Origin of the sequence: Flaviaestuariibacter flavus (assembly GCF_004337505.1) — a bacterium.
GTDB lineage: Bacteria > Bacteroidota > Bacteroidia > Chitinophagales > Chitinophagaceae > Flavisolibacter > Flavisolibacter flavus.
In genome coordinates this window covers 69,745-120,439 of record NZ_SJZI01000004.1, presented here as the reverse complement: position 1 = coordinate 120,439, position 50,695 = coordinate 69,745, and the positions used below count along the sequence as shown (strand labels likewise).

The 50,695-nt window shown below is 59.4% G+C and carries 37 protein-coding genes; 12 read left to right on the top strand and 25 right to left on the bottom strand.

Going from position 1 to position 50,695, the window contains the following annotated elements; translation table 11 throughout:
* Both EPD60_RS04030 and EPD60_RS04025 read right to left on the bottom strand, forming a co-directional pair.
* The coding region (locus tag EPD60_RS04030; protein WP_165871399.1) for an immunoglobulin domain-containing protein at nucleotides 1-1,256 on the bottom strand (1,256 nt) is incomplete at its 3' end.
* Nucleotides 1,257-1,337: 81 nt separating this feature from the next.
* Complete coding sequence (locus EPD60_RS04025) at nucleotides 1,338-4,583, bottom strand: beta strand repeat-containing protein (protein WP_131447099.1); 3,246 nt, start codon at nucleotides 4,581-4,583, stop codon at nucleotides 1,338-1,340.
* Between the two features lie 529 nt (nucleotides 4,584-5,112).
* On the opposite strand from EPD60_RS04025, the gene EPD60_RS04020 reads away from it, so the two are divergent.
* The 4 genes from EPD60_RS04020 to EPD60_RS04005 all read left to right on the top strand — a co-directional run bounded on the left by EPD60_RS04020 (nucleotide 5,113) and on the right by EPD60_RS04005 (nucleotide 11,473).
* Complete coding sequence (locus EPD60_RS04020; protein WP_131447097.1) at nucleotides 5,113-7,044, top strand: T9SS type B sorting domain-containing protein; 1,932 nt, start codon at nucleotides 5,113-5,115, stop codon at nucleotides 7,042-7,044.
* Nucleotides 7,045-7,258: 214 nt separating this feature from the next.
* Nucleotides 7,259-10,141: a DEAD/DEAH box helicase gene (locus tag EPD60_RS04015; RefSeq protein WP_131447095.1), complete on the top strand. Its 2,883-nt coding sequence runs from the start codon at nucleotides 7,259-7,261 to the stop codon at nucleotides 10,139-10,141.
* A gap of 61 nt (nucleotides 10,142-10,202) precedes the next feature.
* Nucleotides 10,203-11,129, top strand: a complete 927-nt coding sequence (locus tag EPD60_RS04010; protein WP_131447093.1) for a pirin family protein — start codon at nucleotides 10,203-10,205, stop codon at nucleotides 11,127-11,129.
* Between the two features lie 122 nt (nucleotides 11,130-11,251).
* On the top strand, nucleotides 11,252-11,473 hold the full coding sequence (locus EPD60_RS04005; protein WP_131447091.1) for a hypothetical protein: 222 nt from the start codon (nucleotides 11,252-11,254) through the stop codon (nucleotides 11,471-11,473).
* Nucleotides 11,474-11,500: 27 nt separating this feature from the next.
* On the opposite strand, the gene EPD60_RS04000 is transcribed toward EPD60_RS04005, so the two are convergent.
* Both EPD60_RS04000 and EPD60_RS03995 read right to left on the bottom strand, forming a co-directional pair.
* Nucleotides 11,501-12,160 (bottom strand): hypothetical protein, encoded by a 660-nt coding sequence (locus tag EPD60_RS04000; RefSeq protein ID WP_131447089.1) that lies wholly within the window; start codon nucleotides 12,158-12,160, stop codon nucleotides 11,501-11,503.
* 11 nt (nucleotides 12,161-12,171) lie between these two features.
* Nucleotides 12,172-12,513 carry a PadR family transcriptional regulator gene (locus EPD60_RS03995; RefSeq protein WP_131447087.1) on the bottom strand — a complete coding sequence of 114 codons (342 nt, stop codon included), beginning with the start codon at nucleotides 12,511-12,513 and terminating at the stop codon, nucleotides 12,172-12,174.
* A 382-nt stretch (nucleotides 12,514-12,895) separates the two neighbouring features.
* On the opposite strand from EPD60_RS03995, the gene EPD60_RS03990 reads away from it, so the two are divergent.
* From EPD60_RS03990 to EPD60_RS03980, 3 genes are all read left to right on the top strand, one after another.
* Complete coding sequence (locus tag EPD60_RS03990) at nucleotides 12,896-15,061, top strand: family 1 glycosylhydrolase (protein WP_243647753.1); 2,166 nt, start codon at nucleotides 12,896-12,898, stop codon at nucleotides 15,059-15,061.
* 91 nt (nucleotides 15,062-15,152) lie between these two features.
* Complete coding sequence (locus EPD60_RS03985; protein WP_131447083.1) at nucleotides 15,153-16,097, top strand: alpha/beta fold hydrolase; 945 nt, start codon at nucleotides 15,153-15,155, stop codon at nucleotides 16,095-16,097.
* Between the two features lie 45 nt (nucleotides 16,098-16,142).
* Entirely contained in the window at nucleotides 16,143-18,686 is a 2,544-nt protein-coding gene (locus tag EPD60_RS03980) for an excinuclease ABC subunit UvrA (protein ID WP_131447081.1), read from the top strand.
* 1 nt (nucleotide 18,687) lies between these two features.
* Here the strand turns inward: EPD60_RS03980 and EPD60_RS03975 are convergent, their stop codons facing one another.
* The 3 genes from EPD60_RS03975 to EPD60_RS03965 all read right to left on the bottom strand — a co-directional run bounded on the left by EPD60_RS03975 (nucleotide 18,688) and on the right by EPD60_RS03965 (nucleotide 21,831).
* A complete protein-coding gene (locus EPD60_RS03975; RefSeq protein WP_131447079.1) occupies nucleotides 18,688-20,199 on the bottom strand; it encodes a sensor histidine kinase in 1,512 nt (503 codons plus the stop codon).
* A gap of 22 nt (nucleotides 20,200-20,221) precedes the next feature.
* Nucleotides 20,222-20,893 carry a phosphatase PAP2 family protein gene (locus EPD60_RS03970; RefSeq protein ID WP_131447077.1) on the bottom strand — a complete coding sequence of 224 codons (672 nt, stop codon included), beginning with the start codon at nucleotides 20,891-20,893 and terminating at the stop codon, nucleotides 20,222-20,224.
* Between the two features lie 215 nt (nucleotides 20,894-21,108).
* Nucleotides 21,109-21,831, bottom strand: a complete 723-nt coding sequence (locus tag EPD60_RS03965; protein ID WP_131447075.1) for a hypothetical protein — start codon at nucleotides 21,829-21,831, stop codon at nucleotides 21,109-21,111.
* A gap of 214 nt (nucleotides 21,832-22,045) precedes the next feature.
* Here EPD60_RS03965 and uvrA point away from each other — a divergent pair, with 214 nt between their 5' ends.
* From uvrA to EPD60_RS03950, 3 genes are all read left to right on the top strand, one after another.
* A complete protein-coding gene (uvrA, locus tag EPD60_RS03960) occupies nucleotides 22,046-24,949 on the top strand; it encodes an excinuclease ABC subunit UvrA (RefSeq protein WP_243647752.1) in 2,904 nt (967 codons plus the stop codon).
* A 181-nt stretch (nucleotides 24,950-25,130) separates the two neighbouring features.
* Nucleotides 25,131-25,580 (top strand): GNAT family N-acetyltransferase, encoded by a 450-nt coding sequence (locus EPD60_RS03955; RefSeq protein ID WP_131447071.1) that lies wholly within the window; start codon nucleotides 25,131-25,133, stop codon nucleotides 25,578-25,580.
* A 144-nt stretch (nucleotides 25,581-25,724) separates the two neighbouring features.
* Nucleotides 25,725-26,711, top strand: a complete 987-nt coding sequence (locus EPD60_RS03950; RefSeq protein ID WP_131447069.1) for an outer membrane beta-barrel protein — start codon at nucleotides 25,725-25,727, stop codon at nucleotides 26,709-26,711.
* Nucleotides 26,712-27,150: 439 nt separating this feature from the next.
* On the opposite strand, the gene EPD60_RS03945 is transcribed toward EPD60_RS03950, so the two are convergent.
* On the bottom strand, nucleotides 27,151-28,503 hold the full coding sequence (locus EPD60_RS03945) for a M28 family metallopeptidase (RefSeq protein WP_207896538.1): 1,353 nt from the start codon (nucleotides 28,501-28,503) through the stop codon (nucleotides 27,151-27,153).
* A 114-nt stretch (nucleotides 28,504-28,617) separates the two neighbouring features.
* Here EPD60_RS03945 and EPD60_RS03940 point away from each other — a divergent pair, with 114 nt between their 5' ends.
* Together EPD60_RS03940 and EPD60_RS03935 are read left to right on the top strand one after the other, a co-directional pair.
* On the top strand, nucleotides 28,618-29,121 hold the full coding sequence (locus EPD60_RS03940; RefSeq protein ID WP_131447067.1) for a DUF2628 domain-containing protein: 504 nt from the start codon (nucleotides 28,618-28,620) through the stop codon (nucleotides 29,119-29,121).
* A 53-nt stretch (nucleotides 29,122-29,174) separates the two neighbouring features.
* Nucleotides 29,175-29,759: a hypothetical protein gene (locus tag EPD60_RS03935; protein WP_131447065.1), complete on the top strand. Its 585-nt coding sequence runs from the start codon at nucleotides 29,175-29,177 to the stop codon at nucleotides 29,757-29,759.
* Between the two features lie 14 nt (nucleotides 29,760-29,773).
* Here the strand turns inward: EPD60_RS03935 and EPD60_RS03930 are convergent, their stop codons facing one another.
* The 17 genes from EPD60_RS03930 to EPD60_RS03855 all read right to left on the bottom strand — a co-directional run.
* Nucleotides 29,774-31,039: a replication-associated recombination protein A gene (locus tag EPD60_RS03930; RefSeq protein ID WP_131447063.1), complete on the bottom strand. Its 1,266-nt coding sequence runs from the start codon at nucleotides 31,037-31,039 to the stop codon at nucleotides 29,774-29,776.
* Nucleotides 31,040-31,158: 119 nt separating this feature from the next.
* The gene (locus EPD60_RS03925; RefSeq protein ID WP_131447061.1) at nucleotides 31,159-32,019 is read right to left on the bottom strand and encodes a DUF4846 domain-containing protein; all 861 of its coding nucleotides are present in this window, start codon (nucleotides 32,017-32,019) and stop codon (nucleotides 31,159-31,161) included.
* A 48-nt stretch (nucleotides 32,020-32,067) separates the two neighbouring features.
* On the bottom strand, nucleotides 32,068-32,934 hold the full coding sequence (locus EPD60_RS03920; protein ID WP_131447059.1) for an alpha/beta hydrolase: 867 nt from the start codon (nucleotides 32,932-32,934) through the stop codon (nucleotides 32,068-32,070).
* Between the two features lie 144 nt (nucleotides 32,935-33,078).
* Nucleotides 33,079-33,897 (bottom strand): alpha/beta hydrolase, encoded by an 819-nt coding sequence (locus tag EPD60_RS03915; RefSeq protein ID WP_165871398.1) that lies wholly within the window; start codon nucleotides 33,895-33,897, stop codon nucleotides 33,079-33,081.
* Between the two features lie 143 nt (nucleotides 33,898-34,040).
* Nucleotides 34,041-34,520 carry a hypothetical protein gene (locus EPD60_RS03910; protein WP_131447055.1) on the bottom strand — a complete coding sequence of 160 codons (480 nt, stop codon included), beginning with the start codon at nucleotides 34,518-34,520 and terminating at the stop codon, nucleotides 34,041-34,043.
* 52 nt (nucleotides 34,521-34,572) lie between these two features.
* Nucleotides 34,573-36,402 (bottom strand): aspartate--tRNA ligase, encoded by a 1,830-nt coding sequence (gene aspS / locus EPD60_RS03905; RefSeq protein ID WP_131447053.1) that lies wholly within the window; start codon nucleotides 36,400-36,402, stop codon nucleotides 34,573-34,575.
* A gap of 98 nt (nucleotides 36,403-36,500) precedes the next feature.
* Complete coding sequence (locus EPD60_RS03900; protein ID WP_131447051.1) at nucleotides 36,501-37,634, bottom strand: glutathionylspermidine synthase family protein; 1,134 nt, start codon at nucleotides 37,632-37,634, stop codon at nucleotides 36,501-36,503.
* A gap of 162 nt (nucleotides 37,635-37,796) precedes the next feature.
* Nucleotides 37,797-38,132 (bottom strand): hypothetical protein, encoded by a 336-nt coding sequence (locus EPD60_RS03895; protein WP_131447049.1) that lies wholly within the window; start codon nucleotides 38,130-38,132, stop codon nucleotides 37,797-37,799.
* A 4-nt stretch (nucleotides 38,133-38,136) separates the two neighbouring features.
* Nucleotides 38,137-38,457 carry a hypothetical protein gene (locus tag EPD60_RS03890; RefSeq protein ID WP_131447047.1) on the bottom strand — a complete coding sequence of 107 codons (321 nt, stop codon included), beginning with the start codon at nucleotides 38,455-38,457 and terminating at the stop codon, nucleotides 38,137-38,139.
* Between the two features lie 30 nt (nucleotides 38,458-38,487).
* Nucleotides 38,488-39,285, bottom strand: a complete 798-nt coding sequence (locus EPD60_RS03885; RefSeq protein WP_131447045.1) for an ABC transporter ATP-binding protein — start codon at nucleotides 39,283-39,285, stop codon at nucleotides 38,488-38,490.
* Complete coding sequence (locus EPD60_RS03880; RefSeq protein WP_131447043.1) at nucleotides 39,282-40,061, bottom strand: ABC transporter permease; 780 nt, start codon at nucleotides 40,059-40,061, stop codon at nucleotides 39,282-39,284. Before EPD60_RS03880 ends, EPD60_RS03885 begins: the two co-directional genes overlap by 4 nt.
* A gap of 49 nt (nucleotides 40,062-40,110) precedes the next feature.
* Nucleotides 40,111-41,877, bottom strand: coding sequence for an OmpA family protein (locus tag EPD60_RS03875; protein ID WP_131447041.1), 1,767 nt, complete (start codon nucleotides 41,875-41,877; stop codon nucleotides 40,111-40,113).
* Between the two features lie 101 nt (nucleotides 41,878-41,978).
* Nucleotides 41,979-42,971 (bottom strand): hypothetical protein, encoded by a 993-nt coding sequence (locus EPD60_RS03870; protein ID WP_131447039.1) that lies wholly within the window; start codon nucleotides 42,969-42,971, stop codon nucleotides 41,979-41,981.
* Nucleotides 42,972-42,987: 16 nt separating this feature from the next.
* Complete coding sequence (locus tag EPD60_RS03865; RefSeq protein ID WP_131447037.1) at nucleotides 42,988-43,596, bottom strand: hypothetical protein; 609 nt, start codon at nucleotides 43,594-43,596, stop codon at nucleotides 42,988-42,990.
* Nucleotides 43,597-43,606: 10 nt separating this feature from the next.
* Complete coding sequence (locus EPD60_RS16825; RefSeq protein WP_165871397.1) at nucleotides 43,607-43,762, bottom strand: hypothetical protein; 156 nt, start codon at nucleotides 43,760-43,762, stop codon at nucleotides 43,607-43,609.
* A 467-nt stretch (nucleotides 43,763-44,229) separates the two neighbouring features.
* A complete protein-coding gene (locus EPD60_RS03860) occupies nucleotides 44,230-45,288 on the bottom strand; it encodes an NAD(P)/FAD-dependent oxidoreductase (protein ID WP_165871396.1) in 1,059 nt (352 codons plus the stop codon).
* Nucleotides 45,289-45,436: 148 nt separating this feature from the next.
* A partial coding sequence (locus tag EPD60_RS03855; protein ID WP_131447033.1) for an alpha-2-macroglobulin family protein occupies nucleotides 45,437-50,695 on the bottom strand: 5,259 nt, incomplete at its 5' end.

The following is a 50,695-nucleotide window of genomic DNA, read 5'->3' as shown; positions in this document are numbered from 1 at the left end:
ACCGTATAAGTCGTTGTCGCCGTCAGACTTGCCGTTACCGGCGAGCCCGTAGTTGCCGACAGCCCCGGGGCCGGGCTCCAGGCATAGGTGCTTGCTCCACCCGCGGTAAGCGTCGCGCTGCCACCGCTGCAGATCGGCGCCGGCGTATTCACCGTAACGGTCGGGTTGGGGTTGATCACCAGGTTGGCCGAGCCCGTGTTTGTGCAATTGTTGCTGTTGGTAACGGTCACCGAATACGTACCAGCCGTCGAGGTTTGGAAGCTGCTCACATTGCCCGCCGCCGCCGCGCCCGAAGGCACGGTCCATGCATAAGTATAAGTACCGGCAGGTGCCACCACCGCCGAAATTGTTGCCGGCAATGCATTGGCGCAGACTGCTGGCGCATTCACCGTTATCACCGCGAAGTCATAGGTCACCGCACCGCAGGGGCCGGTAACAACCACCCGGTAGCGGTTGCCATTCATCGAGGTGCTTACATTCGATAGGGTGAGCGTGTTGGTGCCACTGCCGGCAGGCGTGTTGGCGGTGCCGGTAGGGCCGAAAGCGAACCACTCGTACGTAAGCGGCCCGGTGCCCGATGCCGTCACGGTAAACGTCGCATTGCCGCCCTCGCAAACCGATACGTTCTGCGGCGGCGTCACGATCGCGGTCTTCGGGTTCACCGTGATGGTAAAGGTCTTCGGAGCCCCCGGGCAGCTGACGCCGTTGGTGGTGAGCGTCGGTGTCACGGTGATCGTAGCGGTGATCGGTGACGTGCCGGTATTGGTTGCTAAGAAAGACGCGATATTTCCCGTGCCGCTCGCGGCGAGCCCGATGGCCGTGTTGTCGTTGGTCCAGTTATATACCACACCCGTTGCCGGTGTGCCGCTGAACGTTACCGCCGTTGTGCTGCTGCCGGCACATACCGTCTGGTTGGCAGGTGCCGTTGCCACGGGGATCGCGTTGGTGGTCACCACGATCGAGGCACGCGGGCTTTCGCAGCCATTACCGCTCACCTGGCTCACGTAATAGGTGGTTGAGCCCACCGTTGCAGACGAGGGCGTTGGTGCGGTGGCGGATCCGGTGCCGCCGGTAGCCGTTGTATACCAGAGCAACGTGTTGCCGGCCAATGCGGTTGCCGTCAGCGGCACCGTCGCCGCTCCCTGGCAATAGGTTACCGGCGTCGTCACGGTCGGCGCGGCCGGCTTTGCAGTCACCGTTACTGTAAGCGATGCCCGCGGGCTGGTGCAGTTGCCCGGGTTGGCCACCTGGCTCACATAATACGTTGTGCTGCCAACCGTGGTGGTCGACGGCGTCGGGGCCGTTGTGCTTCCGGTGCCGCCCGTTGGCGCCGTATATCAAAGCAGGGTATTGCCATTGCTGGCCGTTGCTGTAAGTGGCACTGCGGTGGCTCCCTGGCAATACGTTACCGGTGCCGTGGCGGGAGCCGCGGGGACGTTCTGAACCGTTAGTTGCGCCATGTTGGAAAAACTCTCCGCGCATCGGTTGTTGGTGAACTTTGCCCGGTAATAGCCGCCACTTCCGACGCCCGGAGTCAAACTGTAAGTCGTCGAATAATTCCCGATTGCCGATGATGTTGTCGTATTGGGTATGTCTACCCAGTTGATCCCGTCGGCGCTGTATTGCCATGACATAAATACGGTGCCGTTGCCTCCGTTGCCGGAAGCGGTAAAGCTCACCGTTCCGGATCCGTTGCACCCTACCTGCGATGCAGGATGCGTGCCCAGGTTGATGGGTGCGCCGATGTGCAGGGTGACGCCCGCGGATGCGGCTTGTCCGCAGCTGTTGGTATACACTACGCGGTACATCTTTCCGTCCTGGCTTGGCGATGCGTTGAAACTGTAGTTGGGGCTCGTGGCTCCACTTACATTCGACCAGGTAGCACCACCGTCGCTGCTCACCTGCCATTGCACCGTCGGTGCCGGCGTGCCGGAAGCAATACTTACCAGTGTAAGCGGGCTTCCCTGGCAACCTACTGTATCTGCGGGTGGCTGCCGGCTCAATACTGGCTTTGATCCGACAGAAACGCTTACCGTTGCCGTATTGCTGCAGCCTGCAGTGGTGCCGGTTACCGTATATGTTGTTGCGCTGGACGGATTGGCCGATACACTCGCGCCGGTAGTCCCTGAAAGCCCCGTTGCCGGGCTCCAGGAATAGGTGGCCGCGCCGGCTGCCGTGAGCGTGACTGCTTGCCCGTCGCAGGCTGTGGGGCTTGACGGTGATACTGTTATCGTCGGCTTCTGGTTGACCGTCACCGTAACACTTGCCGTGTTTGTGCACCCGTTGCCGTCCGTCCCGGTGACGGTATACGTAGTGGTAGCCGTAGGACTTGCCGTAACAGAAGCGCCGCTGGCCGATGATAGCCCCGTTGAAGGACTCCAGCTGTAGGTGGATGCACCGCCGGCTGTCAGCGTGGTACCGCTGCCGCTGCAGATTGCTACAGCGGGTGACACGGTCACCGTGGGCTTGGGGGTGACAGTAAGCGTGACCAGCCCCTTTTTGGAACAGCCGTTGGCATCGGTGCCTGTTGCTGTGTACGTAGTGGTGCTGGCCGGGTTGGCCGTTACCGTGGCGCCGGTGGTGGCCGAAAGACCCGTGGCTGGTGACCACGTATAGGTAATCGCCCCGCTGGCGGTCAGCGTCGAGCTGCCCCCGCCGCAGATCGCACTGGGCGATGCGCTGGCGGTTACAACCGGATTTTGGTTAACGGTGACGGTCACTGTAGCCGTGTTGGTACAGCCGTTGGCATCGGTGCCCGTAACGGTGTACGTCGTGGTAGCAGAAGGGCTTGCGGTCACCGAAGCTCCGCTTGTTGCTGAAAGACCCGTAGACGGACTCCAGCTGTAGGTGGAAGCGCCACCCGCCGTCAGTGTCTTGCTGGCGCCGGCGCAGATTGCGGCATCGGCCGAAACGGTCACGGACGGTTTCTGGTGGACGGTGACTGTCACGGTTTCCGTGCCCGTACAACCCGAAGCATCCGTCCCGGTAACAGTGTACGTGGTAGTCGCCGACGGGCTCGCCGTAACCGTCGCTCCCGATGTGGCGGAAAGCCCGGTGGCGGGCGACCAGGTATAGGAGCTCGCGCCACCGGCGGTCAAGGCCACGTTTTCCCCGGCACAGATATCCGGCGACGACGGCGACACCGAAATATTCGCTCCCTGACTTACCGTTACAGTCACCGTTTTCGTACTGCTGCATCCATCGCTGCTGGTGCCGGTGACGGTATACGTGGTCGTTGCTGAGGGGCTCGCCGTTACCGATGCGCCCGTGGTGCCCGAAAGGCCCGTAGAGGGCGACCAGGTATAGGTTGCCGCGCCGCCTGCTGTCAGGGTGGTGCCCGAGCCGCTGCAGATCGTTGATGAAGCAGCGCTTGCCGTCACTGTCGGCTTCGGGTTGACGGTTACCGTCACCGTTGCATTATCCGTGCAGCCATTGGCGCCGGTGCCGGTCACGGTATAGGTGGTGGTCGTTGTCGGGTCGGCGGTGACGCTGCTGCCCGTGGTCGAAGAAAGATCCGTGGACGGGCTCCAGCTGTAGGTGCTGGCACCGCTCGCGGTGAGTGTGACACTGCCGCCGGCGCAGATCTCCGGCGGTGTGGCAACCGTTACGTTCGGATTTGCCTTGATGGTGACGGGATACGTGTCGGTGGCGGGACAGTTATCCGGCGGGGCCAGGTAGCTGACCGAAACGCTGCCGCTGCCGGCCGCGCCCCAGTTGACCGTGATCGAATTGCTGCCGCTGCCGGCGCTGATCGTGCCGCCGTTCACAGTCCAGTTGTAGCTGTTGTTGCCGGATTCGGTGGTAAACACCGAGCCGCTGCTGTTGGCGCAGACGCTGGTGGGGCCGGAGATCGTGGCGGTGCCGGAAACTACGCTCAGGTTGCGCACCGGGCTCGTAAGGGTACAGCTGCCGCCGGTTGCTGAAAACGTGACCCGTACGCTGTAGGCACCGGCATCGTTGGCCGCCGCATTGGTGACGTTGATGGTGGCGCCCGTTTCTCCATTGATCGGGTTGCCGTTGAGCAGCCACTGGTAGCCCGTTACGTTGCCGTCGGTGCTCACGCCGAAGCTCTGGCTGGTGCCGGCGCAAATGGTGACGGAGGTATTTTGCGGCGACATCCCGGTGATCTCATTTACGCGGAGTGTAGCCGCCGCCGAGGTGTCGGCACAGCCGTTGTCGTCGCTGATGATCAGGCGGTACTCACTTTGATCCACGTTGCTGCCGCCTCCCACCGAGGAAAGGTTGAGCGGAATGGGGGAGGAGCTGGTGGTGCCCGAGGCGCCCGCGATATCGCTGAAGCTTCCGTTGGGCGCCCGGCGCTGCCACTGGTAATGCACGGTGCTGCCACTGGGGGTGATCCCGGCCTCGAAAGTGGCCGCGCCGCCGTAGCAGGCCCGCACCGCCGCCGGCTGCGTGCCGATGCCGGGACATTGTGCCAGCAGGGTCGCAGCCGGGAAAAGGCAGTACGCAAGCGAAAGGGTCTTGAGCCCCGGCTTGTAGAAATACGGACGTACCATTGCCATGGCGGGACGCCGTGATTTATGATGCAGGATAATGGATGCCGGGAGCAGCGCTTGCAGCATGCGTCTGAAAAGCGCACAGCGGTTTTTGCATAAGAAAATTCTTTTGTCGGAGAACATGCCGGCCGCAGGTATTATAGGTTAGCGCAATGCGGTTTTACAAAGCTGACGGTGTTGAATAGCTCACCTGCTGGCGGCAGGCACAGGATGGTTTGGACTTCGATTCGTTTAGCTATTCACCGATAAGAAGGAGGGGGAGAAAATAAGCAGGGGAGAGTTGTTAAGATACCATTAACAAAAAAAGAGCCATGATGCCGATCCCCGGGCACTTTCTGTTTTTAGATTTTCAGGCGGTTTTCATTTGCTTTAGGTACAACCATTTGCGGCTTTTTCTTTTAAAGTGGGGCCTTTATTTTCTGCTCTTCTGTTCCTGGATCTGATTGCAGTTGAGTTCACCAATCCGGGTACTTTTTTTCACCACGGGATTCCGGTGAAAGCCGGTTTGTAAAATGCTGGGTGCCGGTTAGCTGTGCTTTCGCGGAAAACCTATCTTTACTGCCGTCTGCTGCGCCCCAAAAACACGTTTCGATCTATGAAGCACCTGCTTCTTTTTGTTCTTACCTGGGCTGTGGCATTTATCGGCCGCGCGCAGCTCTGCACCGGCTCCCTCGGCGACCCCATCGTGCGCAGCACTTTCGGCGCCGGCGCCAATCCCGGTCCGCAGCTTTCCTCCGCCGCGCTCGGCTACTCCTACCAGGCCAACGACTGTCCCGGCGACGGCAGCTACACCGTACGCAACAGCTCCACCGGCTGCTGGGGCAACACCTGGCACACCGTGGCTTCCGATCATACCGGCGATCCGGGCGGATACTTTATGGTAGTGAACGCCAGCAATAATCCCGGCGATTTTTATGTAGACACCGTACGCGGTCTCTGCAGCGGCACCACGTACGAGTTTGCCGCCTGGGTTCTTAATATCAGCCGCACCAACGGCTGCAACGGCACGCCCATCCAGCCTAATATCACCTTCCGCATCGAACGCACGGACGGTACTGTGCTGGGTACCTACAACACCGGCAACATTCCACCCACCGGCGCGCCCGAGTGGAAGCAATACGGCTTCTTTTTTACGACCACGGCCACCGTGGCCAACGTGGTGGTGCGGATGACCAACAATGCGCCCGGAGGCTGCGGCAACGACCTGCTGCTCGACGATATCACCTTCCGTCCCTGTGGCCCCCTGCTCACGCCGGGCTTTACCGGCTCGCCGGGCACGCAGAAAACGGTATGCGCGGGAACAGCCGCCGCCTTTGACCTTTTTGTAGGCCTGTCGGCGGGCTATGTGTCGCCGCGCTTCCAGTGGCAGCTGAGCCGCGACAGCGGCGCCTGGACCGACCTACCCGGCGCTACGGCGCAAACGCTGAGCGTGGCAGTGGCGGCAACAGCGCCGCCGGGAACGTACCGCTATCGTCTTACCGTAGCCGAAGGCGCCAATTGGGGTACGGCTTCCTGCACCGTGGCTTCGGCGCCCCTCGTGATCGTAGTGGCCGGACGGCCAGCCCTTGACATCACAAACAACGGTCCCGTATGCGCCGGCACTTCGGCCACCCTCAGCGCCACCGGCGCGGTTACCTATTCCTGGTCGGGGCCGGGTGGCTTTACCGCGGGCAACGGTATTGCCAGCACGGGCGTATTAGGCGATGCCGGCAGCACCAGCTACAGCCTCCGCGCCACCGACGCCGCGGGCTGCTCCTGGACGGGCGCCACCACGGTGGTGGTGCTTCCGCGGCCCGATGCCGCCGTGGCAAGAGATACGGTAAACACCTGTGCCGGTACGCCGGTAGCGCTGCAGGCAGCCGGCGGAAGCTCCTACCAATGGTCGCCGGCAACAGGGCTGGATAACGCCCTCGCTGCCAGCCCGCTTGCCAGCCCGGCTGATTCGCTGCGCTACCAGGTGCTGGTGCGGAACACCGAAGGCTGCACCGATACGGCCTGGGTGCAAGTGAACGTGCGCCGGCCCGCCCGCGCCGAGGCGGGCCCCGACCGTGTTATTTTCCTCGGCGACCCGCTGCCGCTGGAGGGAAGCGTAACCGGAAACACTGCATACACCGTGCAGTGGTCGCCGGCATATTTTCTGAACAACAGTACAGCGCTGCAAACAATCGCCCGCCCGGAAATTGATACCCTGTACGTGCTGAGTGTGACCTCTCTCAACGGCTGCGGTACCGACCGCGACTCCATGCGGGTGCGGGTTTTCCGCCGCGTGGAGGTGCCCAACGTCTTTACGCCGAACGGCGACGGCGTCAACGACCGCTGGGAGATACCCGCGCTGGCCGCCTACCGTAATTATACGGTCGATCTCTTTACGCGCTGGGGCCAGCCGCTGCAGCAATACCGCGACAGCTATTCTCCTTGGGCCGGAACCCTCAACGGTAAGCCTTTGCCCACCGGCACGTATTATTATTTGATCCGTATCGCCGACACCGCTCAGCAAATCAGCGGCGCTGTAGACCTGATCCGGTAGTAATTGCAATTATCTCATTCAGAAACCGGCACGCCGAAGGCGTGCAAACTCCGTGAGCTCACGCCTCGATTGTATCGAGCATATTATTACCTAAAGGACAGTCTAATAAAAACTGTAAACGAAGAGTTAGCCTTGTGTCCTCTGCGAATCGCCCCGCGCCCTCTGCGGGAGAAACGCTTCCTCAGTTCGAAATTCAGTAGCTTGCCTCCCGCTCATGCTGCCGATCAAAGACCTGCAGGAACTCCTGCTCCACGCTGAAACACCACGCCTTCCCGCCACAACTGCTGCGGGAGAACGGATCATCGTGCTGCGGCATTACCGTTTTCACAAGAAGCTCAGTATCGAGCTGTATGAAGCGCCGCTTACGAAAGAAGGCAAGCTGAAAAACCCGCTGACGCCCATCGACCCGCTGGAGGCGGTGCTGCAGGCCACGGATCCGGACGAACTGCGCTTTTATGCAGCGGTAAGCCGTTTCCAGAACAACTCCACGGCGCTTGCCGGCCCGGCCGACCTGGAGGCGCTGCACGTGGTGTGGCACAACCCGCTCCGCTGGAGCTTCTGGTGGCACGATCCGGAGTTTTCTGAAAAAGTCGTAGCCGGCTCCCTGCGCCCGGTGAGCAAGGGTGGCGTGCTCCACGATTTGACCCTGCTGGTGACAAAAGAGGAGGGCTTTTATGACCTCCGGCCTTCCCTCGAGATCGGCGGTGTGGTCACAATTATGACCTCCGTAGATCTACAGTACCAGTATTTTGTCCGGCGGGGCGAATCCTGGTACCTGCCCGCGAATTTTCACCTGCTGAAGGCGGTGCGTTTCTTTGGTCAGTACCCTTCGGGCATGCGCCTACGACCCGCCGATTTTGAGCAGTTTCGACGCGATCTGCTGGTGAAGCTGGAGGAGCGGATAACAGTAGTCTACGCTTTTGCGCGTACCCTCGCCGCCGACGACGCGCGCGACACCGGTCTTTATACCGTTCCGGAGCGGCTGATTTATCTCTCCGCCCTCGGACCCTATGTGCTGATCACGCCTGTAATGAAATATGGCGTTACCGAGGTGCCGGTGCGCTCGCGTCGCTCGGTCTATGCGCCCGATGCGAAGGGAGGCCTGCTCCAGCTGCAGCGCGACAGCAGCGCCGAACGCGACTTCACCGCACTGCTGCTGCGACAGCACCCGCATTTTGTCGAACAGGTGGATGGCGACCTCCCGTATTTCTACCTGCACCGCAAACGCTTTCTCGACGAGCATTGGTTTCTCGACGCGGTAGCTCAATGGCAGGCGGAAGGCATCGCGGTGCTGGGCTTCAGCGAGCTGAAAGGAAACAAGCTCAATGCGGCGCGGCCGCAGCTCTCCGTGCAGGTGCGCAGCGGCATTAACTGGTTCAATGCCATCATCGGGCTGCGCTATGGCAGGCAGAAAGCAGGCCTGCAGGCGCTGCGCCGCGCGGTACGCAACAAGGAGCGTTACGTGGCGCTCGGCGACGGCTCGCTGGGTGTATTACCGGAGGAGTGGATCGAACGCTTCGCCTCCTGGTTCGGCGCTGCTGAAGCTACAGGTGAAGAGCTGCGTCTTCCCAAGACCGCTTTTAAAACAGTTCGTGAGTTGTTCCGCGATGAGGAGCTCGATGAGGCGACACGCCACGAAGTTTCGTTTTTTGAATCGACCCTTTTACGCAGCGGTGCAGTCCCGCCAACGCCCGTCCCCGCAGCTTTGCACGCTGACCTCCGGCATTACCAGAAGGAAGGTTTCGACTGGCTCGCGTTCCTGGATAATCAAAACTTTGGCGGCTGCCTCGCCGACGATATGGGCCTGGGCAAGACCGTGCAGGCCATTGCGTTGTTGCTGCTGCAAAAAGAACTGGGACGAAGCGGCCCCTCGCTGGTGGTGATGCCCACCTCGCTGTTATTTAATTGGAAGGAAGAGTGCGCTCGCTTTGCACCAGGCCTGCAGGTAGTGGTGCTGCACGGCACGGGCCGTGCCGGCGTGCTGCGCCGGCTCGGTGATTACGACCTGGTGCTGACCACCTATGGCACCTTGCTGTCCGACAGCCAGTGGTTGCAACAGCAGGAGTTCAACCTGCTGCTGCTCGACGAGGCGCAAAACATCAAGAACCCTTCTTCGCTGCGCTATGAAATGGTGAGCCGCATCCGGGCGCGCAACCGCTTCACGCTGACGGGCACTCCCTTCGAGAACCGCTCGCTCGACCTGTATGCGCAGCTCTCCATTGCCTGCCCGGGACTGCTCGGAACGCCACGGGCTTTCCGCGCGTTGTTTTCGATTCCCATCGATCAGTTCAAGGACAGCCGCCGCGCGGCCGACCTGCAGCAACGCATTGCGCCCTTTGTGCTGCGGCGCACCAAGGAGCAGGTGGCCGCCGAGCTGCCCGAGCGTACCGAAATGGTGCTCCATTGTCCCATGGGTGAAGCGCAACGGCGGCAATACGACGCCTGTGCCGCCGAATTCAAGGCATGGCTTGAAGGAATGCCTTCGGAGGAACTGGAGAACCATCCCATGCATGTGCTGCGCGGACTTACAAAGCTGCGCCTTATCTGCAACTCGCCCCTGCTTTCGGGTGATGAGGATGTGGAAGGTGACGCTTCTTCCAAGATCGCGCAATTGCTCGACCATCTTGAAAACAGCGCCGCCGGCCACAAGGTGCTCGTGTTCTCGCAGTTCGTTTCGATGCTCGCGCTTATCCGCAAAGAGTTCGACGCCCGCGGCATTGGTTATTCCTGGCTTACCGGCGCCACCCGCGACCGCGAAGGAGCCGTCCGGCGTTTCCGCGGGGAGCCCGGTGTGCAGGTGTTTCTCGTATCGCTCAAAGCCGGTGGCACGGGGCTCAACCTCACCGAGGCCGATTACGTATACCTCGTTGATCCCTGGTGGAACCCTGCCGTGGAGCAGCAGGCCATCGACCGCGCGCACCGCATCGGGCAAACGAAAAAAGTGGTGGCCCTGCGCCTCATCTGTCCCGACACCATCGAGGAAAAGATGATGAAGCTGCAGGAAGAGAAGCGTGCGCTCGGTAGCCAGCTGGTAAAAAGTGACAGCGCTTTCATGCCATCATTTACCCGTGAGGAGTGGCTGCGACTGCTGGCATAGGCGTTTCAGCGCCTCTGGCTTCGCGCTAACTTTATGAGGCCGCATTTTAATCAATCAATATATGCTCGACCTCGTCATCGATGCCCGCCACGCCGCCATCAGCGAACACCTGGATGTTCGGCGCATCCTCCCGTTCCGCTCCCGCCGCATGGTAGGACCCTTCATCTTTATGGATCACGCCGGTCCCGTTAAGGAAGCGCCCGAAGCAATTTCATCACTCGACGTGCTGCCCCATCCGCATATCGGCCTGTCAACGGTTTCTTACCTCTTCGGCGGACAGGTGACGCACCGCGACTCGCTTGGCGTGGAGCAGGTGATCCGTCCCGGCGAAGTGAACTGGATGACTGCCGGGCGCGGTATCGCGCACTCCGAGCGCTTCGAAGATCCCGCGGCCCTTGCCGGTGGCAACCTGGAGATGATACAGACCTGGGTGGCACTGCCGGAAGCCAGCGAGGAAGATGCGCCCACCTTCTTCAACTACAAGCCCGGTGAGCTGCCCATTTTCGAAGAGAAGGGCTTCTGGATGCGCCTGATCGCCGGCGACGCCTATGGCCTGCGCAACGGGGTGCGTACGCATTCGCCGCTGTTTTACCTCCACGTAGTGCTTGAAGCCGGCGGGCGTTTTGGCCTGCCACCCGAGCACAGCGAGCGGGCCGCTTATGTAGCCAAGGGAAGCATTGAGGTCGGCGGGCAGTTTTACCACGAAGGCCAGATGCTGGTATTCACACGCGGCGTCGATCCGCTGATCGTAGCCCACACACCGGCAACGCTGATGCTGCTGGGTGGGGAGCCCGTGGGCGACCGCTTTATCTGGTGGAACTTCGTCCATTCGCGCCGCGAGCGGATCGAGCAGGCGAAGTCGGACTGGAAAGAAGGGCGCATCATGCTGCCACCCAACGATAACCACGAGTTTGTGCCGCTGCCCGAAGACAAATCAAAGCCTGCCGGCGGCCCCGCGCCGGTGCCGCCACCGGAACCGTTGTCGTGAGCCGTGAAAAGTTGAACTCAGTAAGGTAATAGAGGCCAGACTCGTCGTGCCGCAAGGATTCACGATTCACGTTTGTGGCTTAAACAGGCACACTTTTTTCACCGCTACCACAAACCCGAATAATGAGCCAGGCATTTGTAAAAGAGGGCGACGAGCAGTGGCTGCACGACGTACAACCCACGCTCAATGCATTGGTGGTCTACCTGACCCGGGAAAACAACGGCGTACGGGTGTACGAGATCCGCGCCGGCATCGACCCGAAGTCGGGACACGAAATGCATGAGATGAGCAATGGCATGTCGTACACCAAAGACGCCGACGGCCGCTGGGAGATTATCTGGTAGTTCTTGGTTCCCGGAGAATAATCTGCCTTACCAAGCCTTTGCAAAGGCCTCGGGGTAGAGCGCTTCCGCCTCCGCCTGCACCCGCTTGTGCGCGCGGTACGATGCAATATTGATCAGCACGCACAGGAGGCTGATGACGCCGAAGACAAACAGGCCCGTCGGGTGCACTTTACTGGCGCTCTCAATAAACTGGAAAAAGAAAAACCCTGAGGTATAACGCAGCGGGCTCAGCTCGAGCAGCAGCAGTGGCCGGCTAGCCTTGCGCAGGGCAAGGCGGTAGCGCCAGAGCTGTATTTCCGAAACGAGGAATGCTACCACGAAGCCACCAAAGGTGAAAATGCCGGGAAACTGGTGGGCCAACTGCCAGAGCAACCACAGCGAGGCCGCCAGCAATACGATTTTCGGCCAACCGAAAAACTCGCGGAAGCTTCTCCACCACAGCCGCCGCGAGGAGCGCTCTAGTTGCGCCGACTTTTGCTGAACGATATGCGCGAACCCGAAAATGCCGAAGCCGTCATACACTTTTGCCAGCGCCCGCTCGAAATCAAGTGCCGGGTTCTGTACCTGCTCTTCTTCAATACGGGTGGCCAGGTGGTCTACCAGCTCGGCCTGCAGGTCGTACCAATGAACGTATTTCTTTTTCGTAAACTGGAAAAGTCGTTCGATTTGTTCCTTGCTAAGTTCCATATGCGGTTAGGTTAACGGAGTCCGGGATTCAGGTTGAGCAACAGCTGCAATTGCCCGATAAAGGCTTCCACCTCGGCGATGCGGCTCTTCGTTTCTTTTTTTCCGTGCTGGGTAAGCCGGTAGTATTTGCGTGGCCGGTTTCCAACGTATTCCATGCTCACTTCAACAAGGCCGTCGGCCTCAAGCCGGTGCAGGGCCGGGTACAGGGCGCCTTCGGTAAGCTGGAGGCCGCCGCTGCTCAGCTCCTTCACCCTGCGGGTGATCTCGTAGCCATACATGCGGTCCCCCTCGCTCAGCAGCTTGAGGATGATCGTCGTCAGCGACCCTTTGAACAAGGGGTTATTCGTGCTCATGGAGCGAATATACATAAGGTAGTTATGCATAATTTGTCTGGGTATGGAAAATTTTTTGTCGGTTTCCGCGCTCCCCGAGCCTTGTAAAGCCCGCCGGTCCTGCATCGCAGGGTAGCGGAAGCGCGGCTATGCACGGTGGTGTAGGTTTGCCTTGTGGATAACTGCGCCCGGCCTGGATGTGGAATAATATCCTACTTTGGCTCCTTGTTTGATCAATAGGGGCGGGAGTGAAGTCTCCCGCTTGTACCTGTCCGCCGACCGTATTTATACGGTGGAAGGAAGGCGGCTTCTGCCGGTCGTACTCGGCAGGAGCTATTGGCCCCCGGGCCTTCACGAAAGCGACCCTATGAATTTGAAATCACCCGTGGCAATATGGGGCGGTATGGAATGTACCATCAACCGCGTTGGCGACCAATACTTCGATCAGGCTGAATATGCCGGACACTACACGCGTGGGGTAGCCGATATCGATCGCGTAGCCGGCCTCGGCATCCGCACGCTGCGCTACCCCGTGTTGTGGGAGCGGCACCTGCCGGGCGCTGCTGGCGTGCCCGACTGGTCGTTCGTTGACGGCACCCTGGGCCGGATGCGCGCGCTGGGTATCACGCCCATCGCCGGCCTGGTGCACCACGGCAGCGGCCCTGCCTGCATCAATTTTTTCGACGGCTCTTTCGAGCAGGGGCTCGCCCGCTACGCCCGCCAGGTAGCCGAACGCTTTCCCTGGATCGATCACTACACGCCGGTGAACGAGCCGCTCACCACCGCGCGTTTTTGCGGTCTTTACGGGCACTGGTACCCGCATGGGCGCGACTACAATACGTTCTTCCGCATCCTGCTGAGCGAATGCAAGGCCACGGTGCTCGCAATGCGCGAAATACGCGCGGTGAATCCGCAGGCGAAGCTGGTGCAGACCGAAGACCTTGGTAAGTGCCACAGCACCCCGCTGCTGCAGTACCAGGCCGACTTTGAGAACGAGCGCCGCTGGCTATCCTACGAATTGCTTTGCGGAACACTCGGGCCGGAAAAGCCGATGTACCGCTTTATGCTGCAGAACGGCATCCCCGAAGCCGACCTGCAATGGTTCATCGATAATCCCTGCGTGCCCGATATTGCCGGCTTCAACTATTACCTCACCTCGGAGCGTTATCTCGATGAGGACTTCGGACGCTATCCAAAAAACTACCGGGGAGGAAACGGCAGGCACCGCTATGCCGATATCCACACCGTACATGCGCCGATGAATGGCAGGCAATGCGGTCCTTACCAGTTGCTGTGCGAAGCCTGGGAGCGGCTGCGCCTGCCGATGGCGATCACCGAGTGCCACCTGCACAGCCGCCGCGAAGACCAGCTGCGCTGGTTTCATTCGATGTGGAAGACGGTGAACCGCCTGAACGAGGAAGATGTGGATATCCGCGGCATCACCGCATGGGCCCTGTTTGGACTTTACGGCTGGAATCGTCTGGTAACGAAACCGAAGGGCGTTTACGAGCCGGGTGTGTTCAGTCTCAGCGGCGGCGCGCCACGGCCAACGGCGCTGGCAGCCTACATCCGCGAGCTGACCAGCCTGCAGGATTGTGCCCACCCGGTGCTGGCCGGCGAGGGCTGGTGGGAACGAAAGGATCGTTTGATCTATGGCGGTGCGCCCGTCGTGCCGATCAGCCGCTCCTCCAAAGCTCCGGGCTGCCGGCCGCTGATGATCCTCGGCAAGACCGGCACCCTCGGCAACGCCTTCAGCCACATCTGCAGGGAGCGCCATATTCACTTTGTTTTGTTGGGACGCTACGAGCTCGATCTCACCGATCCTGCTTCGATCCATAAAGCATTTGACAAGCATGACCCCTGGGGTGTGGTGAACGCCGCGGGTTATGTGAACGTCGACGGTGCCGAGCGGGACGAGGATGCCTGCCGGCATGTAAATGCCGACGGCGCGATCCTGCTCGCTGCGGTTTGTGCAGAAAGAGCGCTGCGCTACCTTACTTTTTCTTCCGACCTCGTTTTTGATGGCAACAAGCGGAAGCCCTATGTGGAGTCGGATCGGCCCGCGCCCCTCAATGCCTACGGGCGCAGCAAGATGCAGGCGGAGCAAGGTGTGCTTGCCGCAAACCCCGGCGCGGTGGTCATCCGTACGAGCGCGTTTTTCGGTCCCTGGGACGAACACAATTTCCTGGCAGCTGTGCTCCGCGATCTTGAAGAAGGTCGCCGGGTTCGCGCCGCCGGCGACCTTGTGGTTACGCCCACCTATGTGCCCGACCTCGTGCACGCCGCACTCGACCTGCTGCTCGACGGCGAGCAGGGCATCTGCCATGTTGCCAACCGCAATGCGGTAAGCTGGGCGCAGTTTGCCCGCCAGATAGCCCGGCGTGCCGGCTACGACGAAAACCAGGTGGAAGCCGTGCCGCACCGCCTCCTGCGCTGGCCCGCGCAACGTCCGAAGCAAAGCGCCCTGCGGAGCAGCAAGGGCATCCGGCTGCCCGGTCTCGGAGACGCCATCGCGCGCTGCCTCGCGGCACTCGGCCACCGCGCCCGCACCGAAAGGATAGCAATTTGATCCCGATCCGTTTTAACGCTTCGCAAGGGGCGTTTTTTTAGCTTGCTTCCGGCATTGGAATACCTTGGTACCCCTTTAACCGCGATCGTTTATGCGTTACCTGTTTGCGCTCGTCCTCGCTTTTGTATTGTCCGATGCCTGCGCGCAGGCCCCTTCCTACCCGTACCCGGTCGGGTATATCCGGCTCGACATCGAGCGGAAGGCCGTACGCATGGCCTATATGGATGTGCAGCCCCGAAAGTCCAATGGCGAAGCCGTGCTGCTGCTTCATGGCAAAAACTTCAATGGGTATTACTGGAAAGGGGTGATTGAAGACCTGGCGCAACAGGGCTACCGGGTGATCGTGCCCGACCAGGTGGGATGGGGACTTTCGGATAAGCCCGATATCCACTACAGCTTTCACCTGCTTGCGCGCAATACCAAAGCGCTGCTCGACACGCTTGGGATACAAAAAATCAACGTGGTGGGGCATTCGATGGGCGGCATGCTGGCTGCCCGCTTTGTGTTGATGTACCGCGACCGGGTGAGCCGCCTTGTGCTGGAGAACCCGATCGGGCTTGAAGACTACCGGGCGATGGTACCTTACCGTACACCCGACGAACAGTTCGCGCAGGAACTTAAAGCAACACGGGCTTCGCTGAAAGAATACCAGCAAAGCTATTACCCGCAGTGGAAGCCGGAGTATGAACAATACGTGGATGCGCAGTGGATGGCCCTGCAGTATCCGGATTTCCGGTCGGCCACCTGGGCCAGCGCACTCACCTATAATATGATCTACGAGCAGCCGGTGGTTCATGAACTGCACCTGCTGGTTAAAACGCTGCTGGTGATCGGGCAGGAAGACCGGACCGTAGTTGGAAAGGCCCTGATCAAGGGCGATAAGACACGCTATGGCAACTACCCGGCGCTGGGCCGCTGGCTGCAACGGACCATCAAAGGCGCGCAGCTGGTGGAGCTGAAAGGCGTCGGACACATCCCGCACATCCAGGCGCCGGAAGCGTTCCGAAAGGCAATGCTTAGCTTCCTGAAGTCCTAACCCGGGGCCCTATGCGCAGGGCATGGAGTTTGATTCTTTGCATTTATGAAAGCCAATGCTAAAGAACCGGGCAATAACCGGCGAGACGGCTATGTGCGGGTGCGTGGCGCCCGCGAGCACAACCTGAAGAATGTATCGGTAGACATACCGCGCGATGCGATGGTGGTGTTCACCGGCGTCTCCGGCTCGGGCAAGTCTTCGCTTGCATTCGGTACGCTTTACGCAGAAGCCCAGCGGCGCTACCTGGAGTCGGTGTCGCCCTATGCGCGCCGGCTTTTTCACCAGATGCCGGTGCCGGTGGTGGATGAGGTGGAAGGGCTGCCGCCGGCCGTAGCCCTGCAACAGCACCGGGGCGGCGTCACCACCCGCTCGTCGGTGGGCTCCGTTACCACGCTGGCCAACCTGATGCGCATGCTGTATTCGCGCGCCGGTAACTATCCCGCGGGCCAGGAAATTATCTATGCCGAGTCTTTCTCACCCAACACACCCGAAGGCGCCTGCCCGCAATGCCACGGCCTTGGGCGAGTGTACGAGGTAACCGAGGCTTCGATGGTGCCCGATCCCACCAAAACGATCCGCGACCGTGCCATTGCCGCCTGGCCGCCCGCCTGGCATGGCCAGAACCTGCGCGATATACTCGTTACCCTCGGCTATGATGTAGACACACCCTGGAAGGACCTTCCGAAAAAAGACCGCGACTGGATCCTCTTTACCGAAGAGTCGCCTACCGTACCGGTATATGCGGGCTTCACGCCTGCCGAAACAAAGGCCGCACTGAGGCGGAAAGAGCCGCCGAGTTATATGGGCACCTTCACCGGCGCCCGCAAATACGTGCTGCAAACCTTTGCCAACACGCAGAGCCAGCTGATGAAAAAGCGCGTGTCGCAATACATGATCAGCAGCGAGTGCCCTACCTGCGGCGGCAAGCGGCTTCGTCCCGAGTCCCTCTCGGTTACTTTTGCCGGCCGCGACATCGCCGACATGCAGCGCGAGCCGCTGGCCCGCCTGCACTCCATATTTAAAAGTTATGCAGATGGCAGCGCCAAAGAGCTGGCCCGCCTCGGCAAGGGGCACGAAGAGCGCGCCATCGTGGCCCGCCGTATTTCCGAAGACCTCTGCGCCCGCCTGCAGGTGCTCCTCGAACTGGGCCTCGGCTACCTCACGCTCGAGCGCAGCACACCCACCCTGTCGCCGGGCGAGCTGCAACGCCTCCGCCTCGCTACCCAGGTGCGCTCCAACCTCTTCGGGGTGGTGTATGTGCTCGACGAGCCCTCGGCAGGCCTGCACCCTGCTGACACCGAAGCCCTGCTCCGTGCGCTCGACAGGCTGAAAGCATCGGGCAACACCATCTTCGTGGTGGAGCATGAGCTCGAAGTGATCCGGCATGCCGACTGGATCGTGGACGTGGGCCCCGGCGCCGGTGAAAAAGGAGGGCAGATCCTGTACAGTGGTCCTGCTGAAGGGCTGAAGGATGTTGCCGGCTCCAAAACACGTGAATACCTGTTTGGCCAGGTACCTTTTTCGGTTGTGCGCCGCCGTGAGCCGACGGGCTGGCTGAAGCTCGAAGGCGTCAGCCGCAACAACGTGCACCGGCTCGCAGTGGCCTTTCCTCTTGGCGTGATGACCAGCGTTACCGGCATCTCGGGTTCCGGGAAATCGACGCTTGTCAGCCAGGTGCTTGTGGAGCTCGTTGGCGAGCATCTTGGACAGGAGCTTGCCGCCGAAGAAGAAGAGGCTGATCCCCTGCAGGCAACTCCGGCGGCCACTACGCAGGGAAGGATCACGGCGGGCATGGACAAGGTGCGCCGCCTCGTACGCGTCGACCAGAAACCCATCGGGCGTACGCCGCGTTCCAACCTCGCCACCTATACCGGGCTTTTCGATGGCGTACGCAAGCTCTTTGCCGCCACCAAAACCGCCAAGGCACGCAAGTTCGACGCCGGCTATTTTTCATTCAACACCGGCAAGGGACGCTGCCCCAACTGCGAGGGCGAAGGCTTTGTGATGGTGGAGCTGCTCTTCCTGCCGAGCGTGTATGCGCCCTGCCCGGTTTGTAGCGGCTCGCGCTACCAGGCACGTACCCTCGAAGTAAAATACCGCGACAAGAGCATCGCCGAAGTGCTCGGCATGACGGTAGATGAAGCTTATCATTTTTTTGAAGAGGAAGCTGCGGCGCACCGCATCCTGCAGGTACTTCATGATGTCGGCCTCGGCTACCTCCGCCTCGGGCAGCCTGCCACCGAACTCTCAGGCGGTGAGGCGCAACGCATCAAGCTGGCCACCGAGCTGCACCGTCTTGGAAGAGGCAACTCGCTTTATATACTCGATGAACCGACCACCGGTCTGCACCCCTCCGATGTTAGCCGCCTGGTGATACAATTGGAAAAGCTGGTGGACGCCGGAAATACCGTCATCACCGTGGAGCACGACATGCAGGTAGTGAGTGCCAGCGACTGGGTCATCGACGTTGGCCCCGGTGCGGGTGAAGAAGGGGGTAAGATCGTGTTTGCCGGGACGCCCGAGCAGCTGGCGCGCCACCGGCAAAGCCGCACGGCGCCCTACCTGGCCAATGCGCTCGCGGGGAAATAACTCAGGAGGCGCAGCGGATCGCCAGCGGCAGGTAAATACGGAAGGTAGCGCCTTCGCCGGGCCGCCCTTCGGCAACAATGACTCCCTGGTGATTGGTAACCACTTTGCGGGCGATTGCCAGTCCTACGCCGCTGCCTTCATATTCCATTTTGCCATGAAGGCGCTGGAACACCTGGAAGATGCGTTCCGCATATTCGGGCTCGAAGCCGATGCCGTTGTCCTCCACTTCGATCAGCAGGTTCTCGTTATCCGTAGTAGTACGGCAGCGCACGCTGATCTCGGGCCGTCGTCCCGGCATGCGGTACTTGAGTGCGTTGCCCAGCAGGTTCTGAAACAGCTGCCGCAGCTGGCGCTCGTCGCCCTGTATTTCCGGCAACGCGTCTACCCGCACCAGCGCATCGCTTTCGATGATGGCGGCCTCCAGGTCCTGGAGTGCCTGCTGCACGATCGTGCCGAGGCTCAGGGGCTCGGTTGCGGGCGGTGCCTGGCTTAGCCGCGAGTAGGAGAGGAGGTCGTCAATCAGGTCGCGCATACGCGTGGTAGCCAGTTCCATGCGGGCAAACATTCCGGCCTGCTCCGACTGCGGATCGATCGAGCCCTTGAGGCGGTCGGCGAAGAAATGGATCTTGCGCAGCGGCTCCTGCAGGTCGTGCGATGCGGCATAGGCAAACTCCTCCAGGCTTTGATTGGAGCGCCGCAGCTCTTCCACTTTGTGCTCCAGCTCCCGTTGCAGCTTCTTCAGCTGCGTCACGTCTACGAAATTGGAAACCACGCCGTCGCCGAGGCGGTTGAGGGATACGAGGAACCAGCCAAACTCCGAGCCGTCGGGGGTGCGGAAGGTGGTTTCAAAACGCATCGGCTCGCCGGTCTCCGCAACGCGCCGGTGCCATTCCAGCTGCTCTGAGCGCTCCAGGTGCGGAAGCAGTTGCAGCAGCGTGCTTCCGACCGTATCCTGCGGCAGGGCCCCGATCTCGTAAGCGCGCCGGTTAGCGTGCACCACGTGGAAGTCGACGATCTCGTTTTTGGCATTGCGCACCGACTCGAAAACCAGGATGCCGTCGGCCGCGGTGTCGAGCACCTGGCGGTAACGTTCTTCCTGCCGGCGCCGCTCCATCTCGAGGCGCATTTCCTTGGTCCGGTCGCGGGTGATGCTCAGGATGCCGTCGTATACTTTGCTGCGTTGCACGTTGAAATACCGGTCGAGCGACGGGCTGTAATAAGTAAACTCCGTTGACAGCCCGGTTTCCCACACCTGGTGGCACTGGCTCAGGATATGGCGGCGCGACTCGTTGTCTATTAGCGCGCTGTCGAGCAGGCGGACGCCTACAACTCCCTCGGGAGTGCTCTTCAGAATTTCGGCTGCCTTTTTATTGCAATAATGGGCTTCGAAGTCAACAGGCTCGCCGGCCGGATCGTCTTCCCGTGCAAATACGGGAACGAACCAGATCACGGCATCGGGCTGTGCGTCGAAAAGCTGGTGGATGAAGACTTCTCCTGGGTGGTGCTGAATCATGGTTGCGGGTGTGACAATAAAGTTAATCACTTTCCGCCACTACTGGTGAGTCGGGAGAGCGTTCGCGCCCGGTTTTCCGGGCACGTACCCATCGGTAGTAGCGCAACGACAGGAAGGAGGTGGCCAGGCCGATGACCATACCGCCGGTGACATCTGTAAGGAAGTGCTGTGCCAGGTAGATCCGCGAAAAGCCGACGGCCAGCGCCACCAGGGGCAGCAGCAAAGCCAGCGCCCGCGAGCGCACCAGCGCACCCAGCAGCAGCGCCATCGTAAAAGCGGTAGCGGTATGTCCCGACGGGAAGCTGTAGTTCTCGTGCAGCTCCACCCCCGGCACCCGGTGAAACGCGATCCCCCGCTGCGCGAGGCTGAAGGGCCGCAGCTCCGCGGGGAATACGTATGATTTAAGCCCGTATGTAAACAGGAAACAGATGATGATGCCCGCAACAATGGCGTAGAGGTAATCGCGCTTGAAAAAAAACGTCAGGAGCAGGATCGGGATATAGATCAGCCCGTCGCCCAGGTAGGTTACATAGGGCATGAGCAGGTCCAGCAGGGGCGTATTCCAACCGTTGATCAGCACGAAAGAGCCGTCTTTCCCATACATTCCGAGCAGGCTTCCTGCGATGAGGATCAGCAGGATGCACGTAAGGGCGGACAGGCGGTATTGATGATAAATAGTAGGTTGCTCAGGCACGGCGCAAAGCTAGAGATTATCAAATAGCGTTCAAGAAATAACGACCGTAGCTGGCTGGAAAATAATCAATAGGCAATGTTCAATGCTCAAGTGCCAAGGTTGTTGGCCGGCGACTTGAAAATTGCATATTGAGCATTGCATATTGAACATTTGCGGCATGAGAAAAGGGAGCGAAAGCTCCCTTTGTCCTCGTGTATGCTACTGAAACTTAGCTATTACTGCTTGTTGGCCTGCTGCAGCTGCTGGTCGAAGGCGGCATTGCTGCTGGTGTTGTTCATCGTGTTGGCCTTGGAGGCGGTGTAGAAGGTCACTTTGTTCTTCGCCTTGGTCTTGCCTTTGGTGCCTACTTTCTTCACTTTTACTTCAGCCGTTACGGGCTCGGTGGCGGCAACTGCTGCGTCAACCGTTGCCGCTGCGGGGAAGATGGCGATGGGGTCTTCGCTGTTATACAGGGCGCCCAGTGCGATCTGCAGGGTGTTGGACTCGGGGCTGAAATAAAGCGTGCCCTCCGGAACCTGGGTGCCGCTCTGCGACTTCTGCGAAACAATACGGTAAGTAGCGGGGCTCTTGGCGAGGTAAGCCTTGAAGGTGCCCTGCGGCAGTCCGCTTACCCAGATGGTGCCCTTGCTGTTGCTGTCGAGGGCGATCGTTACCGGAGTGCTGCCTTCGGCGGCGCCGGAAAGCTGGTAGGAGCCCACTGCCGGGAATTTCTTTTCAAGGGTCAGCTCGCCGGGCATCGGCAGCAGCTTGTACTTGGCCGAAATCGAGTCAGCCGTGCTGTTCTGCGTTTTATACTTCGGCTTGGCCGGGGCAGCCGTCACGACGCTGGAGTCCAGCACGGGATTCGTTGCGGGAACGGTCTGTGTCGTTGTCGGAGTCTGTGCGTTGGCGGCTACTCCAAGAGCCAGTACGGCTGCGGTTAAAATGGTGTTTTTCATGAGTTAGCTGTTAAGAATGTATGAAAAGGGTGTTTGAGGGCGCTATTACGGAAAACCATGCCAAAACAATACTTCGATCTGGAATCGAAAAATCTGGAATCTGGAAAACCGATGTTAAAGCTGACATCAACCCTAGATTCCAGATTTCGATATTCCAGATTCCTAGATGTTCTCCCGTATCTTCGCTTACTAAAATTTTTGGTAAATAATGCCGGTGAAAAAAGCCGCTCAAAAGCCCGGGGTCGCAAAAGGAACGGAAACCCTCGACGCTCCGAAGGAGTTTATCGAGGTGTTCGGCGCCAAGGAGCACAACCTCAAAAACATTGATATCGCCATTCCCAAGAACCAGCTGGTGGTCATCACCGGCATCTCGGGAAGCGGCAAATCCTCCCTCGCCTTCGATACCATCTATTCGGAAGGACAGCGTCGCTACATGGAAACCTTCGGTGCCTATGCCCGCCAGTTCATCGGCGAGATGGAACGCCCCGACGTGGACAAGATCACCGGCCTGTCGCCGGTAATTTCGATTGAACAAAAGACCACCAACAAAAACCCGCGCTCCACGGTAGGCACCGTAACGGAGATCTATGACTTCCTGCGCCTGCTCTATGCGCGCGCCTCCGAAGCCTATTCCTACAACACCGGCAAAAAGATGGTGAAGTGGAGCGAGGACGAGATCGTCAACAATATATTTCAGAAGTATAAGGACGCCAAGGTTTCCCTGCTCGCTCCGCTGGTGCGCGGCCGCAAGGGCCACTACCGCGAGCTCTTCGAGGAGATGCGCAAGAAAGGCTTTCTCAAGGTGCGTGTGGACGGCGAGGTGCAGGATATCGTGCCCAAAATGCAGCTCGATCGCTATAAGATCCACGACATCGAGCTGGTGGTGGACCGTCTGAAGGTGACCGACGACCTGCGCACCCGCATCTCGCAGAGTGTGCAGCAGGCGCTGAAGCTGGGTAAGGACCTGATGTTCGTGGCCTGGGAGCGGGACAACGGCAAGAAGGCCGAACGGGAAGGCCTCGCTACCTACAGCCGCCAGCTGATGTGCGTGGATACCGGTCTTTCTTACGAGGAGCCGTCGCCCAATTCCTTTTCCTTCAACTCGCCTTATGGCGCCTGCCCCGTGTGCAAAGGCCTCGGCCAGGTGTATACCGTCGACCTGGAAGCTGTTATTCCGAACCCCGAACTGTCCATCAACGAAGGCGGCATCGCGCCGCTCGGTGGTGAACGCGAAGCCTATGCCTTCCGGCAGGTGCAGACCCTGGCACGCAAGCACAAGATCTCCCTCGACAAGCCGGTGAAAGACCTGCCGGAGAAGGCGATCAACCTGCTGCTTTATGGCAAGCCCGAGGCGGATGCGGCCGAGGAGCTCGAATTCAACGACGAAGCCATCAGCGACACCTACGAAGGGGATTACGAAGGCGTGGTCAACCAGGTAAAACGCTGGTTTGCCACCAGCACCTCCGAAGCCATCCAGCGCTGGGCCGAAGGCTTTATGGCCCTCACCACCTGTCCGGCCTGCGGCGGCACCCGCCTGCGCAAGGAGAGCCTCTGGTTCAAGGTGGATGAAAAGAATATCTCGGAGCTCAGCGAGATCGACCTCGTACAGCTGATGGAGTGGTTCACCGGCATCGAGGAGCGCCTCAACCCCCAGCAGCGGGTGATCGCTTCGGAGCTCGTGAAAGAGATCCGTGAGCGCCTCCAGTTTATGCTGAATGTCGGCCTTACCTACCTGTCGCTCAACCGCGGTACCCGCACGCTCTCCGGTGGCGAAACGCAGCGCATCCGCCTGGCTACCCAGATCGGCTCGCAGCTGCAGGGGATCACCTATATTCTCGACGAGCCCTCCATCGGGCTGCACCAGCGCGACAACCACCGTCTTATTTCCGCGCTGCAGAACCTGCGCGATATTGGTAACTCGGTGCTGGTGGTGGAGCACGATAAAGACATCATGCTTGCCGCCGACCACCTCATCGACGTGGGCCCGAAGGCCGGCTACCACGGCGGCCGGATCATGTCGCAGGGAGCGCCCGCCGACGTGCTGAAGACCGATTCGCTCACGGCGCAGTTCCTCAACGGCAAGCGCAGCATCGCGGTGCCGAAGGAGCGGCGCAAGGGCAACGGCAAGGAACTGGTGCTGAAAGGCGTCAGCGGCCACAACCTGAATAACGTCAGCGTGAAGTTCCCGCTCGGAAAGCTGATCGTCGTAACCGGCGTGTCTGGCTCGGGCAAGTCCACACTGATCACCGATACCTTATACCCGATCCTTTCGAAGCATTGCTACGGCTCGCGGATGACGCCGATGCCGCACAAGTCGATCGCCGGCCTCGAGCACATCGACAAGGTGATCGAGATCGACCAGAGCCCCATCGGGCGCACGCCGCGCTCCAACCCGGCCACGTACTGCGGGTTTTTTACCGAGATCCGCCAGCTCTTTGCCTCCCTTCCTGAGGCTAAGATCCGCGGGTACAACGCGGGCCGCTTTTCGTTTAACGTAAAGAGCGGACGCTGCGAGGTGTGCGAGGGCGGCGGCATGCGTGTGATCGAGATGAACTTCCTGCCCGATGTATACGTGCATTGCGAAAAATGCAACGGCAAGCGCTACAACCGCGAAACCCTTGAGATCCGCTACAAGGGCAAGTCGATCTCCGACGTGCTCAACCTGACGGTGGAGGAAGCGGTGGAGTTCTTCAGCGCCGTGCCGTACCTATACCGGAAGATCAAGGTGCTTCAGGACGTGGGTCTTGGCTATATCACCTTGGGACAGAGCGCCGTTACCCTCAGCGGGGGCGAGGCGCAGCGGGTGAAGCTGGCCACCGAGCTGGCGAAAAAGGATACCGGCAAGACCTTTTACATTCTCGACGAGCCCACCACGGGCCTCCACTTCGAGGACATCCACCACCTGCTGGAGGTGGTGAACAAGCTGGTGGATCGCGGCAACTCGGTGCTGATCATCGAGCACAACCTCGATGTGATCAAGGTGGCCGACCATATCATCGACCTCGGTCCCGAGGGCGGCTCCGGCGGCGGAAAGATCCTTTACGAGGGCTCCCCGGAGGGCCTCCTCAAGGTAAAAGAAAGCCACACCGGCAAGTACCTCGCCGATGAACTGAAGTAAATATTATCGAAAAAGCCTCCTCCCCGGGAGGCTTTTTCGCACAATCGCAGGGCGACCAAATGGTGCGACCCATACCTGTATAGCTTCCAAAAAAAGGTATTCCGTCGTGCCGTTGCGCCGTCGTGTTGTCGTGTAAAAAGGCCGCCTGCGGCCACCCCACCCTGTTATTTATCTTTGCCGCATGAACATTTCCTGGTTGCTGAAGCCCTTTGCCGAACTGACGCCGCACGAGCTCTACGCCATCCTCCGCCTGCGCAACGCCGTCTTTGTGGTGGAGCAGGACTGCGTGTTCCAGGACGCCGACGACAAGGACCAGGGCTCCTGGCACCTGATGGGCTGGCAAAACGGGCTGCTGGCGGCCTATACCCGCCTTGTGCCGCCCGGGCTCGCCTACCCCGAGCCGAGCATCGGCCGGGTGGTGTCGGACCCCTCGGTACGCCGCGGCGGCATCGGCCGGTTGCTGATGACCGAAAGCATCCGGCGCTGCCAGGAGCTTTTCGGCGCCGGGCCGATCCGGATTGGCGCCCAGCGCTACCTCGAGGATTTTTACGGTTCCCTGGGCTTTCAGACGGAGGGAGAACCCTACCTCGAAGACGGGATTCCGCACGTTTATATGGTCCGGCGCGGGTAATTCCGATGTTTTATTCGTATTTCTACTATGGGTTTATTAGTACTTGTGCTTAATTTTTTTAAATTTTTTGCAACCCTGCACACAATAAATCCGTAGATAGTAATTTTGAATTAACCAATAATCCAAATCCTAAACGCCGACCTTATGAGAAGAACTGTACCCCACAAGGGCCTTCTAGTGCTCCTCCTGTCCGTACTTTTTTCTATTTCTAAAACCGAGGCGCAATCCCTCACGCTGGCTAACGGCCGGCTCGAGGTGGGCGCCGGAATCGGCCCGCTTTTCTTCCTGGGCGATCTTGGTGGTAACCGCGGTGTCGGTACCCGTTTCGTAAAAGATGTGAATTTCCCCCTCGTTCGGATGGCCAAAGGCGTCTTCGCGCAGTATTATGTGCGGGAATGGCTGGGCGTTCGCCTTGCCGGTAACTTCGGGCGCCTGGAAGGCGACGATGCTTATATCGACGGCAAAGGCGGTTACGAGGAAGCGCGCAAACTGCGCAACCTGCACTTCCGCAGCAACCTCCAGGAAGGCTACCTCGCCTTCGAGGTGTCGCCGACGGTGTTCTTTGAGCGCTACGACGGCCTCGCCCGCAAGCTGCGTCCCTATGCGATTGCCGGCGTTGGTGTTTTCCACTTCAACCCGCAGGCGCAGTACTACGGCCCCGACGGCAAGCCCGTGTGGGTTGACCTGAAGCCGCTGCGCACCGAAGGCCAGGGCATGGCCGAATATCCCGACCGTAAGGAGTACAGCCTTACACAGATGGAAATCCCCTTCGGCGTCGGCTTCAAGTTCTACTTCACCGACAACCTGTTCATGGGCCTGGAGCTCATGCACCGCAAGACCTTCACCGATTACATCGACGATGTGAGCACCGACTACATCGACCCCAATCTCTTCGAGCGTTACCTCACGCCCCAGCAGGCGGCCATGGCCAACCAGCTGAACAACCGCGAGAACTACACACCGGGCAGCGCCCTGTCGCGCCGTTCCTCGGGCGTAGGTGAGCAGCGTGGCAACCCGAAGCAGACCGATGCCTTCTTCTCCACGATCATCCGTATGGGCTGGCGCCTCGGCGACGTGCTCGACAGCGACCGTCGCGCCATGAAGGCCACCCGTTGCCCGTCTTATTTCTAAGTTATACCCGGTAAGCAGCAGAGAAGTTTTAAAGATCCAATACCTCTGGCAAAAGCCATAATCCGTTCCCTATACCCTGATTTCTCGTTTCCGACGGACCTTTTTAACGGCTCTCTGCTTTCCTTACCGGTGTCCACCCTATCCATCCGAACTTAACTTCCCGCCGTAACCGTAGTTATACGGACCGGCAATGATTCTCATAGCTTGCCTAAGTTTGGTCCTAAAGTAATCGCCCCCGCTTTTTAGCGGGGGCTTTTTTTCAACCCAACCTCACCCCCGGCCCCTCTCCGTGTCGGAGAGGGTGCCTCTCCGGAATAGTTACTATTAATTAGAACAGTCTTCAAATTGAACCTGATATTAAAAGAGCGGATGCCACAGGCATCCGCTCTTTTAATCCGCGTCATATCAGACATCAGATATCGGACATCGAAAAATTCTCTCACCGTCCTACACCCGGAACCACCGCACCGCTCTCGTGGCCGCCGGCATCTACTGCCTGCACGGCGAAGAAATAATGGTCTTTCGAGATCGGGAGGCGCATGGTCGTGTCGGTTGTATAGACCTTGCGCTGCCATACGGGCGAAGTGGTTTCGCGCACCAGCACGTAGTAGCCCGCTGCCCGCCCGTTTTTGGGTGCCTTCCAGCTGAGGAGGGTGGAGTTGGTGAGGTTGCGTACATCCACGCGCACCTCCTGCGGCATGGCAGGCGCCAGCGCCAGGTTGGCCAGCGTGGCGAGGTTTACCGCCGTGTTCTTCCGCAGGTATTCGAAATCCATAAAAGCCGCCAGGTCGCCGTAAACGGTGTCCTTCACCGTGCGGAGGTCCTGGTGCTGGTGGAGAAAGTTCTCGTTCATTTCCGTAAGACGCACCGCTGCATAGCCTTTGTTCACAAACGGGGTGTGATCGCCGCCGCGCAGAAAGCGGTCGTTGCGGTATACGAGCACCACCTCGAGGTTGTCTACGTAACGCTCGCCGGTTTCTTTTACATAGCGCGCCAGCTGCCGGCTGCGGCCGTCGTTTTCGAGCCCGAGGTTGCGGATGTTTTGCAGGATGCGGCCCGTGTCGGTGGTAGAAAAGCTTTCGCTGAAAACGCGGAGGCGGGTATTGTCGATGATATTGGTCTCGCTGCTGTTGTTGGAGCTCATAATATCATTGTTAAGCATGGCATCGATGTTCCAGCCTTCCGTGCGCGCCTTGTTGGCCAGGAAGGTGGAGCCGAGCAGGCTTTGCTCTTCACCGGCAACGGCAACAAAGATGATGGTGGCCGGAAAGGGCGTGCGGCTCATCACCCGCGCGCACTCGATCACCGCGGCGGTGCCCGAGCCGTCGTCGTTGGCGCCCGGCGCGTCGGCCGTCCGGTTCATTACGTCAGACACGCGGCTGTCGAGGTGTCCCGAGATAATGTAGACGCGATCGTCATTCGGATCGGTGCCTTTCAGCACGGCCATCGCATTGCCCAGCGAGGTGGCTACATCCACGCGGCGCCCGTCGGGCTGCAGGGTGGTGGTGTCCACGAAGGCGCTCATGCGGCCGCTGCTGTTGCGGGCAAACTCATTGAACTTCTGTACCACCCACCCGCGGGCGGCACCGATGCCGCGCTTTTTGTCGCTGGTGCTGCTCATGGTATGGCGGGTGCCAAACGATACAAGCGTATTGACATAGGCGCGGAGCGAGTCGGCCGAAACCTGTTTCACCATCCCTTCGATCACGGGATCGCGGCGGATGATGGTCTGGCTGCGGGCTGACAGGCCCAGTGCAAGGGCAACGGAAAGGGATAGGATGTTCAGTCTCATGTGCGGTAGTTGTGCAGCTCCTAAGATAGGAAAGTAACTACCGGCTGCACGTTTTCCGTAGTAATACCTACAGGCCATGCTCCAAAACAAGCTGAATGCTTATCTTGGTGTTCTATGCCTGCTGCAGTCATCACCCCTACTATTTCTGAATACGCCGCTTACGAAAACTTTTTCGGTAAAGACAGCCGCTACTACCTCAATCGCCTGGAGCGCTATCAGCGCGGTGAGCGATACATCTTCAACGGCTATGCCTTCTTATTCGGATTCTTCTGGTTCCTCTACCGGAAGCTTTACCTGGAGGCGATCGTGTTGATCGGACTGCTTGTGGTGGAAAGCATCCTTGAGGAACTGATTCTGGATGCGCTTTTCCCGGAAGGGGGCGGGCGCGCAGTCTCCTGGCTGTTCAACCTCGCTGTCTGGACCGCTACCGGGTTTCTTGCCAATATGTTTTACCTGCGAAAGGCAAAGCGCGTGGTTGCGTCGGTGCAGGAACTTGATGCGGTATCGGCCTCCGAACGACTGGCGCGAAAAGGCGGCATCAGCTACTGGTTTTTGCTGCCGATCGTGCTGGTCATCACGGCGATCATTATCTACAGCCGCATGAATACAGAATATTGATCGGGCTTTCATCGAACGGCTGCAGGTCGCTCATAACTGAATAATAATTTTTCATGAGACTGCTCTTGGCGCTATTGCTTTTTTTACCGGTGCCTGCGTTTACGCAGCAATACGAGTACCTGATCACAAACAAGGGCGATACCGTATTCGGCCGCATATTGATCCGGGGCGATTTCGTGCGGGTGAAGCAGGAGAAGGAGAAGCGTGATTTACCACCGGAAGATGTTCGAAAGATCTGGTACAAAAGCGATTGGTCGGAAGAGTTCACCGTACTTTATGCAGTGAAATCCCCGGAGGACGGGTCGGTTATGTTCCTTCGCCGCATTGAAGACGGGCGCATCAATCTCTATGAGCGCTCCAGTCGCACGCCGGGCACGATGATGCCCGCTGGAGGAAACGGTCCGATGATGATGACCGGGGGCGGCACCCGGTACTGGTGGTATGCGGAAAAAGAACCGGGCGTGGTTACGCTTGTAGGCCAAACCGGCCTCTTTGTACCGCGCAAGCAACAGCGGAAGGACCTTGCGGCGATGATGAGTGATAGAAGAGAGCTCGCCGACAAATTCCTTGCGGAAGAAAGCAACAACGAAAAGACAATCCGCAGATATATCGCACTGTATAATGCAGCGGGCAATTAGCGGCTCGCGCCATATTAATACCCGTATTTATCCCCCCACCGGCTCTTTAAAAACTTCCTGAGCTCCTCCTCCCGCGGCGTCTTGCCCGGCGTGTAAAAGGCCGTTCCCTTTATTTCATCGGGAAGAAATTCCTGCTCGGCAAAATTGCCTTCAAAGTCGTGGGCATACTTGTAATTCTTGCCATAGCCCATGCGCTTCATAAGCCCGGTGGGCGCATTGCGCACGTGGAGCGGCACGGGCAGGTCGCCCTTGTCCTGCACGGTCCAGATGGCGTCTTCGATAGCCATATAAGAGGCGTTGCTCTTGTGCGAGGAGGCAAGGTAGGTGCAGCACTGCGCCAGGATGATGCGCGACTCGGGGTAGCCGATTTTGTTTACGGCATCGAAGCAGGCATTGGCCAGCACGAGGGCGGTTGGGTTGGCGTTGCCGATGTCTTCGGAGGCGAAGATCACCATGCGGCGGGCGATGAACTTCACGTCCTCGCCGCCTTCCACCATCCGCGCCAGCCAGTAGATGGCGCCGTTAGGGTCAGAGCCGCGCATGCTTTTGATGAATGCCGAAATGATATCATAGTGCTGCTCACCGCTCTTGTCGTAAAGCGCAATACGCTGCTGGGCCACCTCCATCACCGCGGCGTCGGTAATCACGATCGGCGTTTCACCCGAAAGCGCATCCACCACCAGCTCGAATAGGTTGAGCAGCTTGCGCGCGTCTCCGCCCGAAATGGTCAGCAGGGCCTCGGTTTCCCGCAGCTCGATCGTTTTTTCTTTCAACCACTCGTCGCGCTCCATGGCCGAGCGGAGCAGCGTCTCCAGTTCTTCGGCTGAAAGCGGCTTCAGCACATACACCTGGCAGCGGCTAAGCAAGGCGCTGTTCACTTCAAAGGAGGGGTTTTCGGTTGTGGCGCCGATAAGCGTCACCGTGCCCTTTTCCACGGCGCCCAGCAAGGCGTCCTGCTGGCTCTTGTTGAAGCGGTGGATCTCATCTATGAAAAGCACGGCGCCGGTGAGCTTTTGTGCCTGCGCAATTACTTCGCGCACCTCTTTTACCCCGGCGCTGATGGCGCTGAGGGTAAAGAAGGGAACGCTTAGCGTGTTGGCGATGATATGTGCGATCGTGGTCTTTCCGGTGCCGGGCGGCCCCCAAAGGATCATCGACGGGATCTTTCCCTGGCGGAGGGCCGTTCGCAGGATGGAGCCATCACCGGTGAGGTGCTGCTGGCCCGCCAGCTCTTCGAGCGACGCAGGCCGCATGCGTTCTGCTAAGGGTGCCGTGGTCATGCGCCAAATTAGGAAAATGTCAGATGTCTGATGTCGGATGTCCGATTTGTTTGTCGAATGGCGGAGCTGCTGATGTCTTACATATCAGACATCAGACATCGAACAGCAGGAAATTTTTCCTACCAGGTGCGCAGCTCCTCCGCCGCGAAATCCCACTCCGGTGTTTCCAGGATTTTCCCGATGCGGTTGCTGTACCAGGGACTCCATTCGGGTGCCGCTTCATTCTTCAGGATGTGGATCTCCTGCGCCGGCATATAGCTCTGCGCCAGCAGGAAGCGCCGCTCGCCGCGGCTGTTCACCACTACGTCGAGCACGATGACCGCATGGCCGGGTGAGCCCCCTCGGATAAACACATCACCGATCGAGATATCGGCGGCCGGCTTTGGCCGCAGGCTTTTTTCGAGCGACAGGGTGCCGGCATAGGTAAACACAAAGTCGAGGTATTGACGGAAGGAAGCGTAGGTGTCGCCGGCGGGCGCGCCTGCGAACCAGCTGCTGCTGTTGCCGCGCACCCGGAGGCGTTTGCCTTGCATCCAGTTGCTGTAGGCAACAAGGCGCCCATCGGTCAGCCGGAAGGCAATCTCCGATTTCCGGCCCTGTGCATAGAGCCATTCGGCACGGAGGCGCATCACGGCGTCGGCACACTGCTGCAGGTCGCGGGTGCCCACGTCGAGGTCAATCACCGCCACATGCACTGTCCGGGGTTTTGTGCGCCCGTCGAAGTAGTGCACGGCAGCGCCGTAGGGCTTCAGGGGAAGGCCGCGCAGGTATCCGGCAAAACTTCCCGGGGCTACGGGGAGCCGGCGGAAGCCTTCCGGGGGTGGAAAGCGTGTGGCAACCGTGTTTTCTGACGGGGCAATAGTAGCGTATACGGTCTTTTGTTGCGGACTGAATCGCGGCTGCTGCCCGCCGGCTGTTGTCAGCCCGGTGAGCAGGAAGAGCAGCGTCCCAGGAACAAACGAAACGAAAAGTGCCGGCATCGGGTCGTTTTTAACCCTGATGCCGGCACCCGCTGGATTCCATAAACCTTAGTGAACGTAGCGCTGCAGCCAGTGGCTGGCGGTATCAATCACTTTATAAAGCGTCGAATCGTTATACACGTGCTTTTCGTTGGGGTAGAAGATATAGCTGTTCCGGACGCCGGCGCTTTGCAGCTGTGCCTGGAGCGCTGCTGTCTGAGTGTAAGGCACTACCGAATCCAGCCCGCCCTGCACCAGGAAGGTCTGCGGAACGTGCGACGCCACGTAGGTCTTGGCGCTGGATTGGGCATAGAGCGTGGGGTTGCTCGTGGGTGTGCCGCCCATGAGGAGTTGCATTCCGTACTGGACGTTGATGGGTTGGTACTGGTACAGGTCGGCCATATCGCTCGGGCCGGAGAGCGCAACGGCAGCCTTGATGCCTACCGGGTCGAAGCGCTTATAGCTGTGCAGCAATGCCAGCTGGCCGCCGGAGCTGTAGCCGAGGAGTACGATGCGGTCGGAATAATGATGCTGCATGCGGCGGTCGTAGAGGTATTTCACGGCCAGCTGCAGGTCGGTTTCCTGGGCCGGGAAGAAGTTGTACGGCGGCGTAGCGGAGGCCAGGCGGTAATTGGTGTTGGCGATGGCCCAGCCGGGGAGGCGCTGCCGCATTACCTGCACCCAAGGCGTCATGTCGCGCTTGTCGCCCGACATCCAGGCACCACCGTGGATCACGATGAGCAGGGGCGTGCTGTCAGCGGAGCGGCCCTGCGGCAGGTAGAGATCGAGTTTTTGTGCCGTATCGGAATCATAAGCCAGGTTGAACAGGCTGTCGGCAGCCAGGGCCGGCGTATTCCAGGGATCGGTAGTGTCGCGGCGCGTACAGGCCGCAAAAAGAAGGAGGGCGGTCAGGGCGACCGTCAATGACTTAAGCATAATGTTAGTTAGGTAGGTGAAATTAGGAAAATAAACCGATGTGGTTCAGGGCGCGCTGAAACCGCAGAAAGCGCGGAAATAAGGGAGGCCGCGCAAGCGCGGCCTCATGAATTTTTTTTCGTGGCATTTGGGTTTTCCGCGCGCCTACCTGACGTTCTTCTCCAGGAAGGCCTCCAGCGCGTCAAACGACTTCGTCAGGGTGCGGCCCTGCCAGCCGTGCCCGGCGCCCGGATAAACTACAAGTTCATGAGGTACGCAGGCTTCCTCGAGACGTCCGTCCAGGGCTTTGGATTGCGACAGCGCTACCACCGGGTCTTTGCTGCCGTGGAGGATGAGGGTCGGCGGAGCCTTGGGCGTCACCAGCCGCACGGGGCTTGCCGCTTCGTAGGCAGCTCGATGCTGCGACAAGGTGCCGCCGATGATCATCTGCACTGCCAGGGGTACCAGCGGGTGCCAGGGGCGCTCGTGCATGGCCACCAGGTCGGTGGGGCCGAAGAAGTCGACCACGGCCCGCACGCCGGGGCGGCTATAGGCTTCCAGCAGCACCAGGTGGGCGCCGGCGGAGGCGCCGAGCAACACCATCTTTTGGGGATTCAGGTTCCACTCGGCTGTCTTGCCACGCACCGCGTCCAGGGCGGCCCGTACGTCGGCCCGCTGCGCGTCGAGCAATACCGGCCCGTTCACCAGGCGGTAGTTGATGTTGACGAAGGCATACTGCGGCATCCGCTTCCGGAAGGATTCGATATAGCTGTTGAAGTCGTTCTTGTTGCCGCCGGTCCAGCCGCCGCCATGCACCAGCACCATCACGGGGGTGGCATCGCTGCTGCGGCGGGCGGGCAGGTACACGTCCATACGCTGAGCCGTGTCGTTGCCGTAGGCAACATCGCGCAGGGTGTAGGCTGCCTCGGTATTAAGGGATGGACGGGTGCTCTGCCCGTCCTGGCAGGATTGTAAAAGGATCATGGATATAAGGAGGGTAAATAGTGCTTTCATCGGATGGAAATAAGGAAGGTGAAAAGTGCTTTCGACGGTACCTGAAATGGCTCAATTTCCATGCCCCGATGCCCGAAAACTTCGTTAATCCGATAGTCGCGGCCGGTATTGTTTCAGCGGGAAAACCAGCTGAAGTTTCCCTTCGCGAAGCGGCGCACCCGGTTGTCGATCGCGGCCTGCGGCGCCATCATAATTGCCGCCGAGGCGATGGCCTGCAGGCTGCGCCGTGAGTAAAGGCCCGTGTTGAGTCTTGCCTCCCGGTCCGAGCGGGGCCGGAACACCAGCTCGCGCCGGGACGATTTGCCGGTGTGCACCCAGCGCACCTCCACCGCTTCGAGCTCAGTCCACCGGATAACACGCACGCCGTTAATGGCCCTGAAGGTGATGCCCTCGGGCGACAGCCGGATCTCGATCGCGCGCAGCAGTATGAAAATAACGAGGGCTACCGCCACGCTGATGGCCGTCACGATCCAAAAGATACGTTCCAGGTAGGCCCTTTCGCTGAATACAAAAAACGCCAGGGTCGCCGGCGCGATCAGCGGGAGTGAGGCCACGGACTTGCGTGGCCGGTAAACTTCTTCTGTCAGAAGCATAAAAAAAGCCGGTTCCTTTCCGGGAACAGGCTTAAAGTTAATTCGCCTTGATTTATTCCGACAGGTTCAGTTTGATCTGGAGCTCGTCGAATTGTTTTTCGTCAATCGCTGAAGGTGCGTCGAGCATGACGTCGCGGCCGCTGTTGTTCTTAGGGAACGCGATAAAGTCGCGGATGCTTTCCGAACCGCCGAGGATCGAGCAGAGGCGGTCGAAGCCGAAGGCGATGCCGCCGTGCGGCGGAGCGCCGTACTCAAAGGCGCCGAGCAGGAAGCCGAACTTGTGCCGGGCTTCTTCCTCGCTCATGCCGAGTGCCGCAAACATTTTTTCCTGCAGCGGGCGCTGGAAGATGCGGATCGATCCGCCGCCGATCTCGTTGCCGTTGAGTACCATATCGTAGGCGTTGGCCTTGATGCCGGAGTAAGGATGTTCCAGGTATTTCTCCGGGTTGTCAATAACCGGTGAGTTGTTGATCATCGTGTCAATCTGCGAGGGCTTCGGCGCGGTGAACGGGTGGTGGCGCGCTACCCAGCGGTTGTCTTCCTCGGCATATTCGAACAGCGGGAAGTCGAGCACCCACAGCAGCTTGAACTCGTCTTTCCTGCGCAGGCCCAGGCGCTCGCCCAGCTCCAGGCGCAGCTCGGAGATCGCCTTGCGGGTGCGTTCCTCGGCGCCGGCCAGTATTAATACAAGATCGCCTGCCTTCGCGCCGGCGGCATCGGCGATGGCTTTGAGCCTTTCCTCGCTGTAAAATTTGTCGACGGAGCTTTTGTATGTACCGTCTGCATTGCACTTGATAAACACAAGGCCTTTCATCCCGATCTGCGGACGCTTCACCCATTCGGTGAGCTCGTCGGTTTGCTTGCGGGTGTACTCGCTGCAGCCCGGCACGGCGATGGCCAGCACGGTCTCGGCCTCATCGAACACTTTAAAATCGGCGCCGTTGATGAGCGTGCCGGTTGCTTCGATCTGCCCGCCACGGCGGAAGGCCGACTTGAGGTTGGCGAGCTTCATGCCGAAGCGGATATCGGGCTTGTCGTTGCCGTAGTGCCACATGGCTTCTTCCCAGGTGGTGCGCTCCACGGCGCCTTCATAGGCGATGCCTTTTACTTCCTGGAAAATGTATTTCACCAGGCCTTCGAACATATCGAGAATGTCTTCCTGCTCCACGAACGCCATCTCGCAATCGATCTGGGTGAACTCGGGCTGGCGGTCGGCGCGCAGGTCTTCATCGCGGAAGCACTTCACAATCTGGTAGTAGCGGTCATAGCCGCTCACCATCAGCAGCTGCTTGAAGGTCTGCGGCGATTGCGGCAGGGCGTAAAACTGGCCGGGGTTCATCCGGGAAGGCACCACGAAGTCGCGGGCGCCTTCCGGCGTGCTTTTGATGAGAAAGGGCGTTTCGATATCCATGAATCCCTGGCGGTGCAGGTAGTCGCGGGTGGCGCGGTTAACGGCATAGCGCAGCTCGAGATTCCGCTTCACCGCGTTGCGGCGCAGGTCGAGGTAGCGGTACTTCATCCGCAGGTCGTCGCCGCCATCAGTATCATCCTGGATGGTGAAGGGCGGCACAGCGCTCTTGTTGAGGATCTTGAACGATGCGATTGTAAGCTCGATCTCACCGGTGGGAATATTGAGATTCTTATTTGTGCGTTCCGTGACGGTGCCGGTGGCCTGGAGCACAAATTCGCGCCCCAGCGGGTCGGCGTCGAGCTGCGGGTTCAGCTCCTCGTTGAAATAAAGCTGCGTAATGCCATAGCGGTCGCGCAGGTCCACGAAGGTGATGGAGCCGAATTTGCGGATGCTTTGCACCCAGCCGGCCAGGGTCACCTGCGTGCCGGCATGCGGGAGGCGTAATTCGCCACATGTGTGAGATCGGAACATAGGCCGCAAAGATATGTCTGATGTGGGATGTCTGATGTCTGATTTGGCTCCGCCGGCAGGCCCGTCGCTCATAAATATCGGACACCAGACATCGGACATCAGCCATCTATCAGGTGTGGCACAAAGCGGCTCTTGTTGTCCGTTACCAGTCCGTCGGCCTCGCGGATCCCCATGCCCGCCGGCTCCTGCCCGATCACCCAGGAACCGATGACCGGGTATCTGCCATTGAATTCGGGAAGCTCGAACAATTGCTGGAACACGTATCCTTCCTTGCCGTACTGTCCGTTTACAAACTGCTCCAGCTCACCGCCGCGCACAATGTGCACGTTGGCGCCCTCGCGGCCCAGGATCGGTTTCTTTACAAAGTCGGTCATCCCATTCGGTTCGAAGTAGGCCGGCAGCAGGTAGGGATGGCCGGGATTGCGCTCCCACAGCACCGCCAGGATGGCTTTGTTGGACAGAATCATCTTCCACGCCGGCTCGATCCAGTAGGCGCGGTTGCTGTCTTCGGGGATATGGCGGCCGAAGTCTTCCTCCAGCAGCCACTCCCAGGGATAGAGCTTGAAGATGTTGCGGATCGGCGCGTCTTCCATATCCACGAATTGCCGACTGTCCTGGTCCCAGCCGATATCATCCACGAATACCAGCTTCGTGTCGAGTCCTGCCTGCATAGCACAGTCGCGCAGGTACTCGGTATTGGTGAGGTCTTCGAGCGTTTCCTTGAGACAGCTGAAATGCAGCGGCCCATCGTGCAGGTAAGACTTCAGGTATTTCCAATAGGCGATCAGCCGTTCGTGGATGCTGTTGAACTGGTCTTTGTCTTTGGCGAAATCCTGCAGCCAGAACCATTGCACGATGCCCGCCTCGTAAAGGCTGGTGGGCGTGTCGGCATTGAACTCAAGCAATTTCAGTTGCCCGTCTTTATAACAAAGGTCGAAGCGCCCGTAGATCGCCGGGTGGTCTTCGGTCCAGCTTCGTTCGATGAGCGGCACGATCCATTCAGGGATGGCGAATTCGGCGTAACGTCCTTCATCGATGACGTGTTGCACGGCATCGAGACAGAGCGTCCAGAGTTCGGCGGTTGCCCTTTCAATAAAAAGTACTTCCTCCATGCTGAGGGAGTAGTAGGCGCTTTCATCCCAATACGGAACGTCGGTGCTGTGAAAGCCGAAGCCAAGGCCTTCTACCGCCGCCTGCCAGTTGTGGCGGGGCTGGGTTGTATGTCGTTGCATAGTTTTTTGTTTTGTTGAAAGCTGGTGGGAGAGAAAGAACGCAGATTCTTTATGATTTATATGATTAACGCAGGTAACGTTGCCGGCGTAAGCAAATCATAAAACATCATAGCTAATCTGCGCATTCCCCCTGCGGAATCTGCGTTCGTTCTCTCTCCGCATTTACGAGGATACGCTATACCCGCCGCTCCGCCCGAAGCCGCCGCGCACGATGCCGCTCTTAACGCCATTGCTGCCGATGTTCGAGGATTCGTGCAGCGCCGAGGAATAGTAACCGGCGCGGTTGTAGCTGTTGCCGAGGTAGCCGCCGTAAGGTCGGAAAGCATAGTACCACAGCAACGCACTGCCGCCGCCGTGGTGTGCCCGCGTGTAAGGTGCGGTGCTGTCGCTGCGCAGGTAAGTTCGGTTGCCGCTGCCTTCCCAGTCTTTCTTAGGCTGGTGGCAGGAGGCCAGGGCCGCGGTGATGAGCACCAGTTCAATATGCCGGGTCTTTTTCATAAGGTCATTTTACAGTGATGTAGATCTCGTAGTCCTTGTCGACGGTCACATTCTTCTCGTCGCCCTCCTCATTCTCGGCAACGGTATGTTCGAGGCCGAGGGAGGGGAGCGTGTCGGTATATTCGATGGTGCGGTACACCGAGCCGCCCACCCACACCTTGTGGCGTGTGGTCAGCAGGCGGTGGCCTGCGTCGAGGTTGCTTACCTGGATCGACGACTCCACCGAGCCGTTGTGATTGACTTCGTGGGTGAGATCTTCGTTTTCGTCAGAGCAGGAGGCCAGCATGGCTGTCAGGAGCGCACCGGCGAGTAAGTATCGGTTCATTTGTTCTTTTTTCGGGGTTTGAAATTAGGCTTATTCGCTGATGCAGGCGCCGATCTCCGCCACCGTTTCGCGAAAGGCAGCCCGTTGCCTTACTTCGGGGTCCCAGGCGAGGTCGCGCTCGATGAGATCTATAGTACTGGTAATGGTAGCACCCCGCTTTCCTTCCTTCCGGCCGAGGATATACACCGTATCAGAGAGTGCCACCGCCGCGCTGATATCGTGCGACACGATGATGAGCGTTTTGCGTTCATTGCTGAGCGATACTTCGCGCAGCAGTGCCGAAGCTTTTTCGAGCATGTACACGTCGAGGCCGGAGAAGGGCTCGTCGAGCAACAGGAAGTCGGCACCCTTCAGTAATTGCTGGAGGATGGCCGCGCGCTGCCGCTGGCCGCCAGACAATTCCTGCGGGTAAGCCTGAAGCCGGTCGCTGAGCCCGAAGCGGGCCGCCGCTTCGGCTACCGCGTCGCGGGCAGTGCTTTTGAGGGCCGGGTTTTGCCGCGCCGCCATCACCAGCGAGGTGCCGATGGTGCGCCACTCAAACAGGTAATAGTTCTGGAATACCACGCCCATATCACCGGCCTGCACGGGTCGCCCGTCAATCCGGATGGAACCGCTGTCGGGAGGCTGCAGCCCGGCAAGCAGGCGGAAGAGCTGCGTCTTGCCGATGCCGCTACGCCCGATGAGGCTCACTACCTGTCCCTGTGCCACGCCGGGCCGGGTGATATTCCGGATGGTGAAGGAGATGTCAGACAGGATCGGCGTCCCGGCGATGCTGCGGCAGACCCCTTCGGCCTGCAGCAGGATTTCTTCTTTGTTATGTTGGATCATTTGATTTTGTTTTTGATGCGTGTGTGGGGAAAAAGCCAGCCGCGCAGCGCTCCGAGCCCGGCGTCGAAGCCGATGCCGGTGGCGAACAGTACGCACTGGATCGCCAGCACGTGGGGCAGGTCATTGTACTTATTGTATTTGATCAGCAGGGTGCCGATGCCGCCTTCGCTCATGCTGAGTCCTTCCACCAGGGTGATCATCAGCCAGGCCATCGCGAAATTCTGGCGCAGGATCTCCAGCGCTGCTTCGGCCTTGCCTATGATGACGGTCTCCACCAGCGCCCGGGTATTGCTGTAGCCCAGGGTGCGGCACAACTCGTATTCCTGCGGATTGCGTGCTGCCAGCACCGAGAGAAAAGAGGTGACGAAGAATGGCACCATGCCGAAGAGCAGCAGCGAGAGCTTCAGTTGACCGCCGTCGCGGGTCAGCAGGGTGAAAATGAAAATAAGTCCTGTGAGTGTGAGGTAGCGGCATTTTACCAGGAACTGCGCCAGGCCCTGGAAGAAGGGCAGGAGCGACGCATAGCCCAGCACCAGCGTGATGGCGATGGCGATGGCGAGCGCTTTCAGGGTAAGCGCGAGGCTGATGAATACCTGTTCCCAAAGCAGGTGGCTTCCCAGTAGTTCTACAAGTGCGCCTCCAACCTGCGCGGGACCGGGGATCAGGCCGCCGGCGAATTTTCCCCACAGCAGCAGTGCGAACACCAGTTGGCCGCCGAGCAGGAGGGCAACATTCGTCGGTTTTGCCGTTGCAAAGGGTGTGAATAGTTTTTTCATGTTTGTTTGTTTTAATGGGCGGGAGCGATGTTGCTCCCGCCCGTGTTGCTTACTCGCCCAATACGATTTCTACGCGGCGGTTCTGGCCGCGGCCGGCTTCGGTGCTGTTATCGGCAACCGGTTTACCGGCGCCATAGCCCTTGCTTTCCAGGCGGCCATCCTTAAGACCTTTCTTCAGCAGGTAGGCTTTTACGGCTGCGGCACGCTTTTCAGAAAGGATCGTGTTCAGCTCATTGCTGCCCTGGTTATCGGTGTGTCCATACACGCCCACCTTGAGGCCCTCGGCAACTACGGCCGACTCGAAGATCTCGTCGAGCACCGCGAAAGAAGACGGCTTGATCGCCGCGGAGCCGGTTTCAAAGGCGATTCGGTACGACTTCGAAGACACCTCGCTGCTGATTGCCGCGGCATACTGCGTTTCGAGTGCTTTCCCCTGCAGCAGTTCCGGGTGATTGGAAAGCACGGAGAAGAGGAAGCTTTTGTCCACGGCTTTCTCGTAGGGAAGAAAGGTGGGCATCAGCTGCGGGTACATCTTGGCCATCAGGGTGCCGAAGGTGTTGTAAACGGCTTTGTAACGATCCACGCGGTCTTCGCCAAGTCCATAGGTGTTGGCCATGTCCGACAGGTTGAACACCATCGATCCGCCCAGCGTAACCTTGTTGCCCTGCAGGTCCTTTTCTTCTACGCCGTTGTAGTATTTCAGCCAGTATGCGGCATCCTGCTCGTTGTATACCTCGGCACTCACTTTGGCGGCAAAAGCTTTGGCATTCGCGAAGGAGCGCACCTGGTCGCCGGCCTGGGCCAGGGCGATGATCATGTTCTCCACATCGGTGCGGTGGTCGTACGCCCATTTCTTGATGGCGATCGTTTGGTTGGGCATCTGCGCGGCATACTGGCGCGTGCTCGCAATCGTAACGAGCCCACCCTTCTTGGTCGCTACGTTGACGTCACCGGGTGTCCACGTCGCTACGCCATCCACGCCCACTACCGTGTCTTTGCCGGTGGTGCGGCCGTTTTCTACCAGTTTGCGCTTCTCGGTATAGCCGGCGATGTACTTGGCGGGTGCATCCAGGAAGTCGCTTGCGGCAACGAGGTTGATGGCGTTGCGGTCCCAGGTGGTCTCATCGGGGTTCACACGGATACCGTTGTCACCGGCCCACTTAAGCAGGATGTTGATGTCGCCGTCGCGCAGCACACCGGCAACGGATCGGCCGATGGCGTTCTTCGGATCCTGCTTCCAGGATTGAGGCCCCATCACCTGGTCTTCGCCGTACGATTTACCATGCGCCATCGGAAGGATGATGGGCTGGTACTCGGGGCCAAGCGGCTCCAGCTCCTTCGCCAGGGCGGTCATAAAGGCCGGCATGCCGTCGCCCATGAATGTGATGAGCACACCGGGTGTTGCCGGGTCGTCTTTGTACGACTGTGCAAATTTTACCAGGTCGGCCATCTGCTTGTTACAGTCGTCCTGGCGTAGGTAGGTAACGTCGATGTGCGCCTGGTCAAAGAGGGAGCCTTTCGTGGTGCGCGGGCCACCGTTGGCATACATACCCGAGAACTGGCTGTTCCAGGCCATGCGTTCCCAGGTGATGGCGGTGCCGCCGTTGGCTGCCGGCTCGGCCGAAGGCAGCGCGAGCTGGGTGGCATTGCTGCCAAGTGATGCTTCCGCGGCATCAGGGAGTGCTACAGTTCCCAGCACCAGCGATTCGCCAACCGCATGCGGGCGGCTTTGGTACCAGCGTACCCCGGTGATGCCGGCGGTGACGATGGCAGCAATGAGTAATAATTTTCCGGCGGGTTTCAATTTCAGTGACATAAAAAGTGGGTTTTAAGGTTTTGAGGTTTTGTTGTTTTACGATCGGAATTTGGTTCAGATGACGACGGTCAGTTGGGTAAAGCCTGGTCAGGCTGATTCGTTTAATCGAGCAGGCCGCGGTAGCGGTCGCTGATGTTGACACCTTTCAGTCGCCCGGTGTCGGCATTGGCACGGAGCGATTGCTCATCGTAGCGGAAATCTTTCCGGGTGTCATGCCCGTTGATCATTTCCAGCACCTGGGCGGCCTTGGCTTTGTCTTCAAGCACCCGGTCGTCCATGAACTTCGAGGTGACATCGATGGCGGATTTGATGTGCCCGATCTTTTCACTGATCTGGGTTTTCAGCACCGCAAGCGCCCGGTCGGCATCGCGGTTGAGCTCATCGTCGCCTTTGAAGGCACGCAGGGCGCTCGACACGGCCGACATGCCGGTGGTCACCGAATAATAGAGGTCTCTTTTCGCCTCAAGGTCAAGCTTGGCGTCTTCGAGCATGATGCCACTTTCCTCGTAGGCGCTATCCGCAAAAGCAATGAGCTTGTTGAGGTCGCCAACGATCGGCGTCACGTTGTCGAGGTACTCGCGGCAGCGGAGCACATTATTGGCGTAGAGGTCCAGCTGGCGCGGCGGCGCACTTTCCGACTGGAGTACTTTCACTTTCTGGATGTTCAGCTGCAGCTCGCGGTCTTTTTCCCTCAGCTTTTCCACCAACTCGCTCTGCTTGCCTTTGAGCTTCACGGTTTGTTTGTAAAGCGTGTTGCGATCCGCGTAGCCCTGGTCGATGCGGGCCTGCAGGATGGCAAAGGGGTTGAGCTCAATTGCCAGCCCGATGGTGTAGTTGGCCAGGAACTCCGAAAAGTAGCGGAGCGCCCGCCAGAACTTTCGGTTGGTAACCAGCAGGAGCAGGAAGCCCAGTACGATACCGGCGATGACGAGGTTCGCCAGGTTCCAGGTGACGGCTACCAGCCAGGGCAACAAATAAGTAAGAAAGCCGTAGGCCAGTGCGCCTGCGAGCGCCAGCGCCACCAGGGTAGTAGCGATGTTTTTGGGCTCTGAGAACCACCCGGGTGCCGGGCTGGTTGTTCGGTTTTGTATCATGTTGTGTGTTTAGGGGTTAAGAAATATGTTTACTGATGCGTTCGATGTCCTGCCGAATGCGGTCCTGCTCTTCTGCCCATGCGGCCTCGTAGGCGCGCCCGTTTACCTGCAGCTTTGCTTCCTGTTCACCGATTTCTTCCTGCAGGCTCTGGTTTCTTTGCTCGAGGCAGGCTATTTCGGCGCGGAGCTCCTCCATACGGGCGGTGTTGGATTCGTATTCGGAGCGCCGGGCCTGCACTTTTTCCTGCTGCGTCACGTCTACCGTGCTTCGGAAGCGCGCCGCGTCTTCATCGAGCAGGGCGAGGTACTCCTGCGCCGTTTCCAGCAGCGTTTGCCGGGTAAGCCCCTGTGCCTGTAGCCCTGCAAATGCCGCGGCATAGCGCGCGCCTTCGTCGCCAATGACGCGCAGGGCCGCGATGGTGCGGGCAAACTCGTAGTAGTCGGGCCCGGGACGGTTGGCCTCCGCCAGCAGGTTTTCGAAGTGCTTCCGGAACTTATCGGTATCCGGCGGAGCATAACTGCTTTTAGGTTGTGCATTACCGTTAGTAACCGGTTCAGCCGCGTTCCTTCGTTCCTCTTCCGGCAGCTCCACGAGTGCCGAGAGGATCTTTTTTCCAATGTTCATATGTCGGGTTTTAGTTGACGTCCGGCAACCACAGCACCAGCGAAGCGGGCAGGGGCAGGTGTGGCCAGTTGCCGGCGGTGAACGCCGGCAATAGCGAAAGCGTTGCCTGTTGAAGCAGTGCCAGCAATAACGCGGGCACTACAACCCGGCGCCAGGATTGTTTCATGGCAGATCGTTGCGAACGGCAGGGCCGTTCAGGTCACTCCGTCAGGAGTAAAATTTTTTTGCGGGGAAATCTGGAGCTGTTCTTTAGCGTGGGTTGGTTCAGGACAGTCAGGAAGTCGTTGCCGGTGGTTTTACACGCTGACGGTAGCGGGCAAATAAGGCATCGAGTATGTGTGTCATTTTCAGTAGCGCAGTGCGCTGTTTGATTTGAAGGGTCAAAGATATATCTACCCTGCGCGCACTGCAAATGGAATCCGGTAGCAGTGGTATTTAAACCGATACAACCGGTAAAGCACGTGTGATGAATGGCAAAATATGGGTTTGGGCGCGAAAATAGGCTGCTGAACGGGCCGAATTTGATATGTCGTTGCAAATAAGCCGGTGGCTCCGGCATGAATAAATAGCCTTTGGCATACAGGGAGGATGAATGGGTGATTGTATTTGTACGATTGTATAAATACAATATGATTACCGCGCAAGTGTTTTGGTGAACCTGTTGACGTCTGCCTCCGGTGTGAGTGGCGAGCCGTGCGTGAGGTGGCGCAACAGTTGTTGTGCGAAATAGGGCGCAAGCGAGGTTCCCTTAGTGCCAAGACCGTTGAGGATCCCGATCTGCGGGTGCAGCGGGTGCAGGCCCACGAACGGCCGCCGTTCCACGGTTGCTGGCCGCACGGCGGCTTTGTGCGCGAGTATGCTGTACGGCAGCTTCAGCATGGCATCGAGCAGTGCCGAAGTGCGTGTGCGGAATGCTTCCGTAGGCCCTTCAGTGAGTCCCTCCCACGCATAATTCGATCCGGCCCAGAATGTGTGTTGCACCGGCAATGGTGCCAGCAGGAAGCCTTTCTTCATCAGGTGCTCCTGCTCCAGGTCCCTGCATTCGATGATCAGGGCCTCTCCTTTATTGAGCGCCCAGGGGAGCAGGCGGAACCACGGATTTTCTGCTCCCGAGGCGCCTTCGCAGAAGATCACTTTCCCGGCATTGATAGCTTCATACCGAACCCCGTCGCCGGTTAGCTGCAATGCGCCGGTCTCAAATGCTGATTCCACCAGCCGGTTTTCGCTGCGCAGCCAGCGGCGCATGTCCGCCAGCAGCAGGCCCAGGCTGGTCACATAGGCAGGAGCGATACGTCCGCACCCGAAGTCATAATTCACCTGGCCGTTGAAGCGGTTCTGGTCGGGGTAAGCATCCATGTAGGTGTTGCCTGCCTGGACCTTCTCAATGAAAATATTGCGCGCATCAGCCGAAGGAAAGAACTCGATAATGTCCTTGCTGAAAATGTAGTGCGTGTTGAAATGCGTTCCGAGCTCCGAGTAGGTCTTCAGGGCAAACGGATGCAGCTCGTCGGCCTTCCAGGTGGTATGGTAGCGGCGTCCCGTAACGGGATTGATGATGCCTGCCGCAACCTTCGAAGCAGTGACATCGGCGCCATTGTCGATCACGGCAAAGCTTTTGCCTTCGAGGTGAAGAAACCAGGCCAGCATCGTGCCTGCAATGCCCTGGCCCACGATCAGGTAGTCGACGTTCATAGGGGCAATGTACTCGGGAAACGGGAAACAGCAATCGGGAATCAGTGAAACCGGAAACGGACCGGTCTTTGATTTTATCTCCATAGCATCCATGCAAAAGGCCCGCAAAGCCGGCCTTTTGTGATTTCGTTCGGGAGCCAGGCGATTCTTACTCTACCGTCAGCTGCTGCCGTTCGCTGTGCGCGGCAAACTCGGGCGCATACAGGCACTGCGCCGTAGCCATGCCCGCGCTGAACTGCCCCTTGTTGGTAACAAAAGCGCTGTATTCCAGCACGTAGGTTCCGCGCGGCAGGTAGTCGATGAAATAGTTGGTGCTGACGTCACGGGTTTGGCCGTAATAGCCAAGGCCATCCTGCCAGCGATAGCCGCTCAGCACGTTTACCGGTTCGATGCACGAGGGACGGAGGTCTTTCACATGCACATATTCCATGGGCCGGTCGGTGCGCAGGACAAGGCGCACCCGCACCTTGTCGCCCACATGCACCGGCGAATCGGATGTGATCGGCACAAGCTCCGGCCCGCGCCCCCGGTTTACTTCGCGGAACAGCTTTCGCTCAACGCGCAGCGGCGATGCGGCGGACGTGACCTTGTCCATGTCTTCAAAGTATTGCCAGTACACGGCGCCCCAACTGGGTGCATTGTATGCCTTGCCTGGCGGTGCTTCCACCTTTACCTGCACGCGGCCCATTTCAGGGCGAATAAGCTCCCCGGGGACGGTATGCTTGAAGTAACCGGTTCCCGCTTCTGCCGCGGTATCGCTGCTTAATTTCAGCGTACCGGCAGTGATCACCACCCGCGGCGGATCGCTGATCCAGTCGGTGCCCTGCAGCAGGAGCGCGTAGCAGGCATCGGCGGTGGCGGTTGTCGTGCGCCAGTTCTGTGTTTGCTTGTTCTTGATCAGCCAGGTGCGGAGCTCGTCTGCGGTACGTACATCATTCGCGATCTCGCTGAACGCTTCAACCAGCAGTGCCTGCGTCTCGATCGGTGCGTGGTACCAGAACCAGCTGTAGCCGAAACGGTTGTCTTTCCAATACATGCCCAGCTCTTCGTCGCGTACTGCCGTTTCGCGGAGCGACTGGAGAATGTCGGCGGGTGCGGTGCCTTGCCCATAGCGATGCAGGGCCAGTGCAATCATGCCCTGCGTGCGTTTCGGGAATTGCTGCCAGCTCGTTTCAGCCATCATAAGATAATGGTCAAAAGCGGTGCGCGCCTCGCCCGAAGGCTTATCCTTATCGAAGCTGCGGGCATAGAGGTATTGCGCTTCAAAGTGGCCTAAGGGTACCTTCTCTTTTGGTTTGATCGTTTTCAGTTTCTTCAGGTAGTCTTCGGCAATGGCCCCGTCGAGGTAACGGAGTGCGTTGCGGCGGATGTCGTCGAAAGGCGTCGCATCAATGCCGAGCCGGCGCAGGTGTCCCATGCCGGAGGCGATATACTGGGTAACGTATCGGTCGCTGCGGCCGCCGGCAAACCATGGGAAGCTGCCGTCGCCATACTGCAGGGCGCGCAGGCGCGCGAGTGCGCTTTCCTGCTGGCCCGCGAGCCGCGCCAGGTCGAACAGGAGGGCCAGGTTGCGCTTTTGCTCCTGCTCATTCTGCGCCTGCATCACCCAGGGTGTTTCCTCGAGCAGGGCCGACTTGAGCTCCTGGTTTTTTTGCAGGTTGGAGAGGAGTGCGGCGGTGTCTTTTTCCTGCCAGCGGGCAAACACGGCGCGCACCTTGGGCGCCTTTGCCAGGATGTGCGCTGCCAGTGCGTTGGCATAATAGCGGTTCCAAAGCTGTTCGGCGCATTCATACGGGTACTCCATCAGGTAGGGGAGGGCCTGAACCGCATACCAGGCCGGGTTGGCGGTATACTCGATCGTATACCGGTGTTGCTGCAGCGATTCGCTGCCGGCCGAGTGCACGAGCTTGTCGAAGGTGAACGTCTTTGTGCCCGCACCGCGCATCGGGAGGGGCATCGTTTCCGTCACCAGCACCTTGTTGGAAAGAATCGGGAAGGTAGCCTCTTCGGCATCCGAATAGGTGCCGGAGCGTGCCGTGATCCGCCAGGTAAGCGCGCTGTTGTATAAATACGGTACCTCGACCGGGAAGGCCACGGCGCTGCTCTCGCCGGGCGCCACCGTAAAGAACTGGTTAGGGAAGAAGTTCTGGAACCAGCCATCCACGGGAGTGCCGGTGGCTGCGTCAAAAAGCTCCAGCTGTACCTGCCCCGTCAGCTCCTTGCCGGAAAGGTTCACCACCTTGGTGCTCAGCTCCAGGTGATCGCCCTGGCGGAGAAAACGCGGCATGCCGGGCTGCACCATCAGGTCTTTCTGCACCGTGATCTTTCCGTCCGCAGTGCCGAAGGCAAGCTCCCTTGTATGTCCCAGGAGCTGCACATTCCAGCGGGTGAGCGACTCTGGAACCGTAAATCGGAACTCGATGACGCCGCTGCTGTCTGTGTGCAGTGACGGATAAAAGAAAGCCGTTTCGTTGAAGTTACGGCGCGGCTGCGGTGCGGGTTCCGGCGCTGCTTCATTGGGTGGTGCTTGTTGTCCTCCGCTATTTTGAAGCGTTTGGTTCTGGGCGTTTACGGTCAGGCCCGATACCTTGCCTGTCAATGCCTGGTCCATGTTGGCATCCGTACGCCGTACGCCCATAGCGGTCACAACAACCTCGTTGAGTTCATCTCCCTGCCCGGTAATCGATCCATACCCGCGTATCCGGACGTAACGCCTGTTCTCTGCGGCAATAGAATAGATCAGTTCATCGAAGCGGCGCGTGGTCACATTGATCTGATCAAGGCCGGGCGTGATGCCCTGGCTGCGGTGCGCGCTGAAGGCCTGGTTCCATTGCCAGGTGTTGTAGTAGCGGAAGGTGGGCCAAAGTTCCGGCGCGCTCCAGCGATGCGGCAGGAAGGCGTCGAGCGAGGCGTCGTAGGCAGACGCGAGCAACTCCGCCGCAACCCGGTTGCCCGCTTTGCCGCGGATCCGTACCCGCCACTGCTCGGTGCTGCCGGGAAGCGTCTTGTCGCGGTAGGTGCCCGTCTCAATCGTCAGCTCCTTATTGGTCCAGGGCACGCTGATGGTATGCTCCACCTGGTAAACCCGGTTGTTGAAGACCGTAATAAAGCTGGTGCGAAGGCCGCCGCGATCGCTTTCTGTAACCGGTATCCGGAAGCTCCGGGCGCCGCTTAGTGGGGATATTTCGGTTTGCCCCTTGATGTCGCCGCCCCGCTGCACTGTATACAACAAATGCAGTGGTGCCGCTGATTCCAGGGTAATAACGGCATTCGTTCCCGGCTCGGCCTGCGCTGCCGCTTCACGTATCTCCAGTGGCGTCTGTAACAGCGGCGCGCCGGGGCGGTACAGCTCCATGCGCCCGATGTCGGTCACTTCCCTGCCCGAAGAATCGCGGGTGCTGAGCCGCACTTCATAGGCGCCGGCTTCCCAGCGGGCGCCTGCAGGTAGAACGAGCACACCATTTTTTACCTGCCCGGTAAAACGAAGCACTTCGCGATCGATGGGCCAGCTGTTGATGCTGCCTTCATTGCGGTAGGGATCACCGGGAAAGGCGCGCACGAAGCTGACGCTGTCGATCACGAACTGGTCGGGCGGCATCCAGTAGCGGGCGCGCAACAGGCGCCGGTTGGGGTTGAGACGGCTGATCACCACCTGCACCGGCAGCGCCAGGGGGCGGCCATTGGTATTGGTCAGCGTGGCCGGGATGACCCGGAAGGAATCCGCCGCCAGGCGTGCGTCGAGGCCCTGCTGCAGGACGATCGATTTGAATCCGGCTGTTGCGGTTTGCTTGCCGCTGCGCGTTTCCCCGTTGATATCGGTCACATCCGCAGTCGCCTCGAATATCCAGAACGGGTTTGTGGCAGAGTCAACCAATTCGTCGGGAGTGGCTGTAAACGCGATTTTAAACGTGCCGTCGGCGCTTGTCGTTTCTTCACCGTGCGCGATTTCTTTTCCGCCGTTGAGCGCTGGTCCATACCACCACCAGCGGGGCCGGAGGCGCCGGGTAACGCGGTAACGTACTTTGGCGCCGCCCACTGCATTGCCGGCATAAGCAATGGCTTTTCCGCCCAGGGTGATCTGGCCGCCCGCCTTATACGTGCCGCTGAGTGTGTCGAAGCGTACCTCGAACTTCGGGCGTTTGTATTCTTCAACCGAAATGCTTGCGTAGCCGTAGGTTCCATCGAGCGACAGCTGGAAACGGCCGCCAAGCCCGCTTTCGGGCAGTGTAAAGCGTCCATCGAAGCTGCCCCAGTCGCTGGTGGTGATTTCCAGCCTTCCCTTTTCCTGGCTGTTCGGATCGCGAAGCCGTACCGTGTTGGTGTAGCCGCGGGTCAGCTCGGGCGAGGTGCGGCCTTCATAGGTGACGATGCCTTTGAAATAAACCGTTTGTCCGGGCCGGTAGATAGAACGGTCGGTAAAAAAGTATACGTGCTGGGACTCGGACGGACCGCTATAATAGTCGTGCGCCGGGAATTGAAAGGCGTCGTTTTCTCCTGACTCAAAGAGGCTGTCGGCGCCGGCCCGGAACGACAACGTTCGTTCGTCGCCGTACCGGTCGCTGTAAGGAAGCACCACGAAGCCGTTGGCATCGGTGGTGAACTGTTCGCGTACACGGCGGCGGATCCGTTCGCCCGGACCGGGCGCTGTGTCGCTCTGGTAAACGGTGACCGTCGCGCCGGCGAGGGGCGCGCCTGTTTTCCGGTGCATTACCCAAAGGCGATTTTCCTGTTGCATGTAAGCAATGTTGGAAACGTACAGGATGGTGCCGCTGGCGACGCTGCTGTCTTCCTCAAAGTTTTCCGTGTTGGTGGCGCACAGGATGTAGGTGCCCGCCGGCAGCGCGTCTACCTTCAACTCTACGCGGTGCTGCTGTGCATCACCGGTAGCGGGCAGCTCCTGGCTCCAGCGGCGGAATGCCGGAAGGTGGTAAAGGGAATCCCAATCATCCTCGTCATCAAGTGCCAGGTCGCCTGCATCGGGCACTGCCAGCAGGCGCAGGTGCACGCGGCCCACATTTCGGTATTGCAGCAGGAAGCGCAAGGCTTCGCCGGGGAGGTTGACCTTTTCGGCCTGGACATTTAGCGTTGCCTCCTGGATACTGCGGGCGAGGTTATAGGCCTGCTGCCAGTCTTCTCCGGGATGCGATCTGGCATTCAGCGCCGGCGCGAGCAGTTGCAGCGCCGCGCGGTTGGACCAGCGCTGCGTAGTGTCGCCGTAAGGATTGTAGGTCCGCGCTTTGTCGCTGTACCAGCGTGCCAGCTGGAGCCGCGCGCCCATATCGTTGCTGCCGTTGCCGTCGGTGACGATGAGGCGGCGCAGGGCGCGAACATAAAGACTGTCTTTGTTTTCGCCGGTATAAATACGGTAGGAAAATTCAAGCCGCTCGAGCTCGAGGGCGTAGAGCGG

Excerpts from the sequence above, each read along its gene's own strand:
- EPD60_RS04025 (WP_131447099.1), bottom strand. The coding sequence starts at position 4,583 with ATGCTGCAAGCGCTGCTCCCGGCATCCATTATCCTGCATCATAAATCA.
- EPD60_RS04020 (WP_131447097.1), top strand. The coding sequence starts at position 5,113 with ATGAAGCACCTGCTTCTTTTTGTTCTTACCTGGGCTGTGGCATTTATC.
- EPD60_RS04015 (WP_131447095.1), top strand. The coding sequence starts at position 7,259 with ATGCTGCCGATCAAAGACCTGCAGGAACTCCTGCTCCACGCTGAAACA.
- EPD60_RS04010 (WP_131447093.1), top strand. The coding sequence starts at position 10,203 with ATGCTCGACCTCGTCATCGATGCCCGCCACGCCGCCATCAGCGAACAC.
- EPD60_RS04005 (WP_131447091.1), top strand. The coding sequence starts at position 11,252 with ATGAGCCAGGCATTTGTAAAAGAGGGCGACGAGCAGTGGCTGCACGAC.
- EPD60_RS04000 (WP_131447089.1), bottom strand. The coding sequence starts at position 12,160 with ATGGAACTTAGCAAGGAACAAATCGAACGACTTTTCCAGTTTACGAAA.
- EPD60_RS03995 (WP_131447087.1), bottom strand. The coding sequence starts at position 12,513 with ATGAGCACGAATAACCCCTTGTTCAAAGGGTCGCTGACGACGATCATC.
- EPD60_RS03990 (WP_243647753.1), top strand. The coding sequence starts at position 12,896 with ATGGAATGTACCATCAACCGCGTTGGCGACCAATACTTCGATCAGGCT.
- EPD60_RS03985 (WP_131447083.1), top strand. The coding sequence starts at position 15,153 with ATGCGTTACCTGTTTGCGCTCGTCCTCGCTTTTGTATTGTCCGATGCC.
- EPD60_RS03980 (WP_131447081.1), top strand. The coding sequence starts at position 16,143 with ATGAAAGCCAATGCTAAAGAACCGGGCAATAACCGGCGAGACGGCTAT.
- EPD60_RS03975 (WP_131447079.1), bottom strand. The coding sequence starts at position 20,199 with ATGATTCAGCACCACCCAGGAGAAGTCTTCATCCACCAGCTTTTCGAC.
- EPD60_RS03965 (WP_131447075.1), bottom strand. The coding sequence starts at position 21,831 with ATGAAAAACACCATTTTAACCGCAGCCGTACTGGCTCTTGGAGTAGCC.
- EPD60_RS03955 (WP_131447071.1), top strand. The coding sequence starts at position 25,131 with ATGAACATTTCCTGGTTGCTGAAGCCCTTTGCCGAACTGACGCCGCAC.
- EPD60_RS03950 (WP_131447069.1), top strand. The coding sequence starts at position 25,725 with ATGAGAAGAACTGTACCCCACAAGGGCCTTCTAGTGCTCCTCCTGTCC.
- EPD60_RS03945 (WP_207896538.1), bottom strand. The coding sequence starts at position 28,503 with ATGAGACTGAACATCCTATCCCTTTCCGTTGCCCTTGCACTGGGCCTG.
- EPD60_RS03940 (WP_131447067.1), top strand. The coding sequence starts at position 28,618 with ATGCCTGCTGCAGTCATCACCCCTACTATTTCTGAATACGCCGCTTAC.
- EPD60_RS03935 (WP_131447065.1), top strand. The coding sequence starts at position 29,175 with ATGAGACTGCTCTTGGCGCTATTGCTTTTTTTACCGGTGCCTGCGTTT.
- EPD60_RS03930 (WP_131447063.1), bottom strand. The coding sequence starts at position 31,039 with ATGACCACGGCACCCTTAGCAGAACGCATGCGGCCTGCGTCGCTCGAA.
- EPD60_RS03925 (WP_131447061.1), bottom strand. The coding sequence starts at position 32,019 with ATGCCGGCACTTTTCGTTTCGTTTGTTCCTGGGACGCTGCTCTTCCTG.
- EPD60_RS03920 (WP_131447059.1), bottom strand. The coding sequence starts at position 32,934 with ATGCTTAAGTCATTGACGGTCGCCCTGACCGCCCTCCTTCTTTTTGCG.
- EPD60_RS03915 (WP_165871398.1), bottom strand. The coding sequence starts at position 33,897 with ATGATCCTTTTACAATCCTGCCAGGACGGGCAGAGCACCCGTCCATCC.
- EPD60_RS03910 (WP_131447055.1), bottom strand. The coding sequence starts at position 34,520 with ATGCTTCTGACAGAAGAAGTTTACCGGCCACGCAAGTCCGTGGCCTCA.
- aspS (WP_131447053.1), bottom strand. The coding sequence starts at position 36,402 with ATGTTCCGATCTCACACATGTGGCGAATTACGCCTCCCGCATGCCGGC.
- EPD60_RS03900 (WP_131447051.1), bottom strand. The coding sequence starts at position 37,634 with ATGCAACGACATACAACCCAGCCCCGCCACAACTGGCAGGCGGCGGTA.
- EPD60_RS03895 (WP_131447049.1), bottom strand. The coding sequence starts at position 38,132 with ATGAAAAAGACCCGGCATATTGAACTGGTGCTCATCACCGCGGCCCTG.
- EPD60_RS03890 (WP_131447047.1), bottom strand. The coding sequence starts at position 38,457 with ATGAACCGATACTTACTCGCCGGTGCGCTCCTGACAGCCATGCTGGCC.
- EPD60_RS03885 (WP_131447045.1), bottom strand. The coding sequence starts at position 39,285 with ATGATCCAACATAACAAAGAAGAAATCCTGCTGCAGGCCGAAGGGGTC.
- EPD60_RS03880 (WP_131447043.1), bottom strand. The coding sequence starts at position 40,061 with ATGAAAAAACTATTCACACCCTTTGCAACGGCAAAACCGACGAATGTT.
- EPD60_RS03875 (WP_131447041.1), bottom strand. The coding sequence starts at position 41,877 with ATGTCACTGAAATTGAAACCCGCCGGAAAATTATTACTCATTGCTGCC.
- EPD60_RS03870 (WP_131447039.1), bottom strand. The coding sequence starts at position 42,971 with ATGATACAAAACCGAACAACCAGCCCGGCACCCGGGTGGTTCTCAGAG.
- EPD60_RS03865 (WP_131447037.1), bottom strand. The coding sequence starts at position 43,596 with ATGAACATTGGAAAAAAGATCCTCTCGGCACTCGTGGAGCTGCCGGAA.
- EPD60_RS16825 (WP_165871397.1), bottom strand. The coding sequence starts at position 43,762 with ATGAAACAATCCTGGCGCCGGGTTGTAGTGCCCGCGTTATTGCTGGCA.
- EPD60_RS03860 (WP_165871396.1), bottom strand. The coding sequence starts at position 45,288 with ATGAACGTCGACTACCTGATCGTGGGCCAGGGCATTGCAGGCACGATG.